The organism is Microcoleus sp. B9-D4, from assembly GCF_036705105.1.
In the GTDB taxonomy this organism is placed as follows: domain Bacteria; phylum Cyanobacteriota; class Cyanobacteriia; order Cyanobacteriales; family Microcoleaceae; genus Microcoleus.
Map to the genome: position 1 here is coordinate 1 of NZ_JAUBTS010000044.1, position 57,671 is coordinate 57,671.

The 57,671-nt window shown below is 46.2% G+C and carries 57 protein-coding genes (1 of these 57 running past the window's edge); 36 read left to right on the plus strand and 21 right to left on the minus strand.

Going from position 1 to position 57,671, the window contains the following annotated elements; genetic code table 11:
• The first annotated feature begins 125 nt into the window (after positions 1–125).
• The 5 genes from QUB24_RS22720 to QUB24_RS22740 all read left to right on the plus strand — a co-directional run bounded on the left by QUB24_RS22720 (position 126) and on the right by QUB24_RS22740 (position 3,668).
• Positions 126–929, plus strand: coding sequence for a hypothetical protein (locus QUB24_RS22720; RefSeq protein WP_333155672.1), 804 nt, complete (start codon positions 126–128; stop codon positions 927–929).
• Between the two features lie 16 nt (positions 930–945).
• Positions 946–1,449 (plus strand): hypothetical protein, encoded by a 504-nt coding sequence (locus QUB24_RS22725; RefSeq protein WP_333155674.1) that lies wholly within the window; start codon positions 946–948, stop codon positions 1,447–1,449.
• Between the two features lie 95 nt (positions 1,450–1,544).
• Complete coding sequence (locus QUB24_RS22730) at positions 1,545–1,844, plus strand: hypothetical protein (RefSeq protein ID WP_333155676.1); 300 nt, start codon at positions 1,545–1,547, stop codon at positions 1,842–1,844.
• Positions 1,845–2,119: 275 nt separating this feature from the next.
• Positions 2,120–3,370: an IS110 family transposase gene (locus tag QUB24_RS22735; protein ID WP_333155678.1), complete on the plus strand. Its 1,251-nt coding sequence runs from the start codon at positions 2,120–2,122 to the stop codon at positions 3,368–3,370.
• Positions 3,371–3,404: 34 nt separating this feature from the next.
• Entirely contained in the window at positions 3,405–3,668 is a 264-nt protein-coding gene (locus tag QUB24_RS22740; protein ID WP_333155679.1) for an alpha-glucosidase C-terminal domain-containing protein, read from the plus strand.
• 23 nt (positions 3,669–3,691) lie between these two features.
• Here QUB24_RS22740 and QUB24_RS22745 read toward each other — a convergent pair whose 3' ends face one another.
• Positions 3,692–4,336: an S-layer homology domain-containing protein gene (locus QUB24_RS22745; protein WP_333155681.1), complete on the minus strand. Its 645-nt coding sequence runs from the start codon at positions 4,334–4,336 to the stop codon at positions 3,692–3,694.
• Positions 4,337–4,390: 54 nt separating this feature from the next.
• The gene (locus QUB24_RS33680; RefSeq protein ID WP_445300429.1) at positions 4,391–4,471 is read right to left on the minus strand and encodes an S-layer homology domain-containing protein; all 81 of its coding nucleotides are present in this window, start codon (positions 4,469–4,471) and stop codon (positions 4,391–4,393) included.
• A gap of 851 nt (positions 4,472–5,322) precedes the next feature.
• Here QUB24_RS33680 and QUB24_RS22750 point away from each other — a divergent pair.
• The 11 genes from QUB24_RS22750 (at position 5,323) to QUB24_RS22800 (ending at position 16,885) form a co-directional block, all read left to right on the plus strand.
• Complete coding sequence (locus tag QUB24_RS22750) at positions 5,323–5,934, plus strand: hypothetical protein (RefSeq protein WP_333155682.1); 612 nt, start codon at positions 5,323–5,325, stop codon at positions 5,932–5,934.
• Positions 5,935–6,092: 158 nt separating this feature from the next.
• A complete protein-coding gene (locus QUB24_RS22755; RefSeq protein ID WP_333155683.1) occupies positions 6,093–6,407 on the plus strand; it encodes an SH3 domain-containing protein in 315 nt (104 codons plus the stop codon).
• Positions 6,408–6,425: 18 nt separating this feature from the next.
• Positions 6,426–7,547: a hypothetical protein gene (locus tag QUB24_RS22760; protein WP_333155684.1), complete on the plus strand. Its 1,122-nt coding sequence runs from the start codon at positions 6,426–6,428 to the stop codon at positions 7,545–7,547.
• A 146-nt stretch (positions 7,548–7,693) separates the two neighbouring features.
• The gene (locus tag QUB24_RS22765; protein ID WP_333155687.1) at positions 7,694–8,722 is read left to right on the plus strand and encodes a mechanosensitive ion channel family protein; all 1,029 of its coding nucleotides are present in this window, start codon (positions 7,694–7,696) and stop codon (positions 8,720–8,722) included.
• Positions 8,719–9,111: a DUF2254 family protein gene (locus QUB24_RS22770; RefSeq protein WP_333155689.1), complete on the plus strand. Its 393-nt coding sequence runs from the start codon at positions 8,719–8,721 to the stop codon at positions 9,109–9,111. The genes QUB24_RS22765 and QUB24_RS22770 overlap by 4 nt, the downstream gene beginning before the upstream one ends.
• 234 nt (positions 9,112–9,345) lie before the next feature.
• Positions 9,346–10,557 carry a transposase gene (locus QUB24_RS22775; RefSeq protein WP_333155692.1) on the plus strand — a complete coding sequence of 404 codons (1,212 nt, stop codon included), beginning with the start codon at positions 9,346–9,348 and terminating at the stop codon, positions 10,555–10,557.
• 40 nt (positions 10,558–10,597) lie between these two features.
• Positions 10,598–11,551 carry a DUF2254 domain-containing protein gene (locus tag QUB24_RS22780; protein WP_333155772.1) on the plus strand — a complete coding sequence of 318 codons (954 nt, stop codon included), beginning with the start codon at positions 10,598–10,600 and terminating at the stop codon, positions 11,549–11,551.
• Between the two features lie 17 nt (positions 11,552–11,568).
• Positions 11,569–12,318 (plus strand): hypothetical protein, encoded by a 750-nt coding sequence (locus QUB24_RS22785; protein WP_333155694.1) that lies wholly within the window; start codon positions 11,569–11,571, stop codon positions 12,316–12,318.
• A gap of 35 nt (positions 12,319–12,353) precedes the next feature.
• Positions 12,354–13,115: a ZIP family zinc transporter gene (locus tag QUB24_RS22790; RefSeq protein ID WP_333155696.1), complete on the plus strand. Its 762-nt coding sequence runs from the start codon at positions 12,354–12,356 to the stop codon at positions 13,113–13,115.
• A 172-nt stretch (positions 13,116–13,287) separates the two neighbouring features.
• On the plus strand, positions 13,288–15,702 hold the full coding sequence (locus tag QUB24_RS22795; protein ID WP_333155698.1) for a bifunctional serine/threonine-protein kinase/ABC transporter substrate-binding protein: 2,415 nt from the start codon (positions 13,288–13,290) through the stop codon (positions 15,700–15,702).
• Between the two features lie 463 nt (positions 15,703–16,165).
• On the plus strand, positions 16,166–16,885 hold the full coding sequence (locus QUB24_RS22800; protein ID WP_333155700.1) for a PHP domain-containing protein: 720 nt from the start codon (positions 16,166–16,168) through the stop codon (positions 16,883–16,885).
• 331 nt (positions 16,886–17,216) lie between these two features.
• On the opposite strand, the gene QUB24_RS22805 is transcribed toward QUB24_RS22800, so the two are convergent.
• From QUB24_RS22805 to QUB24_RS22820, 4 genes are all read right to left on the minus strand, one after another.
• The gene (locus QUB24_RS22805; RefSeq protein WP_333155702.1) at positions 17,217–17,351 is read right to left on the minus strand and encodes a hypothetical protein; all 135 of its coding nucleotides are present in this window, start codon (positions 17,349–17,351) and stop codon (positions 17,217–17,219) included.
• 34 nt (positions 17,352–17,385) lie between these two features.
• On the minus strand, positions 17,386–18,966 hold the full coding sequence (locus QUB24_RS22810; protein WP_333155703.1) for a calcium-binding protein: 1,581 nt from the start codon (positions 18,964–18,966) through the stop codon (positions 17,386–17,388).
• A gap of 825 nt (positions 18,967–19,791) precedes the next feature.
• Complete coding sequence (locus tag QUB24_RS22815; RefSeq protein ID WP_333155705.1) at positions 19,792–20,958, minus strand: CO2 hydration protein; 1,167 nt, start codon at positions 20,956–20,958, stop codon at positions 19,792–19,794.
• A gap of 177 nt (positions 20,959–21,135) precedes the next feature.
• Positions 21,136–22,650 (minus strand): NADH-quinone oxidoreductase subunit M, encoded by a 1,515-nt coding sequence (locus QUB24_RS22820; protein WP_333155706.1) that lies wholly within the window; start codon positions 22,648–22,650, stop codon positions 21,136–21,138.
• Between the two features lie 128 nt (positions 22,651–22,778).
• Between QUB24_RS22820 and QUB24_RS22825 the strand changes: the two genes are divergently transcribed.
• Positions 22,779–23,390 (plus strand): Uma2 family endonuclease, encoded by a 612-nt coding sequence (locus tag QUB24_RS22825; RefSeq protein WP_333155708.1) that lies wholly within the window; start codon positions 22,779–22,781, stop codon positions 23,388–23,390.
• A gap of 126 nt (positions 23,391–23,516) precedes the next feature.
• Here QUB24_RS22825 and QUB24_RS22830 read toward each other — a convergent pair whose 3' ends face one another.
• The gene (locus QUB24_RS22830) at positions 23,517–25,391 is read right to left on the minus strand and encodes an NAD(P)H-quinone oxidoreductase subunit F (RefSeq protein ID WP_333155709.1); all 1,875 of its coding nucleotides are present in this window, start codon (positions 25,389–25,391) and stop codon (positions 23,517–23,519) included.
• Between QUB24_RS22830 and QUB24_RS22835 the strand changes: the two genes are divergently transcribed.
• The 8 genes from QUB24_RS22835 (at position 25,383) to QUB24_RS22870 (ending at position 33,010) form a co-directional block, all read left to right on the plus strand.
• Positions 25,383–25,508 carry a hypothetical protein gene (locus tag QUB24_RS22835; protein ID WP_333155710.1) on the plus strand — a complete coding sequence of 42 codons (126 nt, stop codon included), beginning with the start codon at positions 25,383–25,385 and terminating at the stop codon, positions 25,506–25,508. The two genes, QUB24_RS22830 and QUB24_RS22835, sit on opposite strands and share 9 nt — an antisense overlap.
• Positions 25,509–26,015: 507 nt before the next feature.
• Positions 26,016–26,327: a carbon dioxide-concentrating mechanism protein CcmK gene (locus QUB24_RS22840; protein ID WP_006635059.1), complete on the plus strand. Its 312-nt coding sequence runs from the start codon at positions 26,016–26,018 to the stop codon at positions 26,325–26,327.
• Between the two features lie 96 nt (positions 26,328–26,423).
• Positions 26,424–26,765: a carbon dioxide-concentrating mechanism protein CcmK gene (locus QUB24_RS22845; RefSeq protein ID WP_006635058.1), complete on the plus strand. Its 342-nt coding sequence runs from the start codon at positions 26,424–26,426 to the stop codon at positions 26,763–26,765.
• A 404-nt stretch (positions 26,766–27,169) separates the two neighbouring features.
• Entirely contained in the window at positions 27,170–27,475 is a 306-nt protein-coding gene (locus QUB24_RS22850; protein WP_006635057.1) for a EutN/CcmL family microcompartment protein, read from the plus strand.
• 111 nt (positions 27,476–27,586) lie between these two features.
• The gene (locus tag QUB24_RS22855) at positions 27,587–29,224 is read left to right on the plus strand and encodes a ribulose bisphosphate carboxylase small subunit (protein ID WP_333155712.1); all 1,638 of its coding nucleotides are present in this window, start codon (positions 27,587–27,589) and stop codon (positions 29,222–29,224) included.
• A gap of 489 nt (positions 29,225–29,713) precedes the next feature.
• On the plus strand, positions 29,714–30,403 hold the full coding sequence (locus tag QUB24_RS22860; RefSeq protein ID WP_333155714.1) for a carbon dioxide concentrating mechanism protein: 690 nt from the start codon (positions 29,714–29,716) through the stop codon (positions 30,401–30,403).
• A gap of 345 nt (positions 30,404–30,748) precedes the next feature.
• The gene (locus QUB24_RS22865; protein WP_333101844.1) at positions 30,749–31,522 is read left to right on the plus strand and encodes a BMC domain-containing protein; all 774 of its coding nucleotides are present in this window, start codon (positions 30,749–30,751) and stop codon (positions 31,520–31,522) included.
• A 447-nt stretch (positions 31,523–31,969) separates the two neighbouring features.
• Complete coding sequence (locus QUB24_RS22870) at positions 31,970–33,010, plus strand: tetratricopeptide repeat protein (protein ID WP_333155717.1); 1,041 nt, start codon at positions 31,970–31,972, stop codon at positions 33,008–33,010.
• A 693-nt stretch (positions 33,011–33,703) separates the two neighbouring features.
• Here QUB24_RS22870 and hemL read toward each other — a convergent pair.
• The gene (gene hemL, locus QUB24_RS22875) at positions 33,704–35,002 is read right to left on the minus strand and encodes a glutamate-1-semialdehyde 2,1-aminomutase (protein ID WP_333155718.1); all 1,299 of its coding nucleotides are present in this window, start codon (positions 35,000–35,002) and stop codon (positions 33,704–33,706) included.
• A gap of 352 nt (positions 35,003–35,354) precedes the next feature.
• On the opposite strand from hemL, the gene hisIE reads away from it, so the two are divergent.
• Positions 35,355–36,005, plus strand: a complete 651-nt coding sequence (gene hisIE / locus QUB24_RS22880) for a bifunctional phosphoribosyl-AMP cyclohydrolase/phosphoribosyl-ATP diphosphatase HisIE (protein WP_333155721.1) — start codon at positions 35,355–35,357, stop codon at positions 36,003–36,005.
• A gap of 215 nt (positions 36,006–36,220) precedes the next feature.
• Here the strand turns inward: hisIE and QUB24_RS22885 are convergent, their stop codons facing one another.
• Positions 36,221–38,389 (minus strand): iron uptake porin, encoded by a 2,169-nt coding sequence (locus tag QUB24_RS22885; protein ID WP_333155723.1) that lies wholly within the window; start codon positions 38,387–38,389, stop codon positions 36,221–36,223.
• Between the two features lie 231 nt (positions 38,390–38,620).
• Positions 38,621–39,871, minus strand: coding sequence for an MFS transporter (locus tag QUB24_RS22890; RefSeq protein ID WP_333155725.1), 1,251 nt, complete (start codon positions 39,869–39,871; stop codon positions 38,621–38,623).
• A 319-nt stretch (positions 39,872–40,190) separates the two neighbouring features.
• On the opposite strand from QUB24_RS22890, the gene QUB24_RS22895 reads away from it, so the two are divergent.
• Positions 40,191–40,697 carry a hypothetical protein gene (locus QUB24_RS22895; protein ID WP_333155728.1) on the plus strand — a complete coding sequence of 169 codons (507 nt, stop codon included), beginning with the start codon at positions 40,191–40,193 and terminating at the stop codon, positions 40,695–40,697.
• A 109-nt stretch (positions 40,698–40,806) separates the two neighbouring features.
• Here QUB24_RS22895 and QUB24_RS22900 read toward each other — a convergent pair whose 3' ends face one another.
• From QUB24_RS22900 to upp, 3 genes are all read right to left on the minus strand, one after another.
• Entirely contained in the window at positions 40,807–41,091 is a 285-nt protein-coding gene (locus QUB24_RS22900) for a TMEM165/GDT1 family protein (RefSeq protein WP_333155729.1), read from the minus strand.
• Between the two features lie 60 nt (positions 41,092–41,151).
• Positions 41,152–41,619 carry a TMEM165/GDT1 family protein gene (locus tag QUB24_RS22905; protein WP_333155731.1) on the minus strand — a complete coding sequence of 156 codons (468 nt, stop codon included), beginning with the start codon at positions 41,617–41,619 and terminating at the stop codon, positions 41,152–41,154.
• 402 nt (positions 41,620–42,021) lie between these two features.
• Positions 42,022–42,672 carry a uracil phosphoribosyltransferase gene (gene upp, locus QUB24_RS22910; RefSeq protein WP_333155732.1) on the minus strand — a complete coding sequence of 217 codons (651 nt, stop codon included), beginning with the start codon at positions 42,670–42,672 and terminating at the stop codon, positions 42,022–42,024.
• Between the two features lie 7 nt (positions 42,673–42,679).
• Here upp and QUB24_RS22915 point away from each other — a divergent pair, with 7 nt between their 5' ends.
• On the plus strand, positions 42,680–42,883 hold the full coding sequence (locus QUB24_RS22915) for a hypothetical protein (RefSeq protein WP_333155734.1): 204 nt from the start codon (positions 42,680–42,682) through the stop codon (positions 42,881–42,883).
• A 20-nt stretch (positions 42,884–42,903) separates the two neighbouring features.
• On the opposite strand, the gene QUB24_RS22920 is transcribed toward QUB24_RS22915, so the two are convergent.
• A complete protein-coding gene (locus QUB24_RS22920; protein ID WP_333155735.1) occupies positions 42,904–43,137 on the minus strand; it encodes a hypothetical protein in 234 nt (77 codons plus the stop codon).
• Positions 43,138–43,161: 24 nt separating this feature from the next.
• Between QUB24_RS22920 and crtH the strand changes: the two genes are divergently transcribed.
• The gene (gene crtH / locus QUB24_RS22925) at positions 43,162–44,706 is read left to right on the plus strand and encodes a carotenoid isomerase (protein WP_333155737.1); all 1,545 of its coding nucleotides are present in this window, start codon (positions 43,162–43,164) and stop codon (positions 44,704–44,706) included.
• Between the two features lie 297 nt (positions 44,707–45,003).
• On the opposite strand, the gene QUB24_RS22930 is transcribed toward crtH, so the two are convergent.
• Positions 45,004–45,444, minus strand: coding sequence for a pentapeptide repeat-containing protein (locus tag QUB24_RS22930; protein WP_333155739.1), 441 nt, complete (start codon positions 45,442–45,444; stop codon positions 45,004–45,006).
• A gap of 529 nt (positions 45,445–45,973) precedes the next feature.
• Here QUB24_RS22930 and QUB24_RS22935 point away from each other — a divergent pair.
• The gene (locus tag QUB24_RS22935) at positions 45,974–49,339 is read left to right on the plus strand and encodes an EAL domain-containing protein (RefSeq protein WP_333155741.1); all 3,366 of its coding nucleotides are present in this window, start codon (positions 45,974–45,976) and stop codon (positions 49,337–49,339) included.
• A 121-nt stretch (positions 49,340–49,460) separates the two neighbouring features.
• Here QUB24_RS22935 and sipA read toward each other — a convergent pair whose 3' ends face one another.
• Positions 49,461–49,700 (minus strand): regulatory protein SipA, encoded by a 240-nt coding sequence (sipA, locus tag QUB24_RS22940; protein WP_333058291.1) that lies wholly within the window; start codon positions 49,698–49,700, stop codon positions 49,461–49,463.
• A gap of 66 nt (positions 49,701–49,766) precedes the next feature.
• Positions 49,767–49,898, minus strand: coding sequence for a hypothetical protein (locus QUB24_RS22945; RefSeq protein ID WP_333155743.1), 132 nt, complete (start codon positions 49,896–49,898; stop codon positions 49,767–49,769).
• A gap of 210 nt (positions 49,899–50,108) precedes the next feature.
• Between QUB24_RS22945 and QUB24_RS22950 the strand changes: the two genes are divergently transcribed.
• On the plus strand, positions 50,109–50,315 hold the full coding sequence (locus tag QUB24_RS22950; RefSeq protein ID WP_333155745.1) for a hypothetical protein: 207 nt from the start codon (positions 50,109–50,111) through the stop codon (positions 50,313–50,315).
• A gap of 68 nt (positions 50,316–50,383) precedes the next feature.
• Here QUB24_RS22950 and QUB24_RS22955 read toward each other — a convergent pair whose 3' ends face one another.
• Positions 50,384–50,809, minus strand: coding sequence for an NUDIX domain-containing protein (locus tag QUB24_RS22955; RefSeq protein ID WP_333155747.1), 426 nt, complete (start codon positions 50,807–50,809; stop codon positions 50,384–50,386).
• A gap of 291 nt (positions 50,810–51,100) precedes the next feature.
• Here QUB24_RS22955 and rbfA point away from each other — a divergent pair, with 291 nt between their 5' ends.
• The 3 genes from rbfA to QUB24_RS22970 all read left to right on the plus strand — a co-directional run bounded on the left by rbfA (position 51,101) and on the right by QUB24_RS22970 (position 53,990).
• Positions 51,101–51,511: a 30S ribosome-binding factor RbfA gene (gene rbfA / locus QUB24_RS22960; RefSeq protein ID WP_333155749.1), complete on the plus strand. Its 411-nt coding sequence runs from the start codon at positions 51,101–51,103 to the stop codon at positions 51,509–51,511.
• A gap of 179 nt (positions 51,512–51,690) precedes the next feature.
• A complete protein-coding gene (locus QUB24_RS22965) occupies positions 51,691–53,391 on the plus strand; it encodes a glycoside hydrolase family 3 N-terminal domain-containing protein (protein ID WP_333155752.1) in 1,701 nt (566 codons plus the stop codon).
• A 365-nt stretch (positions 53,392–53,756) separates the two neighbouring features.
• Positions 53,757–53,990, plus strand: coding sequence for a DUF4327 family protein (locus QUB24_RS22970; RefSeq protein ID WP_333155755.1), 234 nt, complete (start codon positions 53,757–53,759; stop codon positions 53,988–53,990).
• Positions 53,991–54,076: 86 nt separating this feature from the next.
• Here QUB24_RS22970 and QUB24_RS22975 read toward each other — a convergent pair whose 3' ends face one another.
• The 3 genes from QUB24_RS22975 to QUB24_RS22985 all read right to left on the minus strand — a co-directional run bounded on the left by QUB24_RS22975 (position 54,077) and on the right by QUB24_RS22985 (position 56,596).
• Entirely contained in the window at positions 54,077–54,481 is a 405-nt protein-coding gene (locus tag QUB24_RS22975) for a hypothetical protein (protein WP_333155757.1), read from the minus strand.
• A 361-nt stretch (positions 54,482–54,842) separates the two neighbouring features.
• Positions 54,843–55,976: an ABC transporter ATP-binding protein gene (locus tag QUB24_RS22980; RefSeq protein WP_333155759.1), complete on the minus strand. Its 1,134-nt coding sequence runs from the start codon at positions 55,974–55,976 to the stop codon at positions 54,843–54,845.
• Positions 55,977–56,026: 50 nt separating this feature from the next.
• A complete protein-coding gene (locus QUB24_RS22985; protein ID WP_333155761.1) occupies positions 56,027–56,596 on the minus strand; it encodes an HD domain-containing protein in 570 nt (189 codons plus the stop codon).
• Between the two features lie 145 nt (positions 56,597–56,741).
• On the opposite strand from QUB24_RS22985, the gene QUB24_RS22990 reads away from it, so the two are divergent.
• The gene (locus QUB24_RS22990; RefSeq protein ID WP_333155763.1) at positions 56,742–57,365 is read left to right on the plus strand and encodes a Uma2 family endonuclease; all 624 of its coding nucleotides are present in this window, start codon (positions 56,742–56,744) and stop codon (positions 57,363–57,365) included.
• 76 nt (positions 57,366–57,441) lie between these two features.
• On the plus strand, positions 57,442–57,671 hold the start of the coding sequence (locus QUB24_RS22995) for a thymidylate synthase (RefSeq protein WP_333155765.1). Its footprint extends 1,321 nt past the window's final position; the window shows 230 of its 1,551 coding nt (coding positions 1–230); the start codon lies at positions 57,442–57,444; its stop codon lies beyond the right edge, outside the window.

Below are 57,671 nucleotides of genomic sequence, written 5' to 3' on the forward strand. Positions count from 1 at the left end.
TCTGATTTTACAAATGAGTGGGGGATGCTACCAGGAGCGGAATATCAACCGCTCCTGGACTTCGCAGAAGAAACCCTCGCTGCCGCTCTTTTAAGCGAAGACGACACCATTACCCCTTACTTTTAATGCAACTCACCGCCGACTTTAACGACATTTACTGGGAACCCCCAGAAAGTGAATTCCAACCGCTCCTAGACTTTGAATCCGAAGTTTTTCAGGAAGTACCACACAACGATATTGCCGTACTCACCCAGCGTATTAAACGCTCTTTCCTCGACTACGTGCGGCAAGGAATCATGCTCGAAGCCGTGCGTCGCTACCGTCTCTACAAACGGCAGTACCAGGACTTTGCCGAATACTGCAATCGAGCATTAGGGCGATCGCACTTCTACTGCAAAAAGATTATCCAAGCCGCTCAAATCTGTCTCCGGCTCATCAAAGCGAAATTCAAAATCTTACCCAACTGCGTAGCTCAAGCGCTGCCACTGCTCAAATTTGCCAAAGTTGACGAGTACGGCGATTCACAACTTCAAGACAAATGGCAGACCGTCGTAGATAGTTTTTCCCCGCATTTAATCACGGCGGCCAAGATTGCTGAAACTCTTGACGAAAACCCGGAGGACAGAGCCAAGCAAGTCCGGGTTAGCGGCAAAGCTTACCAACTGCTGGAACAGAAAGCAGCAGCAGCGGGCATGGCAGTGTATAACTACCTCGAAATGCTCATCGGCGGCACCGAACCGCCCGATGAAGAACCGCCCGATGACGAGGAAGAGACGGAACTGACACCGGAAGAAGAGGAAGTCTTGGACAGTTTAGAGAAATCTTGGCCTAAAACCAAACCCGCATCAGGCTTTGGTAAAAAGCTATCAAAAAGCTATCAAAAAGCTATCACTCCCATTAGATCGGGCGATAAGTCCGACTCATCCTAGCTAGTTTCAAAAAACCATGTCTCACAATACTTTCACCTACCGGCATTCTGACTTGCCCGCGTTTCGCCCTGAGCAAAAAGCAGAAATTATCGCCCTCGGACTTCACGCCGACGACTTGATTCTCAAAAGTTGTGGCAATTACCGCGAGCTTGAAGAGCTAGCAGAAACGCTCAATAATTCTCTGAATACTTGCGAGCTAAACCTTAACTCGATCCGAATAATCCCCGACGACAGCCCCGAACCCGGAACTGTCAGCCTGCAAGATTTGCCAATCGAGCAAAAGAAACTTATTTTTGAGTGTTCGAGAACCAATTCAATTTTGCTCAATTTACTTAGCGAAATTGTTGACAAACCTTGCGAAGAATTAGCGCGGGATATAGCAACTCAAGCAGCTATTCATCAAGAACCAGTAGAGGCAGACGAAATAGAACAGTTTATCAATCACGTAATGATGCCGTTGGCTCAACAAGTCAAAGAAAATCCACCGGATAAGGGTCTTTACGTTTTCAAGCAACTTTAACTCAAAGACAAAAAAAGCGGTTGAATCCCGATTCCAACCACTTAATTCCAAGCTATCTTGACTATTTCTTTCACAATGCCATTTACCAATTTACCATGAATCAAACTCAAAACAGACAGATTGCCGACTTAGTGCAATCCGCCAAGGAACAATTTGGTGATTTCAGCGATGCCAAAAAACGAGAAATTTTTGAAATCATCAAAGAAGCAAAATCGCGGGGATTGTTGCGGAAACAACCCCACGATAAATGTTTGAGCGAGTACGTTAACGCTGCTAACTACTTGCTCAGGAGCTACTCAACCGATGAATTTACCGCAGCGTTGAACCGCAACCTTGACTACATATACGTGTACGTTGCCCTCGTCAGCACTAATTCCATTCTCACCACCGCCTGACGAGCGCCGCGCAGGAATCAGCGGCCGAAACTCCCCTTAATAAGGGGGAGTAGCGGATCGATTCCAACCCGAACCGCCGATTAAATGGGTTGTGGCTTAGGGCTTTCGGATGGAACCAAGCTCTTGAGGCTTTTGCACGTTCATAAGCTCAGCTACAACCTAGTTAATTGCTATCTCGCAGACAAAAGCTTTAAGAGTGAAGTAGGCTCATGTGGCCTTTGGGTGATTCATAAGCTGTCATTGCGAGTTTAAACAAACACACCCTCAAAAATGGAATGACCAAAATTATTGGCTTGGATATTAGCAAAGCCTCAGTTTCGTGCTGCTTAATATCAGAAAAAGTTGAGGAACCGCGCGAGTTTTATTACCGCTACAACTTCCACAAATTCGCTGCTACAGCGCACGGAATTAATGAATTACTTGCACTAATTGGATCGGAATTGGATCGGGAAAACACGATCGCCATAATGGAACCCACGGGGGTTAACTATCAGATTTTGTGGGGAACTCAACTCGCGCGGGCGGGGGTAGAAGTGCGATTGGTAGGTCATAAAGAGTTGCGGTCGTTCCGAGAGCATCACCTCGGTCTGCCAGACAAAGACGACGACGCGGACGCGCTAGCACTGGCAATTTATGGCTGGGACTATCAAGATACGCCGCGCCGATTTGTGCAGATGCGTGATCGCACAATTGTACAAATCCGGCGGTTAACGCTTCGGCTCGCGCACCTCAACCGGGTGCAAAGCCCAATCATCAACCGCGCGAGGCAAGATTTAGCTTGGCAATTTCCAGAGGTAGCACTGATAAAATCGCTGCGGTCTGGCGAAAAAGTGCCGTTATTGTGGGGCTGGCTTTGCGGCGAACGGCAGTCGGTAAAATACGATCTGCTATTGGAACGGTCGATCGGTCTGGGAATAACTGACGACTTGCGTCGCCACGCTGCCAGAATTTGCGACTTACAGCGAGAAGAAATGACGCTTGAATTTGAGCTTTCTAAGTTAGTGGCAGAGTCGCAGTTTTTGCCGTACCGCAAAGTTTTTGCCCGATTCGGTTTCGGTCGCAGAGTCGAGGCGCTGCTGCTGTCGCAGATTTACCCGTTTGAAAATTACCTCGCCGCTGACGGCAAGCCCGATGTCAAAATTCGCACGGGTCGCAAGTCCGGCAAACCGACAAAGCGGCATTTATCACTTCGCCGATTCTCCAAAGCTTTAGGATACGCGCCATCTCAAGAAAGCAGCGGCGACTTGCAAAAATCAAAAGTTGTCGGCGGTTCGGATTTGTGTCGCAAAGCCTTGTGGCAGTGGATTTTTACGCGAGTCGAAGTGAAGCGCTGCCGCATGGCTAACGACATTAGCGATCGGCTCGGCGAGATTATGGATGCTGAAAAAGCCAGCGGCCGGCCGGTGCGATTGGTGCGATCGCGCGTGGCGGCCAAAGCAGTCAAACTGCTGTTCAAAGAATTGGTGCGCGAGCTCGTTTACTCCAATCTAAAATCTAAAATCCAAAATCCAGAATTACTAGAGTGAACGTGCAATCAGCATCCGCAAGCAATGTCCTGAGTTGGGTAGGGGCAAGTGGCACATTCTGGAAACCGACTCTCCCTCGGTTTTAGCCCACTGCTGCGACTGGCAAGGCAGGAGGGTGATTGCTGTCCACAATCTAGCCGACAAAGCTTGTACCGCTACGCTGAAATCTCACGAATACACCCCTCTGTTCGATTTATTTGGCGATCGGCTTTATGAATCTCTCGATGCCGACTCGCCCTCTATTCCCTTAGAACCCTACGGCTATCGCTGGTTTCGAGTCAATCGCATCCAGGGGTAAAAAAGTTAATGTTGATGGCAGAACTAGCGACTTGGGCTCTTAGGAATGTACTTAGCACTATCCTTGTCTGGAAGCGGTTCTATCTGACCTTGATTGACCAAAGCTTGATGAATTAGGGCAGTAGCACTACCCCGACTCAGCAACTCGTTGGGATTAAGAACTCTGGGATCTGGATAGTTGACCACTATCTTTGCCTTTGTCGCTGCTGCCACGGGTTCAACCGCATATTTAGGAAGTTTCTCGGCATCTTTATAGTACGAATTGAGAAAATCTAATGCCGAATTTTTAGCAGGCGCAGTTGCAGCTTTTGTCGTTGTTGGTGGAACAGCCTTAGCCGATTTTTTAGCGGGCGCAGCCGCAGGCTGCTGCCTTGCCACTACAGGTAATAACGGCTGCATCAAAACAGTCGCTGCCAGGGGAAATGCCAAACGATTCCTAGCAATTCGACGTTTATTTACTGGAGTTGGCTTTGCTGGAGTTGCAGCAGCTCGATCAGTTTTGACAACAGGGGGATTGTAATCCATATTTAAACCCCTCATTAACACAACTAATGCTTGTGCCTTAGTCAAGGGCTGCTTCGGACGAAACTCATTTCCGGGAAAATCATTCATAAATCCCGCTTCATAAGCTTCTTTAATCGGAGTTTCTGCCCAATAGTTTTTAGGCACATCCTTAAAGTAACTTCCACTCGGTATGTTTCTAACGCTTGCTCGATTAAAAGCTTAGCGGATCATCGCCGAAAATTCATCCCGATCCACAGCCTGTTTGGGTCTAAAAGTTCCGTTTACATATCCGGTAACAATCTCTTTTTAAGCTAAGGAATCAATAAACGGACGCGCCCAGTAATTCGGTGGTACATCAGGAAATTTCGATTTAGCTTGTTGAGCAGCAACTTGCTGGGAACTGAACACAAAACCAGTGCCACTGACACTAACGGCTAAAGCTAAAAAGGCTACGCTGATTGACGGTAAATGCCTGCGAGTAGACCTGATAAATTTCCTCCTGATTTTTGCATTTTTAACGAGACTATTTGACTGAGTTAAAGCGGATTACGTTTTTTTCTATCCGATTCCCATTCTGTTTTTACATCTAACTCTTCGCGACGTACTTTGTCTGTTGCCTCAACCGTATCTTGCTCAAGGTTGTTTCCTGTAGTATCTACATCAAGCTTTGCACCTACTTTAGATAGATATCAGTTCTAATACTTCCTTCTTATGAAGGATTCAGCACATTGAAAATCATCAAGATAGCGATATTTTTTTATATTTTTATATCTTTAGGTAGATGAATTTAGCTCTCCCGTACTAAAGGTGATAAATTTATCTAATCCTTCGTAGGTTGGGTTGAGCCAACCTACAACCTTTAGGCCAAAAGCTCTCACAAGGATTTCTCAGGTTTTATTATCACCTCAACTACGGGACATCCTACAACAACTACGGGAGATCTACAAAATTAAGGACATCTCCAGTAGCGGCTGGGGTTTTTTCTGAATGAAATTTCGGTTTATAAGCGCAATTACTACTTTTGATCATTAAAATAATCAAATTAAAAAATATTATGCCCCTCGGTAGATATTCTAGTAATACTTATTAAGTAAAATTAAGTTACCATCAACGGAAAACAAGCAACAACGTAACGCAGGGGTTAATCTTTTATGACTTATCCAGATCGATCGGGCAATCCACTCACTGAGCCTACAATCGTCAATCCGCTGGTGGATTACCACGATCGAGTGAGGTGGGGGCCAATTTTGGCAGGAATTGCGATCGCTCTGGGCACTCAACTACTTTTAAGCGCTTTGGCAATGGCGATCGGATTAACCGCAGGTGCAACAGGGGCGGATGCAGGTTCCGTTGGTATTGGGGTCGTAATTTGGTCGATTATCAGTTTGCTGATTTCCCTATTTTTGGGCGGTTGGATGATGGCTCAAAGCTGCGGCCCGATGACCAAGAAAACAGCATTTTTGAATGCAGCAATTCTTTGGGGAGCTACATTAGCACTTAGTGCTTGGTTATTAGGAATCGGGATATCGGGTGCTGTTGGTGCTGCCGCTGCTAATGCTGGAGAAATTGCCAATCAAGTACAACAACAGGGCGGCGTTAATATACCCAATCAAGCGCCGAATGTAGACCCAAATCAAGTTCGCGATCTAGCTGGTAATACAGCTAAAGCTACTTGGTCATTTCTACTTGGCTCTTTGCTGAGTTTGGCAGCGGCAATGATTGGTGCTGCTCTTGGCGCTCGCAAACCTCGCGTTTATGCTTGATTAGCGATGAGAAAACCTGAAAGTTTAACAACCACAGGAGCGAGTCGAATTATTTTATTATACCATTGGGATAATGATTCATTCTTTCTTGGAGAAGATGAACGAGCTAAAAACATTTTCTAAGGTTTTGGCATAGAGATTTAAAAGAATATCAAGCGATGCAAGAGCAGAGGATCTGGCAAAAATATACAAGGTTAACAAGTTCGAGCTTGTTAACGGCAACGGTTTTAGTTGCTCCCTCGTTCGCCGCTGATACAAATAAAACACAGATTCAAGGTGAATCTTTACTAGCGCAAGTACCAGATAGCTGTCGCCAGGTTATTGCGAGGAATGGCCTTAATGTTCGGCGACAACCGACGGCTAACAGCGAAGCGGTTGGCATCATCGATTCCGCACGAAATGTGACGATTCAAAGTCTTGGTGAGAATGGCTGGATACCAATTACAGCCCCGCTAGAAGGCTACGTATTGTAGTTAATTCAAAAAACAGTGATGGATGACCAATCAAACCTAAAAAAAGAAACTAATTCACAGCAAAAGTCTGGTTTGTTAAATTTCATTGCCGAGACAACAGAATCTGCACTGAATACAGGCAAAACGGTTGTTGAAACAGCAATTAATTGGGGGGAAGCTGCTGCTAAACAAACTTATCGATTGATTGGACAAGCGACGCAAGGAACCGGAGATGCGGTAACTTATGTTGGCAATCTTCCCTTTGTTAAACAAGTGGCAGGGGTACTCAGACTTGATTGGTTAGTTGGGGTCAGCGATCGCATCGACTTAGCCAAAGCCGAAGCTCAAGTCAAGGAACTCCAACAAAAGTATCCCCATGAAGATCCCAGCGAAATTGCCCATCGCATTATGGTGGAAAAAGCGATCCACGCCGGTGGTGTTGGATTTGCTAGCAGCATTTTACCTGGTGTCGCGGCTGCACTGCTGGCGATCGATTTAGCCGCAACTACTGCGATTCAAACCGAAATGGTTTATGAAATTGCCGCCGCCTATGGGATGGATTTGCAACAGCCAGCCCGAAAAGGCGAGGTTTTGGCAATTTTTGGGTTAGCGCTAGGCGGTAGCAACGCAATGAGAGCTGGTTTGGGCTTTTTACGCAACGTACCGCTGGCTGGCGCGATGATTGGTGCGAGTACGAATGCTACGATGCTGTACGCGCTGGGATATGCGGCGCGCGAGTTTTACGAAGCCAAAGTGAGGGAAGAGACTGAAGAACCTGGAACCGAAACGCTGCAAGCGATTCAGCAACAAAGCGAGAAATATCTTGATGTGGCGATCGCGCAGCAAGCAGGGATGGATCAAATTATGGTTCACATGATTTTGGCAAGTTATCCCAACAAAAACTGGGAAGATATTCTGCCAGAATTGAAGGCATTGCAATTAAATGCCGATTCTCTCAAAAGGATTGCTGCTAACATCAAGTCCCCTCAACCATTGGGTGCATTGTTAGAGCAACTTAACCCCGACTTTGCAGTACCGCTATTAGCTCAATGCCGTCGCATTGCCGAAAGTAAGGGAGAGGTTTCCGAAGCAGAACAGAGGGTGCTGGATGCGATCGCACAAAAACTCAACGCTCAAGATGTGGCTGCGATATCCACTTGAAAAAAATTGTTGGTGCGTTAGCTTTCTGCGTAACGCACCATCCCGAATATTTACTGTCGCTGTGTAAGTCCTAAATTAGCCTCACGTTAAAGTAATCTACAACCTTAAGATAGAGTTTGACCTGGCTAATTTTAATACTATCAATAATGACTGATGCAAGAGGAAGTTTTATGACAGCAGAAATATCCGCAGTCTGGGACAAGATTGAGAGCATGATCAATGGCTTCATTGTCCTGCTGCCTAATATGGTACTAGCGTTAATTGTTTTTGCAATCTTTTTCTTTGTTGGGAGGTCAATTAAGAGAGCGGTCAGGCGGCTTACCCGCAACCACCGCCAATCCCGGAATTTGGGACTGGTGTTGGGAAGGTTAGCGCAGGGTATTACTGTTCTGGTTGGTCTGTTTATTGCCTTGTCGATTATAATTCCCACATTTAAAGCAGGCGATTTGGTGCAACTGCTGGGAATTAGCGGGGTGGCGATTGGTTTTGCCTTTCGCGATATCTTACAAAACTTCCTAGCTGGTATCCTAATTCTTTTGACGGAACCATTCCAACTCGATGACCAGATTGTGTTTAAAAACTTTGAGGGAACGGTAGAAAGTATTGAAACTCGCGCTACAACAATTAGAACCTATGATGGTCGCCGGATTGTAATTCCCAATGCGGAATTGTTCACCAATTCTGTTACTGTGAATACGGCTTTTGATAAACGCCGGATGGAATACGACGTGGGTATCGGCTACGGCGATGATATTCACCGAGCCAAGCAGTTAATGATGGAAGCCCTGCACAGTGTGGATGAGGTTTTGAATGACCCTGCTCCTGACGTGCTGCTGATGGAACTTGCAGGAAGTACCGTCAATATCCGCGCTCGATGGTGGATTGCTCCGCCGCGACGAATTGACGATCTGCGATCGCGCGACAAGGTACTTTCTGCGATTAAGGAAAAGCTGACTGCCAATGGCATCGACTTGCCCTTTCCTACGCAGCAAATTTTGTTTCACGACCAAACCGAAGAGACGGATGGCGATCGCAAACGTCAACGCGAAGGATGGCCCGCTGGTAATGGCGAAGTTCCTAAACCCCGCAGCATCAGCGGTTCTCTGCAAAAACTCATTGAAGTGCGATCGCCACAAGACGGCAACGGACAATCGCCACCCCACCACAACTCATGAAAAATGTCAAGTTAAGCAAACTTTGGGATTCGCTGCACTCTAGCTATTGGTTTATTCCGACGTTGATGGCTGCGGGGTCGATGATTTTGGCGATCGCCATGCTGACACTTGACCGCACGGGTAATATACCAAACTGGAGGTGGATTTACACGGGTGGAACCGATGGTGCGCGATCGGTTCTCTCATCGGTTGCCGGTTCAATGGTCAGCGTTGTTGCTACAGCTTTTTCCATTACTATTGTGGCGCTTCAGTTGGCGAGTTCAAATTTTGGCCCCCGATTGCTGCGTAATTTTATGCAGGATACGGGCAATCAAATCGTGCTTGGCACTTTCATTGGCACGTTTATAACAATCGAACATGAAAACCCCGTGACTTTAGTCCGGGGATGAAAGGGAGAAGGAGGCTGTAGCCTCCCAGCATCTTTCATTAGATTTCAGGATTACGACCTAGGGTGCAACTATGTAAAGCTTTGTGAACAACTTTGGCGACCTTAGCCTCCCAGCATCTTTCATTAGATTTCAGGATTACGACCTAGGGTGCAACTATGTAAAGCTTTGTGAACAACTTTGGCGACCTTAAGCTGATGCTGGTAGCATAAGGAACATCGTGATGAGGTCGAAGTCATGCTAGTTTTTGAGTTCAAAGCCTACGGAAAAAAGCAGCAATTTGAGGCTGTAGACGAAGCAATTAGAACAGTGCAGTTCATCCGTAACAAAGCATTGCGCTTTTGGATGGAAAACGAAAAAGTCAACAAGTATGACTTGAATAAGTACAGTGCTGTTTTAGCTAAAGAATGGACGTTTTGCGATGAACTCAACAGCATGGCTCGACAATCAAGCGCAGAAAGAGCGTGGTCGGCAATCGCCCGATTCTACGACAACTGTAAAAAGAAAATCCCAGGAAAAAAGGGTTTTCCGCAGTTTCAGAAAGACAATCGCTCGGTCGAATATAAAACGACCGGGTGGCGGATGGCAACTGACCGAAAATCTATCACTTTTACCGATAAAAAAGGCATCGGAAAACTCAAACTAAAAGGGACGCGCGACTTACATTTTTATCAGCTTACCCAGATTAAGCGAGTACGCTTAGTCAAACGAGCCGATGGATACTACATCCAGTTTTGCGTTCAAGTTGACCGTTCCGAGAAGATTGAAGTTACAGGTAATGCTATTGGATTAGACGTGGGGATCAAAGAGTTCTACACAGACTCTAATGGCGTTGCCGTCGAAAATCCGCGTTTTCTGGGCAAAGGAGAGCGCCGACTAAAGAAAGCTCAAAGGCGGCTTTCAAAGCGAGTCAAAGGTTCAGAAAATAGAAAAAAAGCTAGGGTAATTCTAGGAAAACGCCACCTCAAAATAAGTAGACAACGCAAAGATTTTGCCGTGAAGTTGGCAAGATGCGTTATCCAGTCCAACGACTGTGTAGTCTATGAAGATTTGAGGATCAAGAATATGGTGAAGAATCACTGCTTAGCTAAATCAATTAACGACGCATCTTGGTATATGTTTCGAGTGTGGATGGAATATTTCGGTAAAGTATTCGGAAGGATTACGATTGCCGTGCCAGCCCACGGGACGAGTCAAGAATGCTCTAGCTGCGGAACCATTGTCAAGAAAAGTCTATCAACGCGAACTCACGCTTGTCAGTGTGGATGTGTGTTAGATCGCGATCACAACGCAGGTAGAAACATCCTAAGTCGGGGATTGAGTACGGCGGGGCACGTCGGAACTTGGATCTTAGATCCGAACGCTTGTGGAGAGTTGACCGCTACCGATGTTGAAGTAATTCTGCATCGGCAAGTCGATTCTGCGAATCAAGAATCCCCTCGGCTTTAGCCAGGGGAGTGTCAATTACTGTTTACTCGTACTGCGAACCATTCATGCAGAAGGAGAAGGATACAGCCTCTTTGTACCCCAACTCTCGGTTACAGTTGGTACCGGATTGGCAATTGCCAGTATCGGCGTACTGATTTACTTTATCCATCACGCATCAACCATTATTCAAGCGTCCCATGTAATTACTCAGGTTAGTGGGGATTTAGACAAAGCTCTAGATCGTCTGTTTCCCGAAAAAATCGGAGAAGGTAAAGCGAACAACTCGCGACAAGTGGGAGAAATTCCTGCAAATTTTGACTCGGAAGCAAGTCCAATCAAAGCCACTGGCGAGGGTTATTTGCAAGCAATCGATGACGACGAATTAATGAAAATTGCCCGTCAGTCCAATCTGCTTGTACGTCTGAAAACTCGACCGGGAAAGTTTATCGTCAAGGGCAGCGATGTAGCGATGGTTTTCCCGGAAAAACAGGTGAATCAAAGCCTGAAAAAACAGATTAACGATGCTTTTATTCTGGGCAAAGAACGGACTGAATATCAAGATGTAGAATTTCCAATCGATCAGTTAGTTGAAATTGCCTTGCGTGCGATTTCTCCTGCTATCAACGATCCGTTTACTGCGATTCGGTGTATCGATCGACTCAGCGCCGGATTATCCCGCCTCGCTCAAAGGGATTTTCCCTCGCCGTATCGCCGCTACGACGATGAACAAAATTTGCGCGTCATTGTTGAAGGAGTGACGTTTGAAGGGTTAGTTGATACTGCCTTTAACCAAATTCGCCAGTACAGTAAATCAGATGTGGCGGTAAAAATTCGCTTATTGGAAGCTATAGCTTGCATCGCCACTTACACCCACAATTCCAAACAACGAGAAGCTTTACGCCGTCAGGCGGAGATGATTTTAAATAGTAGCCGCGAACAAATCTCTCAGGAGCAAGACCAGAAAGATGTGCAAGAGCGGTATCACCAAGTCATTAAAGCTTTAAGCCAGGATTAATTTGGTTGAGCAGAATTATGGTAATAACAGCAGCTTTGCGATCGGCTCCTAATACTTTAGCTTTAACCGGGCTGATTGCCATTGGTTTAGCGCTGACACATTTATTTTGCGGCAAGTTGCGGTTTGCTCCTATTCCTCGCAGTGGCGGGCTTTCAGCGGCTGGTGGGGTTTCGGTAGCTTATGTTTTTGTGCATATTTTACCGGAATTAAATCTGCACCAAGCGGTATTAGAGCAAGTAGAAGCAGGAGTTATTTCCTATCTAGAACACCACGTTTATTTAATAGCTTTGTTAGGATTGACTGTATTTTACGGCTTGGAGCAAATTGCAAATTTATCTCGTCAGCGTGGCGAAGAGGATGTGACCAGTCCTGGTGTTTTTTGGTTGCACATTGGCTCTTTTGCAATCTACAACGCTCTGATTGGCTATCTGCTGGTGCATCGGGAAGAACCGGGTATTACCAATCTGCTGTTGTTTTCTTGTGCAATGGGACTGCACTTTGCAGTGAACGACTCTGGTTTGCGGGAACACCACAAGCATATTTACGATCGCATCGGACGCTGGATACTAGCAGCAGCTATTATTGTGGGGTGGGTGTTGGGTAGCGCTACTGAAATTGGAAAAACTACGATCGCAGTTTTATTTGCTTTTTTAGCCGGAGGAATTGTTCTCAACGTCCTCAAAGAAGAATTGCCAGAAGAACGAGAAAGTCGGTTTTGGGCATTTGCTCTTGGTGCTGGAATTTACACCGCTCTTTTATTGGCGTAGGCGGGCATAAAAAATTTTCCTCTGAGGTAGGGCTGATGTTTCCAGTGTGGTTGCAGGCAGGATTTTGGGGTTTAGTGGGGGGTTCGGCGCTGCTACTGGGAGCGGCGGTGGGTTACTTTGTGAGCATTCCTCAGCGGGCGATCGCAACAATTATGGCTTTTGGCGCTGGTGTGCTGATTTCAGCGCTATCCTTTGAACTGATGGATGAAGCTTACAAGCGCGGCGGTTTCGACTCTACGGCGATCGGCTTTTTGGGGGGCGCTGCTGTCTACACAGCCGCCAATTGGTTTTTGAGTCAACAGGGAGCAAAACACCGCAAGCGATCGGGCGCTTTGCACCCAGCTAAAACAGAGTCAGGCGATGGCGGATTAGCCATCGCCCTCGGCGCGCTGTTAGACGGGATACCGGAGTCGATCGTCGTTGGTGTCAGCATGATTTCTGGAGGCGCTGTCAGTTGGGTGACAGTAGCGGCAATTTTCCTCTCCAATATTCCCGAAGGACTCTCCAGCGCCGCCGGGATGAAAAAAGCAGGGAGATCGATCGGTTACATTTTTGGAGTTTGGGGCGCGATCGCACTTATTTCCGGTATCGCGGCATTGTTAGGATATACGCTTTTTAGCCACTTTTCTGCGGAAGTAATAGCCGCAACTACCGCCGTAGCAGCAGGGGGTATTTTAGCCATGATCTCAGATACTATGATTCCCGAAGCATTCGAGGAAACTCACGATTTTGCTGGACTAATTACTGTCTGCGGATTTTTAGCTGCTTTTGTACTCAGCAAGTTAGCAGAAAGATAATTGATAATTAGTCCTCAGTCTTAACTAATATAGAATTGGTAATTGCTGAGAGTTATAGTGTTTTGGATATAGACACAGAGGAATTTGATATGTTGCCAAGCTGTATCTGGACATAAAAAAGTTTATAATTAACATGAAAGGCCGCAGCCTGTCAAGAGGTGTTGGAAGATTTATGTGTGTCAACTTAGGGCATATCCTGCATGAAAGCTACGAAATTATCGCTTTGTTGGGAGAGGGAGGGTTTGCTAGAACCTACACGGCTGTACAAATAAACAAACCTAATAATCCTCTGTGCGTTGTTAAGGAAATTCCTTTTCCCCCATCGAACGATCCGCGCGTCTTGGAGAGGGCAAGGCAGCGATTTGAAAGGGAGGCTAGCGCTTTGTGCCGTCTCGGCAACAACTCGCGCATTCCCGAATTATTCGATCGCTTTGAAGAAAACGATTATTTTTACTTAGTACAAGAATACGTTAAAGGACACCCGCTTATTCAAGAACTCGCTCCAGGCGATCGGTGGAATGAGCAAAATACCGTTGCTTTGTTGCGGGAAGTTCTGGAAATATTAAAATCGGTTCACCAAGAAAAAATTATTCACCGCGATATTACACCTTCTAACTTAATTCGGCGCGAAACAGATCAACAAATTGTTTTAATTGATTTTGGGGCGGTCAAAGAAATCAGCACTTTTACCTCTAACTCTACAGGTGAAATATTCACATCGCAGGCGATCGGCACTAGCGGTTATATGCCTGCCGAACAATACAAGCCACAGTCTCTCCCGCAACCCTACAATGATATTTATGCAGTAGGAATCATCGCGATTCAAGCCCTCACCGGGCGGCGTCCCACCAATCTGCCGCAAGACCCCGAAACTGGTGAAATTGTCTGGGATTATTTAACATCTGAACCGGTTAGCGACAAGCTTAAAAATATTTTAACCAAGATGGTGCGTTTCCACTTTCAAGACCGCTACCAATCTGTGGATGAAGTTTTGCAAGACTTGGATTTGTTGATCGTCCCAGGGCCCCAGGTACCCAAAACTTCGCGGAAGTTGCGATCGGGCTGGCGCTGGCTGCTGTTCGGCTTTGCGGGAATTGTGGCTTTTGGGGCGATCGTACTTTTAATCCCCAGAATTTCCCCGCTAATCCCCAAAATTTCCTCGCAACCAACGCTGGCTACACCCTCCGCAGATGGTGTAAGTTCCGGCGAAAAACTCCTAGTCCAAACCTCCGCCCTTTGGTCAAAACAAAGGGGAATTAATGAGTTTGCCGACTCAAATTATCCCGAAGCTTTAAAATTGCTCAAACAGTCCTGGCGGGAAGACCGCAGAGATCCAGAAACTTTAATTTACATCAACAATGCTCTGCTGAAGGCAATAAATGCAGAATATTACACGATCGCAATTGTTGTCCCTATCCGCCGCAATCAGGACGGCAGCATCCTCAACGCAAATTTAGCCGAAGAACTGCTCCGCGGCATTGCTCAAGCTCAAACCGAAGTTAATTTAGGTCTTCTGGCTGCAAATGAAAACAATAAAGATTTTCCCGGTCAAGGCTTTCTCGAACCAAAAGCTCTTAAAGGAAAAGGTCTCAAGGTCATCATTGCTGATGATGGCAATATCAAATCCTACGCGGTTCAAAGGGCTAATTATCTGGCCGCTCAGCCCGATATTCTAGCAGTTATCGGACACTACACCAGCGACATGACTGTGGAAACAGTAGATATTTACAATCGAAATCAACTCGTCGCCATTTCTCCGGGAAGCACCACAGAAGAACTGACGCGAAAACCTCGAAAATTTTTCTTTCGGACGGCTCCGACAACTAGCATAGAAGCTGAAGCTTTAGTAAATCAACTGCTCTTGGTCGGTGAGAAAAAAGCCGCAGTATTTTACAATCCCAACAGTCCGTTTAGCGCTTCTTTGTGGGAAGAATTCAAAAAGCAATTTGAAGCCAAAGGAGGCTCGACTTTTAGAATCAGGAATTATTACGATTTATCTAAAAATAAGTTAGACGCCGAAGCAGCAATCACAGAAGTTGAGAAATCCGGAAAAACAGCCTTACTTGTCATTCCCGATGGTCAAGTCACTACAGCCCTAGAAAATGCGATCGAAATGATTAAAGCTAATGGCGATCGCAATTGGATTGTCGGGCCCTGGACTCTGTACGAGCCGAGAACGTTAGAAGTAGCCAAAGAGCTAAAGTCTGTTGAAAAACTGGGCATATCCGTGTTTTGGCATCCGTTAATAAGTTTTGACAAAAAATTTCCGCAAAACGCTGAAAAATTGTGGGGAGGCCCGGTCAATACTCGATCGGCTTTAACCTACGATGCAGCCCGGACGTTGATTAAAGCCCTAGAAATGCAGCCAGAACCCAGCCGCGAAGGAATGCAAAAAACCTTAGCCGATCCTAACTTTAAAGCCGAGGGAGCCTCCGGTATAATTGAGTTTGACTCGAAGACTGGAAATCGGAAAAACCCTCCTAAACGAGTGGCGCATATTGTACCGTGTTCTAGAGAACAGTTTGGAGTTACATTTGTGCCGATCGAATTTCCCACAGCCGCAGCGGCTGGTTTAAAGTGCGATTGAATTGATATCTTGTGGCATTTTCCACAAACCTTTGAAGGGCGGGCTCTCCTGCCCAACCCCTACTCCCCACAATAAAATTTACTCTTTAAGGGCGGGCTCTCCTGCCCAACCCCTACTCCCCACAATAAAATTTACTCTTTGTGGAACAGGCCGGAAAGCCTGTTGCTGAGAATGATGCAATAGGTGCGAGTAAATTGATATCTTGTGGCATTCTACCCAAACCTGTAGAGGCGAGTTTTACCAACTATAAATTGCCTAAAATCAATAATCTCATAAACCCACCCCACCCGACGATAAAATGCTGGATAGAGAATTATGCAAGATGTGCGAGTGAATTGAGATATTGTGCCGAACGCAACAATCCGCCAGATATTTCAATCCCACAGCAGACTATTGCCACAGGTGCAACATATCAATTTATTAGATATATTAAACAAGGTTAGTTTTTTTTATAATAACGCTTATGGCTGTCAATTTCGCTGCCTCCCCCGCTTCTAGTCTCAAACCAGAAGCCCAGAATATCTCAGCACTCAAACAAGTCTTCCAGACAATTGATGCCGATAGCTGTCCGGGTTCCTATAATTTTCATATGCACACAGTCTACTCCGACGGCCGATTGCAGCCAGAGAAATTGATGGAACAAGCCATAGCCCGCGGTCTCAAGGGCTTAGCTATCACCGACCACCACAGCACCGAAGGCTACGTTAAAGCTCAAATTTGGCTGGATAATTGGAAATTAAACCATCCCGACAAAAATAGCGAAGCACCTAGTCTCTGGACAGGCGCTGAAATTAATGCCGAATTACTCAACAATGAGGTACACATTCTCGGTTACGCCTTTGATCCGCAACATCCCAGTCTCAAACCTTACTTGCGAGGTAAAAGCACAGAAGGCACTTATTGTTATTCAGCAGCCAGGGTAATTGAAGCTATTCATGAAGCAGGAGGTTTAGCAGTTCTCGCACATCCTTGCAGGTATCGATCGACTGGAGATAAACTAATCCCAGAAGCAGCCCGTTTCGGCATTGACGGTGTAGAGATTTACTATGCTTACGGTAATCCCAATCCTTGGAAACCAAGCCCCAAACAAACTGCTTTAGTCAAAGATTTAGCAGAAACTTATGGTTTGCTGGGAACTTGCGGCACGGACTCTCACGGCCTGAGTCTTCTCGTCCGAATCTAAATAGTTGGGTTATTGGTTATTGGTTATTAGTTATTGGTTATTAGCTATTGGCTATTAGAACTAAAAACGAACAAATAACAAATAACAAATAACAAGTGACAACTAACTAATGACTTTTTCCTTCTGCTCTATCAAATCTAGCACATAAGGTAGGGTGCGTCAGGAAAGGAAAACCCCAAGTTTTCATACTAAACTCAAGACTGACGCACCATACAGCGTTGTTAAAGTGTGACAATTGCGTCTAGGAATGTTAATTTATTCATTAGAAATCTCCAATAATTATTGTGGAACAGGCATCCTGCGTGTTCAAGACTGGCTTTTCTGGAAATGTCTATTGCACAATCTCAACAGCCTCTGTGTCGGGGACATCTCTCTCGATCCAGGCAAGAAATCCGATCGCCTCTAAATTAAAGCAAAGTGCGATCGCCCCCAAGTCAAACTCAAAGGCGATCGCACTTAATTCCACTCAAGTGGGGCCCACAAAGCCCGCGTTACACAAACTATACTACAACAAAAACATTTGCCGTAAGGGAGCTTTGAGCAACCCCTTGAACGATACCCAAATAGTTAGTACCGAGTTTAATTGCCGTAGCACTGACAGGAGATCCTCCATTCAGGTTCAAACTTACAGCTTCAAAAGTAAGGCTGGCAAATGTATTTCCGTCAGTTAGACCAATTCTGTCCCCATTAAAGTCTACAATCACATCTGCATCTGCTAAGCGGGTTGCTGCCGCCTGCCCGCCGCCTAGGATAAATGTATCGCGTCCGCCATTACCTGTGAGGATGTCTTGACCGCGATCGCCACCCACTAAGTCGTCGCCGTTACCGCCATTCAGGACATCATTTTCTTTACCGCCCCGAATATTGTCATTGCCATCTCCTCCAGTAAGAGTATCGTTCTCATTGTTGCCGAATATCTGGTCGTCGCCAGTACCGCCATCAATCTCATCCGACTCTTTACCGCCTGTTAAAGAGTCGTTGCCAGCCCCTCCGTCGATTGTATCGGCTCCTTGCATTCCGTTAATGTTATCAATGCCGCCTGTCCCGGTAATATTGTCGCTGCCAGATAGCGCCAAAATTTGTTTGCCCGCAGCAGCGGGGGGAAGTGATGACAGCACAATATTGTCATTACTGTCTGAGAGGTTGTAAAACTGACCGTTAACGGTGTTTGCTGGTTGTCCAGTAGGATTGCCAGGGGCGGGGGCATTGATTGCAGGTGTCGCGATCGATACAGGCGTACCGAGAGTGGGTGTTGGTGTTGGTGTTGGTGTCGGAGTTGGTGGTGGTGTCGGAGTTGGTGGTGGTGTCGGAGTTGGTGGTGGTGTCGGAGTTGGTGGTGGTGTTGGAGTTGGTGGTGGTGTCGGAGTTGGTGGTGGTGTCGGAGTTGGTGGTGGTGTCGGAGTTGGTGAAGTTGGAGTAGCAAATGCCAAATTCAGATTGTATTTGCTACTGTTGTTTTTACCATCACCCCGACCCTCACCCGCCGTCTTAATATCTTTAGCAGCAACTTCCAAAAAATATCTTTCGTTCGCTGAAGGTATCAGAAACTCTAATTGAATTGCAGTCTCGTTACTGTTTGTTGTTGTTGCTGTAGCTTTTGGAAATCCGCCGTTGTCCACTAATCTTACAGCGACTTGACCATCTATACCTGTCAGAGTCGCCGTCAACTTACCAACATCCGGCCCTTCAATGCGGTAGTAGTCGAATTGGTCAGTGGAACCTACCCACCCTGGATAATTTCCGGGGGTAAAGGCTGGAGTATCAGCATCCCTAGCGTCGTTAAGCTTGTTCGGCTCTAAATTAACTTCGACTGTGTACGGCGTTGTCTGTTTAACTGTCCCTGTATTGTCCCGAACAATCCCCGTGAACTCACCGCCTACTGGGGGGGTAAAAATGGCATTGTTACCATTTGCAATCTCGGTGCCACTAGGATTATTGACCGTTAAAAAAGGGGTAAAGTTATCTTTGTTCCCAGTTATTACATTGATATTAGTACGCTGATTTGCGACTATGTTCGGCAAACGAACAGTATCACTTCCAGTACCCCCTGGGATTTGTCTAAATAAACTGTAACCGCTCATTTTTTTATTCCTCAATCAAGTTTGCTTGGATGGTTAGGCACTGGTTTAGTGACTAAATTTAATCAGTCGTTAGTATCTAATTGACTGGACCAATTGGCAGACATTTGCCTTGGAGTTTATCTCAACCAAAAAACAATTGGATAATTAATGTTTCAATCGCCCTAAGTCAGCATTCTTCCTCTGGCAAAGCGTAGGAATTTGTGGATTAGTTTGTGCGTGTCACTGAACGCACGCACCAACCTACAGCAATAAGATATTGCTACACATCTCGCGCGAGTCACCTGTGCAGTTATGCTGAAATCGGGAACTAGATGCTAATTTTATTTGTGGGTTTTACAGAAGGCGATCGCACCTTCTCAAATACCAGTAAATCCCACTAACTAAAATCTGTGAAAATTCCTCAACTTAGGCTGTGTCAAGCATTGAGCGAGCTAACTCATGAATTGCCCTACACAAAATAGAATTTACAACTTAGTTTTGTACCCCTCTTAAATTTTATTCTTACGTTCGCCTCTAATAAACTGAAATTTGCATAAATCCGTTTATTTTTGGCTAATTAACTATCACTTTACTGTTTCCTATAAGCAAGTTCAATATTTATATGATTTAAATTATATATATATATATATGTGTGTGTAATAAATAAAACTTATTTAATTTACTATCGCCCTACTGCTTGAGTTCGGAAAGATTAATTTTTTATAAAGAATAGTTGCTAATTTTTCCCCACACAAGCAGGCAACTTTTTACCGGGGTGCGCGACACTCCGCCGTCACAAGCAGCGAATCAAATATTTCTCCTTGTCACGCACCCTACAATTACTGTCTACCGTTCGGGGAACAATTGACAGGCCCGGTTAGTTGGCTGATTTGCCCAATCCAAGCGAGAATTCCCAAATCGATCCATCCAACCTTCCAAATAAGCCCGATTAGCCTTTCTTTCCTCTGGATCGGAGGTATTCATGGGATGAGGTGCTAAACCCAAAATAGTCGCCGTCGTTACGCAAAACATCGACTTTTGAAAACTCTGACAAATTTGCACCCGCACATCATCTTCACCGCGACAGCTAGTGCGATAAACTTCGTGCAAATACTCCGGCAAATAATGACGCATATCTTGCATCAATTGAGTTGGCGGAATCCCAGCACCTCCAATCGGTAAAGGGTCAGCAAACAAAGCCCCGTAGGCAAAATCTTTTTGTTTTTCCGGGATTTGATGGGCTTGAGCGTTGTAGGAAACTGTGCCAAAAAAAGCTGTGCCCCGAAAGAAAACAGCCTCTACATAAGGCACGGCTACATCTGGTAAAAATGTTAAGTTAGCCGAGCCCGGAATGATATCGTAGACTTGACCGTGAATCTTGACGCTGTAAGTAATTGGCAGACTGGCGGCAGCTACTAAACCGGCTTTAACAAAATTAACAACGTCAGAAATAGACTTAGTTTCCCCTCGATCGTAGGAATCAGATAAGTCGATAAACAAATCGCTCATTACCCGCCAAAACTGACCGAGACCGGTGTAATAAGCCAGCATCCGCACTTGTTCAGGCAAAAAATCAGGAAAGGTTTTGTTGAGTCCCTGCATGAAAAAATTGCCTTTCAATTTAGCAGCGATCGCCTTTTCGACCAAACTGCTAAATTCCGGGGAATCCAAATAACTATCCAAACCACCGCCGCCGTGCCAAAGCATTGTTCTCATGCAATACTCAGCATACTCAAAATTAATGCGATCGTGCCACAAATAGCGAATTAATTTCGGCAGCGTCACCTCTCCATTGAAATATTTAAAAAATGGGAAAAGCACTAAAAACTGTTCTTCTGCAATATAATTGAGATTGCGAGAATAGGCATCTAAAACAATAGCATAACTTTTTAGCACGCCGACAACTTCAACTACATTTTCCGTAGATTCAGGCAGTAAAGCTTGGCCTGATTCCAAGATGTCAATGTATGCGGATAGGGGATGGGAAGATGGTTTTAATACGGTACTTGTCATTTTAATTAAGCCTGAATAGAAGGAAGAACGAAGAAATAAGTTTGTAGTAAGGACTTTAGTCCTTTAATGATGGGCTAAAAGCTGTTAAGAGAGGACTTGCACTCCTCACTACGAACCTATGGACTAAAAGCTGTTAAGAGAGGATTTGCATTCCTCACTACGAACCTAGGTCATATTTTATTTCAAGTTTTGAGCAATCACTTTAACTTGGGGTGGCACATTAGCAACCATTCCGATCGCAGTTTTTTCGCTCAAAGCAACTAAAACTCCCGGCTGCACTCCCATGATGGCGATAATTACTGCTAAAACCAGCGAAGGAATGCGATCGCGCCAGCGGACTTGCGGCAAATTTACCACCACATCTGAAAGGCGGCCGAAAAAGGCGCGGTTGACCATAATTAAAAAGTAAACTGAAGTTAAACCAGTGCCGATCATGCAGAGCAAAGTTTGCAGGGGAAACACTGGCAAACTGCCCCGAAATATCAAAAATTCAGCAATAAATCCAGCCAAACCCGGAATGCCGGCACTAGCCATCACGCCGAGGATCATTAAACTGCCAATCATCGGCAAACCGCGATCGGGATTGAATAAACCTTTGAGCACATCGATGTTGCGGGTGCCGGATTTTTTGTAAACAACGCCGACACTCAAAAATAGCAGCCCCGAAATTAAACCGTGGCTAACCATTTGCAAAACTGTTCCCAGCATACTAATCGGAGTAGCTGCGGCGCTAGCTAACAAAATGTAGCCCATGTGAGCGATCGAACTGTAAGCTACAATTTTTTTCATATCTTTTTGGGCGATCGCGCAACTCGCCCCGTAAAGCACGCTTACCACCGCCCAACTCGCCAACCAAGGTGCCGCCACCGCCCACGCATCTGGAAACAAACCCAAACCAAAACGCAGCATCCCATAAGTTCCCAGCTTCAAAAGCACCCCCGCCAGCAGCACCGAAACCGGCGTCGAAGCTTCTACGTGAGCATCCGGCAGCCAAGTATGAAAAGGCACCAAAGGCATTTTAATACCAAAAGCCAGCAACACCCCTGCCAGCAAAACAATTTGCCTTACCAAAGGCAATGGCAATCCTCCTTGCAAATGCGATGCGCCCGCTGCACCAACCATATCGAAACTCGAAGCACCGCTAAGCCAACCAGTACCCAAGAAAGCAGCCAGGAGCACAATTCCCGAAAATGCAGTATAGATTAAAAACTTAGTAGCAGCATAACCCCGGCGCTCGCCTCCCCAAATCGCAATTAACAGGTAAAGCGGAATCAATTCTACCTCAAAAAACAGGAAAAACAGCAGCAAATTTTGAGATAAAAAAGCCCCTGTTACGCCGCCGGTAATTAACAGAATCAAAGAATAATAAAGTCGAGGTCTGCGGATCGACTCATCCGTAGCGTAAATAGCTATCCCTGTCAGCAGAGTATTTAAAATTACCAAAGGCAGAGCCAAACCATCAACACCGAGATTGTAATTCAATCCCAAAACATCTATCCAAGGAATGAATTCCGCAAACTGCAACTGACTGGTACTGGCATCAAACTGAAATGCCAAAATCACCGAGAGAATAAAAGTTATACCCGCAATGGCGATCGCGACATTCCGAACTATTTTAGAACTCACTGAACCAGGCCAGAGCCCAATCAGGGCAGCGGCCAACATTGGTATCCAGATTAAAGCACTGAGCATCAATTAAAACTTTCCTTTGTTACACAGTATTTAGAGCTATATTTAACATTAACGCAAAGCAACTACATATAAAAGCGATCGGCCCATTTTCTTGTTAACATAGATTCAAATGTCTCTGGAATCCTCCTATGACCTCAAGTCTTACAGAGCCAGAAGATTTGCAAATTAAATCCGGTTCTCCTTCCACCCGCCTCACCGTTGCCGACTTGGAACAACTGCAAAGTATACTCTCGGAAGCGCATCTAGACTACCAATTAGAACTGGTAGACGGGAAGATGATCATTATGGGCCCATCAGACATTGTATCGAGCGAAATTGGGGCAGAGTTTGGCAAACTTTTACTTAACTGGGTCAAACCCCGCAAACTCGGACGGGTATTTGAATCTAGCGGCGGGTTTATCCTCCCCAATTCCGATCTGAGATCTCCCGATGTTTCGTTTGTGACAGCCGATCGCCTTAAACAAAGTAAAAGGTATTTTGCCGAACTCGTTCCCGACTTAGTTGTAGAAATCAAATCTCAGTCCGATCGCATCAAACCCCTCCGAGAAAAAATTTTATCATTTATCGAACTCGGAGCAAAAGTAGGAATATTAATCGACCCAGACAAGCGCACAGTAACAATTTACACTCCGAAAGCAGAGCCAGTGGTATTGAGAGACGGCGACATGATTTCAATTCCCGAACTTTTGCCCGGTTGGGAAGTTGCGGTGACCGAATTGTGGCCGATCGATTTTGAATAAAATTAGATAAAAAAGCAGACAAACCCCAAATAAAATCATCTGCGTTCATCTGCTATCATCTGCGGTTTAAATTTGAATAACAACTGTCAACTGTCAACTGTCAACTGTCAACTGTTCACCTGCGGTTTAAAACTGCCAAATAATCAACGCCAGCAACACCGCAACCCCCCCCACAATAGTCAACACATAAAACTGCGACTGACCGGTGCCGCTGTACTTCAACCCTTCGCCGCTGAAAATTGTGGCAAAACCGAACAAATTCACCGCCCCGTCCACCACATACCTATCAGTCCAAGCGCTGATTTTAGAAATAAAAGCCACAGCCCAAACGACAGTCAAGCGGTAAACTCGATCGATATAAAAATCGTAAGCGAACAAATCCTGCACCGCCGGCACCGGCAGCCGTACCGGTCGAGGTAAAACCCCGTACCAATAAATCGCCACCCCAACCGCAACGCCAATCAACCCAGATAACAGCAACAGCGGCGTATCCAGCGTCTTCAAAAGCAAATTTAAAGCATCAAAATCTCCCGTTTCCGCCCAAGGCCCAGTCCAACTAATTAACAGTTGCCACCGCTGCAACATCCAAGGAACCAACAGCCCCATCACCGTCAAAATTACCATCGGCAAAGCCATCGGCCAACCAACTTCGGGAGCTCTGCGAGTTTTCGGCTGCGGTTTTCCAGCAAACACTAAACCGAATATGCGAGTTAAATTTAGTGCTGTCAAACCGTTAACCAAAAGCAACACAACTACCAACCACAAAGGCACCGTCCAAAAACCGTTGAGCCAGCGCCGCATCGCCCAAAAGTTGCCCAGAGGCAACAGGGCTACCATCCCCGCAGCGCCTACTAAATAAGCCGTAGTCGTGGCAGGCATCTTCGACCACAACCCACCCATTTCTGTTAAATCTTGAGTGTTAGTTGTGGTAATAATTGACCCTACGCTCATGAATAATAGGCCCTTGGCGATCGAGTGGGCGAACAGCAACAGCAAAGCAATGTCAACTTGATTTAGCCCCACGGCGATAAACACCAAACCCATAGAAGCGCTGGTAGAATGCGATAGTGCTCTTTTGATGTCGATTTGGGCGATCGCCACCAAGGAAGCGCCAACAGCAGTCACCGCACCCAACACCACGAGTACCGCATCCGTCACGGGCGACAGCGCCAAAACAGGCTGAAGTTTAATCAAAACATAAGCCCCAGCGCCCACAACTACCGTATTCCGCATAATCGAAGCCGGGTTTGGCCCTTCCATCGCCTCGTCGAGCCACAAATGGAAGGGAAATTGAGCGCACTTGGCCGTAGGTGCGGAGATTAAAGCCAAACCTAAAAGAGTCGCCACTACAGGAGACAAAGTTGCAGTTTCCGCCCATGTTTCCAAATCGGAAAAATTCAAACTTCCCGCTAAAGTTGAAAGCGTCACTACTCCCATCAGCAGTGGCACGTCTCCTACACGCTTGGTTAAAAACGCATCACGAGCTGCTGTTACTACCAGCGGTTGAGCGTACCAAAACCCGACTAGCAAGTAAGTTGAAAGCGTCAGCACTTCCAACAAAGCGTAAGTTAGAAGCAGCGAGTCGCTAATGGCAATGCCGCTAATTGCCGCTTCAAAAAAACCCATCAGCCCAAAAAATCGAGCTAGCGCCCAGTCTTTTTCCATGTAGCCTAGAGCGTAAATTTGTGCTAGCAAACTCAGAACACTAACTAACTCCATTGCTCCGACGCTGACGGTGGAGATTTCTATTGCAAAAGACAAATCTAAATCGGCTGCTTGCACCCAGTGCACTAGCAACTGTTGGGGCGGTTGATCCCAAGTCGCTGTAAAAATAACTGATCCGTGTATGAAAGCCAACACCGTCATCAGCAAATTGAAGTAAGCAGCAGGTCTCGGCCCTGTTCTGCGAACGGTGCCCGTAGACCACGGCAAAGTTAAAATTGCGCCTATCAAGCCATATAAAGGTACCCACCAACAGGCTTGGAGGAGAAATTGAGTCATTTAATTTATGCCTTAAACTTGAAATTACTGGCTGCTTTTATACAAAAACAGTCGCGGGCGATCGCGCGAGACCCTAAAACTTTCACTAAACCCGATCGTATAGTTGTGGCAAAATAATTTGCACTCCAGATTAACTATACATTAAAGCATCAAAACTGATAATTATCTCAAGACAAAATTACTGGTTGAGCAGACGAGGTACTCAAAGAAAAAAATGCCTGCCGATGGGCCAAGACTGCCTTTTTTGCCGATTTCCCCGCGATCCCCCTTTTGGAATCCCCAAGTTTCCCGGCCGCGATGAACTCCGGCTTCACATACCGAACTCTACTTTATGAGTATTCTTACTTACTTTAATCCCCCCTCGCCGTCGGCATCTACCCCTCTTTAATATTAAGATTATTAAATAAATATTAAATTATTTTAAGGAACATAAAAAATTTTAATTTTTGTTATTAAACATTATGATGTTAGTTTATATTGTCAAGGTGGACACCTTCCCCTATTCTTATAGGATAGGAAGCTTTACACTGCATTACTAAATAATGTGGGCCTCCCCGTCCAAATTTTTAGATTTCTCAAAGATTTGTAACGGTAATTTCGCTCATCCTCAAAGGAGATTCAAAAATGTCAATTGCCGTGGGAATGATTGAGACAAAAGGTTTTCCCGCTGTGGTGGAAGCTGCCGATGCTATGGTCAAAGCTGCCCGCGTTACCCTCGTGGGCTATGAAAAAATCGGCAGCGCCCGCGTCACCGTAATTGTGCGCGGCAACGTGTCGGAAGTCCAAGCCTCAGTCGCAGCCGGAGTGGAATCCGTCAAGCGGGTGAACGGCGGAGAAGTCGTCTCTACCCACATCATCGCTCGCCCCCACGAAAACCTAGAATACGTTCTGCCGATTCGATATACAGAAGCAGTAGAACAGTTCCGAGGCTACTAAGTTCTTAGCGCACAAAAATTTCGTTAAACGAAAATTTGTGCGATCGTCAAAAATTAACTGTTTAGTTCCCCAAATATTCAATCAGGAGTAAAACCAATGGCAATTGCAGTTGGCATGATCGAAACCCTAGGCTTCCCCGCAGTGGTAGAAGCCGCTGACGCGATGGTCAAAGCAGCCCGCGTCACCTTGGTAGGCTACGAAAAAATCGGTAGCGCTCGGGTTACGGTCATTGTAAGAGGAGATGTCTCGGAAGTGCAAGCTTCTGTCGCAGCCGGAGTAGAGTCAGTGAAGCGCGTTAACGGCGGACAAGTGATGTCCACCCACATTATCGCCCGCCCTCATGAAAACTTAGAGTACGTGCTGCCGATTCGCTACACCGAAGCTGTAGAACAGTTCCGTGAAGGCGTGAGTGGCATTCGCCCTCTCAACAGATCATAAGATAGGCGATTCCCTACGGGATAGCTTCGCTTCACGGCTGTTAGGGGCGTTTGGTAATTAAAAATTAAAAATCGCGATGTTTTTGATTTAGCATTTTTAATTTTTAATTGAGGTGGGCATGGGATATTGGTTATTAGTCATGAGTCATGAGTCCGTCGATTTGAGATTTGCGATTTGAGATTTGAGATTGACTCTCGCATTGAATTGGGGAGCTTGAACTCTTAGTCTAAAATTTCGGGATCATCCACTTAAGTGGGTAATTTTACCCGTTTCGGGCGAGTCATTAGTTACTAGACGAAGAACTCTAAAAGGCGCCGAGCAGACAGAAGAAAGCAAATCTAAAAACGACAAGTGACTAAGTGAAAAAATGACAATTACCAATTACCAATTACCTATTACCTAAAATGCAAATGGCCAAAGTTCTCGGCACAGTTGTCAGTACCCAAAAAGAGCCGACACTGAGAGGATCGAAATTTCTACTGCTGCAATTCATCGATGAAGAAGGTTCGCCAGTTCCCGGCTATGAGGTAGCCGCTGACTGTGTGGGCGCTGGTATAGATGAATGGGTTTTAGTAACCCGAGGCAGCGCAGCCCGGATCGCGCCCGGAAGCGAAAACCGTCCGATCGATGCTCTAGTAGTAGGCATTATAGATACTGTCAATGTAGAAAACCGCCTCATTTACAGTAAAAAAGACGACCCGTACGGCTAGTTGCAACCGTTAGCAGTTAGCAGTTAGTGGAAAAATAACTAACAACTAACAACTAACAACTAACAACTAACAACTAACAAAAAGATTTTTCAGCTTAGGAGAACTTAATTTATGGCAGTCCGCAACGTTGCGGCTCCCCCGACGCCTTGGTCGAAAAACTTGGCTGAGCCTAAAATTCACGACACCGCCTTCGTACATTCCTTTTCTAACATTATTGGGGATGTGCATATCGGTTCTAATGTGATGATTGCCCCCGGGACATCTATCCGCGCCGATGAAGGCACTCCTTTTTATATCGGACAAGGAAGCAACATTCAAGACGGAGTAGTGATTCACGGCCTAGAACAAGGCCGAGTCACAGGAGACGACGACAAATCCTATTCTGTGTGGGTGGGGAAAAATACTTCCCTCACCCACATGAGTTTAATTCACGGCCCGGCCTACGTGGGCGACAACTGCTTTATAGGCTTTCGCTCCACGGTGTTCAATGCCAGAGTGGGCAACGGCTGCATTGTCATGATGCACGTACTAATTAAAGATGTGGAGATTCCCCCCGGTAAGTACGTACCTTCGGGAGCCATCATCACTAATCAGAAGCAAGCCGATCGCTTGCCTGACGTTCAAGATTCTGACATTCAATTTGCGACCCATGTCATCGGCATCAATGACGCTCTGAGAACGGGTTATCGCTGCGCTGAGAACATCGCCTGTCTAGCACCAATTCGCAACGAGCAAACTAAAAACCCAAATATGACTCAAACCAAATATTCTACCCATGCCGGCACCCAATTGAGTTCAACTCTTGCCGATAGCATCCGTAATTTACTAGCTCAAGGATACAGCGTGGGAGCCGAACACGCCGACGCACGCCGCTTCCGTACCGGTTCTTGGCGTACTTGCGGCCCGATTTCCTCAACCCGTGACTCTGAAGTGATCGCGGCTTTGTCAGCTTGCATGGCCGAACACCAAGGAGAATACGTCCGCTTGATCGGGATTGACACCAAAGCCAAGCGCCGCGTACTAGAAGAAATCGTCCAAAGACCGGGAGACAACGGCTCTAACGGTTCTAACGGTGCGAAAACTCACCAATCTAACGGTAAAGTTGCACAACAAGCTTCCTACCACAATAGCGGTTCCGTGTCAAGCGGAAAATTGAGTGCCGAAACAGTGACTCAGGTTCGCGGCTTGCTAGCTCAAGGCTACAAAATTGGCACGGAACACGCCGACGCGCGCCGCTTCCGCACCAGTTCTTGGCAAAGCGGGGCTTCGCTGCAAGTGAGAAACGAATCTGAGGCGATCGCCGCTTTGGAAGCTGTGATGAACGAGTACCCCGGTGAGTACGTGCGCTTGATCGGGATTGACCCGAAAGCTAAGCGACGCGTGGTTGAAGAAATTATTCAGCGTCCCGACGGCCCAGTTGCTCAATCGGCTAAGCCGGCAGCAACATCGGGATACAAAGCAGCTTCGACTGGTTCGGCCAGCAGCGGAAGTTTGACCGGCAAGACGATCGACCAAATCCGCAACCTGCTTTCCCAAGGCTACAAAATTGGCACGGAACACGCCGACGCGCGCCGTTTCCGCACCGGTTCTTGGAGCAGTTGCGCCCCGATCTCATCCAACCGCGAATCCGAAGTGATTTCTGCCCTCGAAAGCTGTCTCAAAGAACACAGCGGCGAGTACGTCCGCTTGCTGGGTATCGACTCTAAGGCGAAGCGCCGGGTACTGGAAGAAATTATCCAGCGTCCTTAATTTGCTAGGTAATTAGCTTGTTTCTTCCGTTAATACCAATTTTTTATGAGGCCCCGTAGAATCCGATCCCCCCTAGCCAAGAGGGCGGGCACTCTTAGCACCGCCCCTACTAAGGGGAGTAGGGGGTGGGACAAGATTCCGATCAAAGTCAACCCCTACTCCCCTTAGTAGGGGGAGTAGGGGGTATGCGAGGGGGATCGAGATATGTGCAACTTCACATTAAATTGGTATAAGTCCTCGCACTGGGGCCAACGGGAGAAACCCCAGCGGATTGAAGTTGGATTTGAGATAGTTAAAAAGCTCGATTGACAAATGTTGGTCAAAATCTAGAATCTTCTGAAAGTTTCTATAAAACGTTAAAGCATCAAGCTTCTCAATATTAGTAAATTATCGTTTCTTAGATTGACATGGTTAAATTTATCAGTCGAGAAAACCCATAATTTAAAGTCGTTTTATCGAAAAAAATAGCTCCTTTCATGGTGAATTCGAATGTATTTATCGCCCCTGCAATTAAGTAGCAACTCTCAGATTTTGATGAGTGGCGATGTAGTTGTTCATGAGGGTGCGGCGATCGCCCCTGGAGCAATCCTGCAAGCAGAGCCCGGAAGCCGGATCTCGATCGCCGCCGGTGCCTGTATCGGTATGGGAGTTATCCTTCACGCCCGTGAAGGTACTCTGGAAATCGCGGCGGGCGTAATTCTGGGTGCAGGGGTGCTGGTGGTAGGTGCGGGAACGATCGGGGAAAATGCCTGTATTGGCGCCGCGACGACGCTAATCAATCCTTGTATCGACAAAATGCAAATTATGCCAGCAGGTTCTCTAATGGGAGATACCAGCCGCCAAGTCGCCGCAGAACCAACAGCAGCAGCGCCAACAGCAGCGCCAACAGCAGCGCCAACATCACCAGAAACCCCCGAAGCCACTACGCCACCAGTCGATCGACCGATCGAGCCGATCGAGCCGCCACAACCCCCCGAAACACCGCCTCAAACTGCGCCGGAGACGGCCCCAGACCCGCCGGAATCCACCGCCGCAGAGCCGCCCCAACCAGGGGAAACGCCGACTATTCTCTACGGTCAAGCTCACATCAATCGGCTGTTGGGGACACTGTTTCCGCACCGACAAGCTTTTAATCGATCGGAGGAAAACGGCCAAACTCTATCGGGCGGTTCCGGGTAGCCGTCAATCGATTTTAGATTTTCGATTTTAGATTTGAGATTGAAGCATTGACCCCACGGATAAATTCGGGGTTCCTTTATGGGATACAGGTTTTTTATTTCTGGACGGATGAATCACGTGGCGGGTATCCTCGATGCTTTCGGTCATTTCGGCAAAAGCCAGCTATGCTGAAGGCAGAAAGATCAAATATAAATAGGTAATCTCATATTATTGGTAGCTCAGCAATTTGTCAGGCCTTGCAGCAGCAATCAGTGTATTGTAGCTGGTGCAGTCTGTCTTCTCATCTGAGAAACTATAAACTATCAACAAATTTCTATTTTGGGAAGTTTCTAAGGGTAATAGAAGATGGACGGACAAACAGATCGTAACAGTCACGAAGAGCGATCGCAGCGCCAGGAATACTTCAAAGACACTGCTTTGGGTTTGGTATCCACCAAGAGTTTTCCGGCAATTGTGGGGACTGCTGACATGATGCTGAAGTCGGCAGGAGTGATTTTAGTAGGATACGAAAAAATTGGTTCCGGTCACTGTACCGCGATCGTCCGGGGCAGAATTTCGGATGTGCGTTTGGCTGTGGAAGCTGGAGCTCAAACTGCCGAACAGTTCGGGCAGTTTGTTTCTAAGTTGGTGATTGCTAGACCTTTGGCTAATTTGGAAGTGGTTTTGCCGATCGGCTTTCGCCTGACTGAACTTTCGGAAAAAGGCAGTTATTCTCGGCTTAGCAATCAGGCGATCGGTTTGCTCGAAACCCGGGGATTTCCGGCAATGGTGGGCGCTTGCGACGCTATGCTCAAATCCGCAGACGTACACTTGGCAGCTTACGAGAAAATTGGCGCCGGTTTGTGCACGGCAATTATTCGCGGTGCAGTTGCAGATGTAGCAGTAGCCGTAGAGGCAGGGATGTACGAAGCTGAGAGAATTGGCGAGTTGAACGCGGTGATGGTAATTCCGAGGCCTTTGGAAGATTTGGAACAAACTTTACCGCTGGCGAGTTGCTGGATCGAGCAGCGTAAACCTGTGATGATGCCCGTGTCGGTTAAGGAAAAGGAACAAGAATTGATCGAACTTCCAGATTTGGAGAAATTGAGAGTTTATGTGGAAGAGGAAATCAATCGGTAATTGCTAATTAGGCAACAAAAGTTTGTAGAGACGTACTGCCGCAAATACTGAGACGAAGTTTGTCAAAAAAATAGAGAGTTTACTCGGTAGGACTGCTGGCAACAATTTATACTGAGTAGCGGTCTCAAACTGAATTTGCCGATCGAGCCGATCGCCGCCGCATCAAGAAACACAGAGCACCAAGTAAAACTAGACTTTTGAGATCAAGTCGATCGGGTAAACAATCGAACTGACTAAGTAAATCCAGCCGAGGTGCAGAGCCTTTCAACAAAATTTAACTACTGTTAAAATAAACCCAAAATCCTGTTTACGGTAGATTGCCGGGAATTATTGAAGAGTTACTCTGACCCCAGGTGGATGCTCTTTCAACAGATTAACGGCTGTCGAACTCAAAACTGACTGCACAGGAATCAACCCCCAGAATCAAGCACTCCTGAAAGTTGACCTATGAACCTCAAACAATTTTACAAGCGCGGTTTGCACAGCGCCAAGAAAGGAAACTATGAAGCGGCACTTGAGGACTTCGATCAGATACTGCAAGTCAATCCCGCCGATGCCAAAGCCTATAACAATCGCGGCTTGGTTTACTATTACATGAAAGACTACCAAAAAGCGATCGCAGACCTCAGCCAAGCCCTAGATATCAATCCTAATTTCTTCGAGGCTTACTTGAATCGAGGCAATGCTTGGCGTCATCTCGGAGAACACGAAAAAGCCATTGACGATCTAAACTGTGCTTTAGCAAATAAGCCTAACAGCCACGCTATCTACAACAACCGGGGACTTGTACTTGCTAATTTAGGAAACTACGAAGAAGCAATAGAAGACTACAATCGAGCTCTATCTATCAATTCCAACAATTATAAAACCTATTACAACCGGGGGCGCGCTTACTACCTTTTGGGAGAAAAAGAGGCAGCAACGGAAAACTTTAACGAAACGCTGCGGTTGAATCCTAAATATATCAAAGCATACATAAATCGAGGTCTCTGTTACCACCAATTAGGAGACAATACGCAGGCGATGGCCGATTACAACATTGCACTCGCCATCGATCCACAAAATGTTTATGCCTATTATAACAGAGGTTGCGTTCGCTATAAATTAAAACAAATGCAGTTGGCAATTGAAGACTTTGACCAAGCAGTAAAACTCGATCCGAACTATGTTAAAGCTTATCTCAACCGGGGTTTAGCGCTGTATAAACTTGGAGATGTTGCGGCAGCAAATAAGGATTTTTACCACGTAATGTGCATTAATGCTGAAGCTTATGTATACTACCAAGCCCAGCGGTGCACGCCTGATATTAATTCATACTTCAAGGAAGCGCCGCAGGTAGAACTTAATAATGCTGCCGAATACTACAACACAACATTAAATACGATGTCAACTTCCTTAAGTTCCGCAGCATTAAACGCGGTATGGAATCAAGAAGATTTGGAGAACAGAGAATCGATTATCTGTGAAGGTGAATTTATTAATGATTGATTTAGTCAGTAGTCATTAGTCAGTAGTCATTAGTCATTAGAATTATTGCATAAATCATTGAGCGACAGGAAAACGGCTGATGCAACGCAGAGGCATTTAAAGATACTTTGTGAATGTATGCAATTCAAGTCTAATGAGTTATATCAATTCCGGTTGCACCGTCGGTGATTGTGGACTGTTGACTGTTGACTGTTGACTGTAGAAGGAGGGGTGGAAAAACTCAAGGGTTGAGTGTTAACTGTTGACTGGATTTTATTATTGCGATGCAACCGGAAACGATGTCAGCAGTCATTACTCATTCGTCATTAAGTAGGTCATCGTAAAAAAACAATACCTCAGAAACCCGGTTGCTTCGTATCTTTATCGTGCAATACGGTTCAGTTAAAACTGTTTATTCTTCGGAGATCCCCCTAAATCCCCCTGATTGTTGGGGGACTTTGAGTAAGTTCTTGTCCCCCCCTTCTTAAGGGGGGCTAGGGGGGATCGGGCTTAACTGAACCGTATTGATTTATCGTGAGTCGTCGCAAAATCTCGTAGAAACCAGGTTTCTAGCCCCCTGCGTAAGCCATGCTCAAGAGGTTTTTAACGCGGATTGGGTAACAGTTAACAATTAAAGTCCTTACGGCCAACAAACAGCAAGGACTTTAATTATTTATTCCTGAGTTTTAAGGACGAATGTCCTTACTACACAGGTTAAATAGTTGCCATCACTTCACGCGCTGCCGCCAAAGTTCGATCGATATCTTCCTCAGTATGAGCCAAAGAAGTAAATCCCGCCTCAAACTGCGAAGGAGCCAGATAAATACCGTGCTCCAACATTCCCCGGTGAAAGCGGCTGAACTTCGTCAAATCCGACTTCTTCGCATCCTCGTAATTGTGAACCGGGCCAGCCGCAAAAAACAAGCCAAACATCCCGCTAATTTGCCCGCCCCAAGCCGCGTGTCCCGCTTCCTTAGCAATTTTTAGCAATCCGTCAGACAGTTTTTTGGTAATCTTATCCAACTGTTCGTAAGTGCCGGGTTTTTGTAGCAATTCCAAAGTCTTAATCCCAGCAGTCATCGCCAAAGGATTTCCCGAAAGCGTACCCGCTTGATACATCGGCCCAGCAGGAGCCACCATCCCCATAATATCCCGCCTTCCCCCGTAAGCTCCCACCGGCAAACCGCCACCGATAACTTTACCCAAAGTAGTCAAATCCGGGGTGACACCGAATCTTTCCTGAGCTCCGCCGTAGGCGATGCGGAAACCGGTCATTACTTCATCAAAAACTAACAAAGCACCGTTATCTTTAGTAATTTCCCGCAAACCTTCGAGAAAACCTGCATCCGGGGTAATAAAACCGGCATTCCCCACCACTGGTTCCAGAATTACGCCTGCTATCTCGCCGGGATTTTCGGCAAATAAAGCTTTGACTGCTTCTAAGTCATTGTAGGGAGCGTTGAGGGTATTGGCAGTAACGGATTTCGGGACGCCCGGAGAGTCAGGAAGGCCCAGAGTTGCGACGCCGGAACCGGCTTTTACCAAGAACATATCGGCGTGCCCGTGATAGCAGCCTTCAAATTTAATCAGTTTATCGCGTCCGGTGAAAGCTCGCATCAGCCGCAAAACGGCCATACAGGCTTCGGTGCCGGAGTTGACAAATCGCACCATTTCAATGCTGGGAACGGCATCGATGACCATTTCGGCGAGTACGTTTTCCAACAGCGATGGTGCGCCGAAACTCGTACCTTTTTCTAAAGATTCGTGCAAGGCTTTGATGACTTCCGGGTGGGCGTGGCCACAGATGGCTGGGCCCCAAGTGCCTACATAGTCAATGTATTGGTTTTCGTCAACATCCCAAATGTAAGCTCCTTTTACCCTGTCAAAGACGATGGGCTGTCCGCCTACGGATTTGAAGGCGCGGACGGGGGAACTGACGCCACCTGGCATCAACTTCTGGGCAGCAGCGAAAATTTCTTCTGATTTGGTCGTTTTCAAGGTTGTGGAAACCAATGTTTTCTCCTTAGTGAACGTCTGTTGTTGGTAGAATAATTTTATAGCCAGTTCAACATAAAGGTTAGGTCGATTCAAGGAAACTATTCTAGTAGATTTTAGGGTACAAACCAATGAGTAGCAATACTAGCTTGGGTTTTTCAGGCTTTGTAGCACCCACATCGTGAAGCGAAGCTATCCCGTAGGGAATCGCCCTAAAGTGTAATTTTTTGTAAAAGAGTTCTTGACAATTTACCCCTCCCTTGCTCAATCTTCTCTCTTCCTCTGCGTCCTCTGCGTTCTCTGCGGTTAATAAAAAAAACAATCTCCGACAGGAAAACGTTAATGTATATTACAAAGTTGAAATAAAATTATGTCTACCACTGATTTATCGAGTTTGAGCCGATCGATCCCAATTGAAAAGATTCGTTACGACGATCGCGGTTTAGTGCCTGCGATCGTCCAAGATTATTTGGACGGTACGGTGTTAATGATGGCCTGGATGAATCGGGAGTCGCTGCAAAAAACGCTCTCTACCGGGCAAACTTGGTTCTGGAGTCGATCGCGCGCCGAATTTTGGAACAAAGGGGCGACTTCGGGACACATTCAAAATGTCAAAGGGCTGCGTTACGACTGCGATAGCGATGCTTTGCTAATCACTGTCGAACAAGTTGGAGATATTGCTTGTCACAAAGGAGAAAGAAGTTGTTTTCACCAAGTTGATGGGGAAATTTCACCGCCGCCAGGGGATATGTTATCTCAATTATTTGCGGTAATTTGCGATCGGCGCGACAATCCTAACGAAAGTTCTTATACTTGCAAATTGTTCGAGGGGGGCGACAACAAGATTCTCAAGAAAATTGGCGAAGAGTCGGCGGAAGTTGTGATGGCTTGCAAAGATGACGACAAAGAGGGGATTGCTGGGGAAGTTGCGGATTTATTTTATCACGCTTTGGTTGCTTTGGCTCACCATCAAGTTGATTTAAGAGCAGTTTACCGCAAATTGGGCGATCGACGAAAATAATCGGTAATTGGTAATTGGGAATTGGTATAGCCTTTTTCACAAAGATGAGGTATGCACAAATTAATTAACACTTCCTCAATCCCCCAATCTCAACTTGTACCTCATATTTTCTCAAACTTCTCTAGGTAAGGGCGGGTTCACCAACAATATTTGCCACTCACAGACAAGAGAAATAAACCCGCCCCGCCCCATGCAGAGGCTATATTTTTCCGACTCTAGAAACTAAAAGTTGTGCGTAGGACTCCCACCCCTACGGTGTCATTATCCTTAGTTCCTTCAGGATTGAACAGCACAAAAGCTCCGGGTGTAATGCTGATATTATCGTTGACTTTGAAGCGGTAATAAGCTTCTAAATGGTAAGGAGTTGCTTTGTTTTGCTGAAAACGAGCACCGCCACTTACTGAATCGCGATCGAGTGGCTGTCCAAACAGAATACCTGCATTATTGCCCTGTGCGAACAAATCTCGGAAATGGAAACCTACCATCCAACTGTTGAAAGTTGTAGAAGCATTGCTTCTTTCAGCATCAGCAATTATCCAACCTCCATAGGTAGAAACAGCTAATTTCGGAGAAAGCCGCCAAGTTGCAGTACCGCCAAACGAATTCATCCTCACCCCGCCGCTAACGGGTTGTCTATCTCTTCCCAAAATTGAACCCAAATCCGCATCAGATAATCCTGTGGCAAGAATATTCAATTGGTGGCGACTGTAAGCGTAATTTAAACCTATGTCGATACTGCTGGTTGGTTTAATAGTTAACTGCGCCGCAGCAACGGTACTGCCATTAAATAAACCCGCTCCTAACGGAGTAGCTGGAAAGCCTAAATCGTTTGGCAAAGCAGCATTTACACTGCCGTACAAAGCTGTCAGATTGAGCTTTTTGGAAATGTTCCAAATAAACCCGCCTGCCGATGCCAAACCGCTGCCAGAAGTGCCACCGGATACGCGAACTACAGGGTTGTAAGCTGCAAATCTAGAGACGGCTTCTTGCCCTTCTCCAGCAAAGGGAGTAATTGCTTGAAAAGCGTCGGAAGTTTCGGCTTTCGGGCCGGCAAATAAAGTGATGCTGTTAGAAACTGGAAAGACGTAAAGCAGCTTGTAAAGTTCAACAGCATTGGCGTCAATGCTAGATAGAGTCTGAGGATTAATTCCGGGAAATTGCGGTTCAAAACTCAGTTTTGCTTGACTATCGGACAAACCGCTAAATGCTCCTGTTGACAAACCTAAATTAGGGCCGAAGCTGCGAATGTTGTAAGATTGCAAGCCAGTTATCAGCGTATCTTTGCCTGTAAAACTGGTCAGCAGATTCAAGCGCAATCGGTAGTTTAAGACTGTTTCAGTCTCCCTGCGATTGTTTTTGGTAGTGTCGGCAACGCTAAAAATTGCTTCCCCGCTGAGTTTAGTTGTTGTCGAAAATTGATTGGCTTCGAGTTCGGCGGTACGGGATTCTAAAGCATCGACTCGACCCCGCAAAGTGGCTAATTCTGCTGCAAATTCTTCTTGCAATCTTTGCAGTTTGCTTAAGTCTTCCTTGGTTGCTAAGTTGGTTGTACCTGATTTAATTAGCTCAGTAACTTTATCCAAGCAAGCGTTTAAACCGGCGGCAAATTCGTAGCGAGTCATTGCCCGATTGCCTCGGAATGTGCCGTCTGGATATCCTGCTATGCAGCCGTATCTTTCTACTAGAGATTGCAGGGCTTGAAAGGCCCAGTCCGTCGGGCGCACGTCGGATAGTTGAGATACAGATGTTACTTGTTGTAGTTCGATCGACTCATCGGTTTCGCTGTTGGTTGCTGCGGGTTCTAAGGCACTGCTATTTTCGATTTGGGCCAACTTTTGGGCAGTAGAAGTTTCTGTTGGTACTGGCGCAGATATGCCTGTTTGGGCAATAGCTGGTGCGGCTGGGTTTTGGGCAGGAATGATTGATGTTTCTGCCGTAAATTCTGCTGGTGTCTGCGGGTTTTGGGAAGGGGTAACAGATATTTCTTCTGTAAGTGAGGCTGGCTCTGGGTTGGCTGGTTTTTCAGCTAACTTTAATGAGTTTTCCGGCGTATTTTCTGCGGTAAATGTTGCTGTTTGTCGCCGATTGAGTTGAGGGCTGTCTTGGGGGAGAGGGGCGAGTTCCTTGGCTGTTGAGATGGGGATCTCGCCCGTGTTTTCAACTTCCACCGCATCGGCGGGTTTTAATTCATCTATGCCCGGAATTTTGACCGGATTGTCAACACTACTTGTATTCAGGCTGATTTCAGTCTCTAATTCTTTCAATCCTTCAGTACCTAATGTCTGTTTCTGAGGGACGAGAGGCATCGCTGCCAATGGTAGAGAACCGACAAGTAGATAAACTAAGCCTATTGCGCTAGCACTAAAGAGTAAATGTGCTTTCATTACAACTCCTCACAAAATAGATTGTAAAATTGCTTTTACGTTTCGAGAATTATAAATCTATTTGGCATCCACAACTACAAATTATTTAATTAATAATTATTATATTATTCATCATATCGAGTACAATAACATATCACAAAACAATTATTTAGGCAACTCTTTTTTTAAGATTCAATCGAGCCTCTGTAAAAAAAGGGATGATAGATTATCACGGAATAGGTATTTAGGCAATTATTTTTTCAACATTCGATCGAGCTTTTGCAAAATAAAAATAGCCGCGCCCACACTCAAAGCCAAACCCAACCAAAAATTATCCGCCGCCCATTTACCTCTATCCAAAGCCAAACCGCCCAGCGGTGGCCCGATTAAATAGCCGATCGCCCAACACTGAGAACTAACCGCCAAATACACGCCCCGCAAAGACTCCGGCGCTAAATCCACCACCAAAGCCGAAGCAAAAGGCGTATAAGCAACAGTCGCAACCGACAAAAAGCTCAAGCCTAAAACAGCTAAAAATAGATTGCCAGTTGCAGCCATTCCCGTCAAGCCGATCGCGATAAATCCCATTCCCCATAGCAGCGCAGAAATCATCAAAGCTTTCGGATGGGAAAACGGCCTCAAAGCTTTAACAACTGGCAGTTGCAAAGCCACAGTTAAAAACGTGCTAAAAGCAAACAAAACGGTAATTGTACCTGTTGAAAAGCCTGTTCCCGTCCCCACCGCGACAAACTTGCTAAAGTACAGCGGCATTGTCGTTTGGATTTGGGAAATATATAATGTGAACAGGGTATTTACTAAAGCATAAACTAGAAGACTTCGATCGCTCAGCGCCACCATCCAGCCATTTTCCCGATTCTTTTTGCCTCTATCCGCTGAATTAACTGGTTTGTAGGTTTCGGCGATCGCGATCGCAACTACTGCAAACAGCACTAAAAACGAGATACCATCAATAATAAAGAGCGATCGATAATTACCAGTTACCTCAATCAACAAACCGCCCAAAATAATCCCAACTTGCAAACCCAAATTATCAGCAAGCCGCGTCAAAGCAAAAGCTTCCTGTCGCTGTTCGCCCTCAGTTAAATCCGCCACCATCGTCTCGGTTGGAGGCCAATACAAACCCACACCAAAACCCATCAGTAAATTGCCCGCAATTAAGCCGGGGAAATCATTAGTCCCCGCCAGTATAAAAGAAGCTGCAGCCGAAATAATTGTCGCCAGCAATAAAGTTCGCCGCCTTCCCCAAAATTTAGAATCGCAAAAAGAACCGCCCAAAATTCTGCCGAATATTCCTGAAACTGAACCGCTACCCAAACCAATCCCAACAGCAGTAGCAGATAAACCGACGCGATCGACAAAAAATATCGGCGCGTAAAATAAAGTAAAGCCGGTGCCGCTTTGGGAGAGGAATCTGCCGGCGGCAAGAATCCAGACTTGAGAGGGGAGACGGGGCAACCAAGAGGATAATTGAAATTTAGGCATATACACTTAAATTAGGAGTTATTTCTGGACCCGGAAACCTGGTTTTTTATAAAAAATACGTTACGGTGTTTAATCAGGGTCAAAAACAGATGTCTTGGGTCGCAGTGCATAAGTCCTGTGAGTAATTATTAATTTATTCCGTACTTTTTCCGAATTAGTATTAGTTAACCGAGGTGATGACAAACATAAGTGAGCTTAACAATTCTTCAGCGTCTGTTACACAAAAGTTACCATTAATTTAAAAATACTTAACACGATTTTATAAAAAAGTTAGTTAAACTCTAGAAAAGGCAGAAGAAAATTTTAGAGGCTCAATTATATGACAGCTATTACAACATCAAGAGTGGAATCAATCAAACCGCGCTGGCAAGCAATTGTCATGGTTGCCCTAATTTTCTGGCTCAGCGTTAGCCTGATTTTGGATCTAGTAATTATGCCGAGTCTCTACGTATCTGGCATGACGACATCACCCGAGTTTGCAACGGCCGGGAATTTAATGTTCTGGGGATTCAACCGCGTTGAGTTAATCTGTTCGGGCCTGGTGGCAACGGGTTTGATGGTTTTGAGCAATTTAGTCGGTGACTTCGGCAAGCGCAGCCGCACAGCAATTTTATTATCATTGGTACTTCTGACGATCGCCCTGATTGACACCTACGCCCTGACACCCCAAATGAGCGCCTTGGGAATGCAGCTAAATCTGTTCGATTCCGCAGCAGAAGTGCCCGCCGGGATGAATCTACTGCACCAAGGCTATTTTGCATTGGAAGCGCTGAAGTTGGCTGTCGCCGGTACACTGCTGGGCTGGTGCTACCAAAACCAAGTTTAATCAACGATAAAAATTGATTTGTAGTAAGGAATTTAGTCCTGATTTCTGAGTCCCCCTCTGCGGGGACTTTGTTTATGTAGGAGCGGTTTCAACCGCCTAGTCTCTCAGATTATTCCGGTAAATCTGCTTTTGGCCACAGCAGGCGCAAGCCCATCACCGCAAATCCGATCGCCGCGAGCCCCTTTACCAGCCTCTCCGGCAACACCTCTGCCGTGCTGAAGCCAATGCCCACGCCGATTAAACTCGCCAGCAACAGCGCCGACGCCGTACCAAAAAATACAGCCCGCGGCGAGTTACAACTGCTGCCCAGGGCGATCGCAGCTAATTGACTTTTGTCTCCCAATTCTGACAAAAACACTGTAATAAAACTGATTCCCAAAAGTTGCCAGTCCATGTTTTTTTAGTTCTTAGTTAGCTATTGTAGAAATCTACGACTTACCGACAAGGCAGACAATTAACCCAGCACTTCCCACAGCAAAACCGCCGAAATTGCCAGTAAAATCACTCCGGCTGCTCTCTCCAAAGTTCTCGGAGCAATCCGACTAGCCAGCCACCTTCCCAGCAACACCCCCAGCAAACTGGTTGCTATCAAAGCCGAACCCGCACCCGCAAACACGATCCAAGGATTTCGAGATTCAGCCGTCATCAACAAAACTGCGAGCTGAGTTTTGTCTCCAATTTCAGCTAAAAAAATAGTTGCAAAAGTCGAAGCAAAAATTGCCCAGTGCTTGGGCTTCAGTTTCTTTTGTTCCTGACAAATATCGGGATTTACACTCACTGAGAGTTCAGCGGGCTCCGGGGTTAAAGCAGCACAAATCTCAGTAACCTCTTTTATTTGTAGTTGTACCTGTTGTGGCAAATCATAATTGAGGTTTACTGAGTCAGAAGCAGACAAGCTTGGCGGAACAGAATCAAGTTTCACGGGCAATGAGTGCTAAACGCTATTTATTTTTGACTTGTACTTTTGATTCTAACTCTCTCGGTGCCTGCTTTTACCAAACCAGGGTCAATCGATTTTAGATTTTAGATTTTAGATTTTAGATTTTAGAATTGAAGCATTGAAGGATTGACCCCACGGATAAATACGTTCGGCAAGTTTCATCGGATACAGGTTTTTTATTTCTGGATCCTGAGTTTGCGCGTTGGAATGAATCACGTGGCGGGTATCCTGGATGCTTGATTTTCATCTTTTTCCCCCGATATTTCAGCAACTGGTTCCTGGAACCACTCACCGCACCCACAAAGGGATACAAGCCCCCAGATTTATCTGTCGAGTCAATCTAAAATCTAAAATCTAAAATCTAAAATTGACTGGCTGACTGGTTCATGTGCCGTAAGTTCGATCGCCCGCATCTCCCAAACCAGGTACAATAAAGCCCTGTTCGTTGACTATTTCGTCGATCGTTGCCGTATAAATCATCAAACTTGGGTACTCTGCACTCAGCCTCTTCAAAGCCGGAGGAGCAGCCACCACAGAGATAATCCGAATCAAGCTCGGATCAATTCCCCGTGCAGTCAATTCCTGCATAGTCGCTATAATCGTCCCACCAGTCGCCAGCATCGGCTCGCTAATTATCACCCGCGTTTCCGGGTTAAACTGCGCCGGCAATTTGTTCAAATAACAAGTCGGTTGCAGCGTCTCCTCATTTCTTGCCATACCGAGGTGGTAAACCGAAGCCAGCGGCACAACCGTCTGAATTCCTTCGAGCAGTGACAAACCTGCCCGCAAAATCGGTACCACAACTAACGGAGCTTCTGGGTTGATAAAAGTCGCCGGACATTCTGCCAAAGGCGTTTGCACCGTTGTTTCCACTGTCGGCAGCCATTCTCGAATCGCCTCGTAAGCCAGCCACCTTCCCAATTCTGTCATCGCAGAACGAAAAAGTACCGATGGGGTGGCGGCGTCGCGGGCAACAGCCAGCCAGTGTTTAATTAATGGATGTGGAGGAACGTAAACGCGCAGTTGCAGGGACATTAGGAAATTGGGGAGATTGCTAGGTTTGAGGGATTTTATGCGGTGCGATCGATCTGCTTCGAGGGCTTCCCCAACAGGCGATCGATCGCTCTGTGCAACTTATCACATCCTTGAGGGCGCATACAAGCCAGAGATTGAGTTAGAACGCATTCGCCGATCGACCTCCATCCGCTTATTGAAATATTTTTCTAATAGTATTGACATTAATTAGCAACAAGGCTATAGTAATTTTTAGTGTTCTCCTCTCAAAGGATCGGCAGACGGGGGCAGTCGGCAATGGTAGACTGTTCCCGCATTTTTTTTGGGAAGCAGGGGCATCGGCCAAACAGGGCATCGGCCAAACAGGGCATCGGCCAAACAGGGCATCGGGCATTGCCGAACTTCGGTCTTCTTGACATCCGTTACAGCCGCTACATAATCCGTTGCCGAACTTCTTGCTTCGGGAGCGATCGACTGTAAAATCATAGAATTATTAAGATTTTTAACCGAATGTCAGCTCCTACCCAATCCCAGTTATTTTCTCCCAACTCCCGCCCAACAGAGCAAGAGTTTGATGTAATTGTCATCGGTTCCGGCATTGGTGGACTGGTGACAGCCACCCAGCTAGCCGCTAAGAAAGCCAAAGTTTTAGTGCTCGAAAGCTATACAATTCCGGGGGGTAGCGCTGGATATTTCGATCGAGAAGGCTACAGATTCGATGTCGGCGCCTCCATGATTTTTGGTTTCGGACAGCGTGGCACCACCAACCTCCTCACCCGCGCCCTGAAAGCAGTCAACGTCACCTTAGAAACCATTCCCGACCCCGTACAGCTTCACTATCACTTACCCAGCGGCTTGGAACTTGAAGTTCCCCAGGCTTATGACAAATACTTGCAAGAATTAACTGACAGGTTCCCTCACGAACGCGAAGGAATCCACAAATTTTACGGCGAATGCTGGAACGTCTTCAACTGCCTCAACGGCATGGAATTGCTATCCCTAGAAGAACCCGGATATCTGGTTCGAGTCTTTTTTCAGAATCCTTTAGCCTGTTTGGGATTAGTAAAATATCTACCTCAAAATACTGGCGACATTGCGCGGCGCTACATAAAAGACCCTACTTTGCTGAAATTTATCGACATGGAATGCTACTACTGGTCTGTAGTACCCGCAGACTTGACGCCGATGATTAATGCCGGAATGGTATTTTCCGACAGACATTACGGTGGCATCAATTATCCCAAAGGCGGAGTCGGTCAAATCGCCCAAAAATTAGTAGAAGGATTAGAAAAATGCGGCGGGAAAATTCAATACAAAGCTAAGGCGAAAAAAATTATAACAGAAAACGGCCGCGCTGTCGGAGTCGAGCTAGCAACCGGCGAAGTTTACCGCGCCAAGCGGATAGTTTCTAACGCCACGCGGTGGGATACTTTTGAAAAATTGCTGCCCGCAGAAGAGATGCCAGCTAGCGAGAAGAAATGGCAGCAGCGCTATCAAAAAGCCCCCAGTTTCTTGAGTTTGCATTTGGGAGTGGAAGCAAGCGTAATCCCTGCGGGTAGTGCCTGCCACCACATTTTGTTAGAAGATTGGGACAAAATGGAAGCGGCGGAGGGAACTGTTTTGGTGTCAATTCCGACGGTGCTCGACCCGGATTTAGCTCCTGCAGGATATCACATCGTTCACGCTTTTACTTCGAGTTGGATGGAAGAGTGGGAAGGACTTTCGCAGCAGGAATATGAGGAGAAAAAGGAAGAGGCCGCAGGGAGAATTATTGAAAGATTAGAAAAGATTTTTCCCGGTTTAGATGCCGGTTTGGATTATATGGAAGTTGGGACAGCGCGTTCTCACCGCCGCTTTTTGGGGCGCGAAGACGGAACTTACGGCCCGATTCCGCGACAGAAGCTAATGGGTTTGCTGGGAATGCCGTTTAATCGAACTTCTATGCCTGGTTTGTATTGTGTGGGTGACAGTACGTTTCCCGGACAGGGTTTAAATGCGGTGGCGTTTTCTGGGTTTGCTTGCGCGCACCGAATAGCGGTTGATTTGGGTTTTTAGTGGTAATGGTAGGGTGCGTCAATCGATTTTAGATTTTAGATTTTAGATTTTAGATTGACTTGCGCGAGATAAATGCGGGGGGGCTCTTCTGATTTTCGATTTTCGATTTGGGATTGATTCCACGGATAAATCACGTGGCGGGTACCACCTTTGAAATTCGTGGTCAGATTGTTCGCTTGAAATACGAGAGAAAATGTGAGGGTCCGGGGCAGCATACAAAAAGACTAAAAACCCGGTTTCTGGAGAGAAACCGGGTTTTTAAACTGAAAATTGGCGTTTTCCATTCTTTTAACGAGTTTACTGGTCGTAGCTGCCGCCGACGCCGATTTGGGTATTGTAGATTTTGGCCTCAGTGATGGTCATATCTTCCATTGAGGCGCCGGATACGTCAGCGGTGTTAATGATAGCTGCGGTTAGATTTGCCCGATCGAGGTCTGCGTCATTTAAACTGGCATTAGTCAGGAAAACTTGGGTTAAATTAGCACCCGTCAAGTTAGCACCCGTCAAGTCTGCGCCTTCGAGGTTGGCACTAGATAGGTTTGCGCCTCGTAAATTTGCTTCTCTCAAATCAGCACCAATTAAATGAGCTCCCATTAAATCTGCTCCTGACAAGTCGCACTGAAAACATTGCCCCGTTGACAATAACTGTTTGACGTGAGCGGGATTTTCAGCGCGAGCCGGGCCTGCCAACAGTAGGGGAGTAATTAAAAAAGTAGCGGCTAATAGATTGCGTTTCATAATCCCTTTTCCTCACAGACTCTGTATTCAAGTTCTTGTCTTGATATCTACAATCTTACCACGGTTGTTTTCGCAAGTTGCGATCTAATTCACAGCTTGGCTGTGATATCGATTGCCCTCAACAACGCATAGATGGTCTCTACCAGCTTGCCAAACCTAATTTCGCAAAACTTAACACTGCCGAACTTAATACAGTGCCTTTTTGTAGTAACCTTTTCTAGGTTAGCTCGGATAGGCAACAGATGCGTCTTTCTGAAGATGGAGATGATTCGCAATGCTATGGATGATTTTAGCTGCGATCTTATCGCAAAAAGTTTACAAAAAATACCTGGTTTTTAATAAAAGTGTCACGAGACAGAAAATTTAATTTAAAATAAAGATAAGCTTATAACTTTATAGGTAGAGGAAAAGCAGTCACAGGCCCGATCCCCAGCCCAAGCTCGGCTGCATTTTTAACAATAAATTTTAATTAGGTCTCAGCAGCGCCGTAAAAATCCACCTAGTGCTTGGAAATCAGCACCTTTTTGGAATGTCGCAGAATCAACGCGATCGCAAAACTCAATTAAATATGCTCAAAAACGATTCATCCAAGTATCTGCCAACCTTAGCTCAAGTAATTGACCGCTACCCCTTGACAGTGGCGCCCGATACCCCACTAGCAGAAGTAATTACCCTGATGGGGCAACGGCGCCCAAGTTGCTCTCTAAACGCAGAGATTCCACCAACCGATATCTATCAGCAACTAACAGAAATCGCAAATCCCCCCACTAAGAGTGCATTCAGAGACGCGACAGGTATCTGCGTCTTTGTCGTGGAAAAATCACTCTTAAAATTATCCTCGCCCTGTGCTCCACATTCTCAATTGCAAGGAATCTTCACAGAAAGGGATCTTGTAGATTTGATTGCCTCGGGCAAAAACTTAAAAGGTGTCACCATCGCAGAAGTGATGAGGCAGCCTGCAGCAACTCTGACACAATCGGAGACTCAAGACATTTTCAGCGCCTTAATTCTGCTGGGGCAACGAAGAATTAAGCATCTGCCAATATTGGATAGTGAAGGTCAACTCTTAGGAGTAATTACGCCGGAAAGCATTCGCCAAGCCATGCTCAAACCGGCAAATATCTTAAAAATGCGCCGGGTGAAAGAAGTAATGACCGCACAAGTCATTCAAGCACCTCGCTCAGCGTCAGTTAGGAGTTTAGCTGAGTTGATGGCCGAGCACCGCGTTAGCTGCGTAGTAATTACTGAATCAACAGAATTATCGAGGGATTCACCGTTCCCTATTCCAGTAGGTATAGTCACAGAACGGGATATTGTGGAATTTCAAGCTTTAGATATAGATTTGTCGCAAACGATCGCCCAAACTGTGATGAGTACCCCTTTATTTAGCCTCAAGCAAGAAGACTCGCTGTGGGTAGCTCATCAGGAAATGCACCAGCGTTTAGTCCGCAGGTTGGTAGTAACGGGGGAACGCGGAGAACTAGAGGGAATAGTTACTCAAACCAACATACTGCGCGTACTTGACCCGATGGAAATGTCCGGGGCGATCGATGTTCTGCACGATTCAGTGACAGAAAGAACTAGGGAATTGCAAAAAGCGATCGCATCCCTCAGCTTGACTAACGCCAGACTAGAAAGCGAAATTGCTACCCGCGTTAGGGCCGAGGCCAGACTCCACCTTTTAGAATCTGCTGTAGTGAACGCTAACGACGCAATCGTGATTATGGATGCCGGAGATAGCGATATCTCCGACCCCACCATCATCTATACCAACGAAGCTTTTACCCAAATGACGGGCTACCTACCCGAAGAAATCATCGGACAAACCCCCAGTTGCTTGCGCGGCCCAGAAAGCGACCTCACCCAAGTCGATAAAATTCGCCGTGCTTTCTCTCGCCGAGAACCCCTACGCCTAGAATTGATCAACTACCGCAAAGACGGTTCAACTTATTGGGTGGAACTCAACAGCGTACCCATTGCCGACAACTCCGGGAACGTTACCCACTGGGTGTCGGTGCAGCGAGATATTACCGATCGCAAGCGCATGGAACAAGCATTTTTTGAAGAAAAAGAACTCGCGTTTGTTACTCTACAATCGATCGGCGATGCCGTAATCGCTACTGACGCCGACGGCTGTATTTCCACCCTGAATCCAGTTGCCGAAACACTCACGGGTTGGTCTACCTCGGAAGCTAAAGGTTTGCCCCTCGCCAGCGTGCTGAGAATAGTTGACGAAACTACCAGGCTGCCGATCGAAAATATCGCCGAAATCGCTTTGTCCGAAGGTCGGATTGTTGACCAAGGGCGCAACAATTTGCTGATTGCCCACAACAACACCGAATTTGCGATCGACCACTGCGTCGCCCCCATCCACGCTAGCAGCGGCGAAATTGTCGGGGCCGTCGTTGTGTTCCGAGATGTCACCCAAGTGCGAACTCAAGCGCGGCAACTCACCTGGCAGGCAACTCATGACCCCCTGACGCAATTAGTCAACCGCCGGGAATTTGAGTACCAGCTAGAGCACGCCCTACACGGCGCTCAAGGTTACGGGCAAGAACACGTAATGCTTTACCTGGATCTCGATCGCTTCAAAATAGTTAACGACACCTCCGGTCATGCTGCAGGGGACGAACTGCTTCGCCAAGTCAGCCAGCTATTTAAAAGCAATATCCACAAAACCGATATTTTGGCGCGTCTCGGCGGCGATGAATTTGCCGTACTCCTGTACAATCGTCCCGTCGAACGAGGATTGAATATTGCTGAAACGCTGCTGCGAAGCATTCAGGGCTTCCGCTTTGCGTGGCAGGACAAAACTTTTTCGATCGGCGTCAGTATCGGTTTGGTAGCAATCAATCCCAAAACAGTCTCGACATCTGCGATTTTGAGCGCGGCCGATATGGCCTGCTACGCTGCTAAAAATAAAGGTCGCAACCGGGTACAGGTTTATCAAGCCGGCGATCAAGAATTAATCAAACAGCACGGCGAAACCGAGTGGGTGGTGCAAATTCATCAAGCTTTAGAAGAGAATCGCTTTTGCTTGTACTCTCAGCCGATCGTACCTTTGCTCAACTCTCCAACCACCGGAACCCACTGCGAAATCCTCCTGCGCCTCCAGTTGGAAACTGGTGAGTTGGTGTCGCCGATGGCGTTTATTCCCGCTGCAGAACGCTACAACTTGATGCACGCGATCGACCGCTGGGTAATTCGCACGTTATTTAGCAATTTATCTAAAATTTTCACGGCCAATTTATTCGTCCAAGACCCTGCTGTAGGCAGCGATAAAATAGTTACCTTCCCTGCTTGCTCTCTTTTGTCTAATCCGCAATCCTTATTTGGCAAATATCCCAACCTTTATTCAATCAACCTTTCTGGGGACAGCCTCAACGAAGAAAAGTTTATCGAGTTTATTCAGGAACAGTTTTCTATCCATCAAATACCGCCCCAAATAATTTGTTTTGAAATTACCGAAACCGTGGCGATCGGTAATCTCAGCAAGGCAGCCAGCTTGATTTGGCAACTCAAAGAACTAGGCTGCCAGTTTGCCTTGGACGACTTCGGCAGCGGGATGTCTTCCTTTGCTTACCTGAAAAGCTTGCCGGTTGATTATCTCAAAATTGACGGCAATTTTATTAAGAATATTGCCGACAATCCTATTGATATCGCAATGGTGGAAGCTATTACCAAAATTGCTCACGTCATGGGAATTAAAACTATTGCCGAGTATGTTGAAAATCAAACAATTATGGATAAACTCAATGAACTTGGAGTAGATTACGCTCAAGGTTATCATTTGGGCAAGCCTCAACCTTGTAACTTCACATCTCCGATTTTAGAGGAAGTTTTGGGGGAGTTTCCTGTTAATTCTTTGGCTTTTGAGGCGAAGCTGGCTTGTTGAAGAAGGAAGTTCGGCAACGAGCAAGCAATGGGATTTAACGGATTTAAGGGAGGGATGTTGAGGGAACAAGGAAAAGGGAGATGTTAAGTTGTGATCTCAATTCCCCATTCCCCATTACCCATTACCCATTACCTTCTACAATTGTTTCTGCTGCTTCAATGTACTGACTGTCTAACAGAAAAGCACCTTTTTCAAAGCGAATTCCCCAATAATTGCCGGGACGCCGATCGATCACAACGCCTTCAGCGCCGATCGCAATTAAATTCGCAGGCCGCAGCATTGGCATCGGTTCGGCAGTTTTGACGTAAGGTGGCATCGCCACAACTCGGACTTTTTGACCGATTGTAAATTCTTTTTCCATGAGCTTTATTCCTTTTGGCGGCATAATCTAATCGTAACTGGGAGTGCGATCGAGAGCGATGAAATTTCAGACAGTATCTTTCATGCGTTTAGCCAACAAACAATCCTCAAAGCTAAAGGATTCTTCGTCTAAAAAGCTGGAGATTGCCATGAAGTAGGCGTAAGCCGGGGCGTAGCCATCGCGGCTTCGAGAGAACATTCAAGTTCAGCGGACTTGGACAAGAGGGCAGCTTTTATATAGTCAGGCAAATAATCGACCAACTGATGAATAGCTTCTGGAGACAGGTGTTGCGTGGCGATTGTTTGATTCATAACTCTCTGATTTCAAGTTTTGATTCTTTAGTTGCCTCGCCCCGGTTTGCAATCGGCAAAACCAAGTGCTTCGCTATCGAGGAAATTAGCAATTGCCATGGACACAACAATTTCGATCGGATATTCAATTTCCGCAGCACGGGCGATGAGGGCGGCACGAATTCGTTCTGGAAGGTATTTTATGATGGCTTCGGCATCAGCAGCAGATAGTTGTTCCAGAGTTGTTGATTGTATGAGTCTAGTTTTTCGGTGGGATTTGAACGTTGTAGGGCGGCTCAGTTGCTCTGTGAATAATGGCTTCTAGCTCTAATAATAACGCAGGGTTGCTCCATGTTTCAGTCCCAGCACAGGAAAAATATTGTGTATGACTTTTTATTTTAAATATTCCTGCAAGAATTTCCAAGCCATTTGAGTACCCTCGCCTGCGTTGACTTTCCCAAAATCTACATCTTTTCTCAAAACTACAAAACCCACACCTTCTTTGATTTCTATTTGCTCACAATTCCTAATCCTAGCCAAAAACAAGTGATTTTCCTGTATAACTTTTTGATTATTTTGGGTTTTTTGGTGTAGAAAAGTTGTGATAAATTCTATTGTGTAATTGGTTTCGAGGCAAGTTTCTTCCTCCAGTTCTCGCACCGCTGCCTGCTTTGGACTTTCTCCAACGTCCACGCCACCACCAAAAGTAGAAAGCATCCCTTGACTTGCAATACCTACAATATTATCTCGCAGTTGTGCCACAATCTGACCGTTGGGGAGAATTAGAAAAATGCGAACAATTGACTTAGGAATATTCATATTAGATGTTTTAAAATGTATAGTGTAGTTAAACTTGGTCTACTTTGTTTCAGTCCCCTCGCCGGGAAAAAGTAGAGCATAACACGGATGAACACGGATACACGGATGACTTGAGTCATCTGACTGTTTGCACAATTGGCTAACTTGACTATCCTCCGTGTATTCGTGTGCATCCGTGTCGTGCTGATTCTCATTTTTTCCCCCGATCGCACATAACACCCGATACCGATCGCGCTACAATTATGGATCGGGATAAAAACGGCTGATTAGGAAAGTAGAGGAGTAGGTGCTATGGCTACAAGTCGTCGCATTGAGCGTGTAGCTTCAATGGTTAAACGGGAAGTCAGCCTGATGTTGCTGAATGGAATCAAGGACGATCGGGTAGGTGCCGGTATGGTTAGCGTTACCGATGTAATTGTTTCGGGAGACCTTCAGCATACAAAAATTTTTGTCAGCATCTACGGTACTGATGAGGCGAAGGCCGAGACTATGGAGGGTTTGAAATCTGCTACTAGCTACGTCCGCAGTCAGTTGGGCCAACGATTGCAACTGCGCCGGACGCCGGAAGTGATTTTTCTGGAAGACCGTTCTTTGGAACGGGGCGATAAAATGTTGATACTGCTGAATCAGCTTTCTGCCGATCGCAAACCGGATATTTTAGATCCCGATGAAGAATTCGCTGAGGATGAAAGTCCCGATTGAAGCGAGAAGGAAGAAGGAAGAGGGAAGAAGGAAGAGGGGAAGAGAAGGAGATAGGGAAAATTCCCAATTCCCTGTTTGGCCGATTCCCAATTCCCGATTCCCGATTCCCGATTCCCGATTCCCAAATCTAAAATCTAAAATCTAAAATCTAAAATCTAAAATCTAAAATCTAAAATCGAATGATTGACAATCTTTCCTTACCAGAACTGGTGGCCCAGATGTTCGTGGTGCGCGCTTCTGGCTGCTTGTTCGACCACCAAATTCGCTATCGGGAATGGGAACCAACTGCCAGCAAACTCCGCTATTATCTGGAAAATTTGGGCGTCGGTGGGGTGATTTTGGTCGGGGGAAGTGCTGCGGAGTTGGCACTTCGATCGCACCAATTGCAGTCTTGGGCCAAGTTTCCGTTACTACTGGCGGCTGATATTGAGGAAGGTGTCGGCCAGCGGTTTGCGGGGGCGACTTGGTTCGGGCCGCCGATGGCAATTGCTGAAGTGGCGCGGCACGATGCAGGTAAAGCCGATCGATATGCTGAACAAATGGGCGCTGTGACTGCGATCGAAGCGAGGGCGATCGGTCTAAATTGGATTCTCGCACCAGTGGTTGATGTTAACAACAATCCCGACAATCCTGTGATTAATGTCCGCGCTTTTGGCGAGACACCGGAAATTGTCGGGAAATTAGCCGCTGGTTTTATTCGCGGCGCAGGTGAGCACCCGGTTTTGACTACAGCTAAGCATTTTCCCGGCCACGGGGACACGGCGGTTGATTCTCACTTGGAATTGCCGGTTTTGCCACATTCGCCCGCGAGATTAGCCCAGGTTGAGTTGCCTCCTTTTGTCGAGGCGATCGCTGCTGGGGTAGATGCTGTGATGAGTGCTCACTTGCTGATTCCGGCTTGGGATGCCGAGTGTCCTGCTACTGTTTCTCGCAAAATTTTGATCGGGAAGCTGCGAGAAGAGTTGGGATTTGAAGGTTTGATTGTGACGGATGCTTTGGTGATGGGTGCGATCGCCAATAAGTACGGCGCTAATGAAGCTGCTGTTTTGGCGGCTGAGGCTGGTGCTGATGTTTTGCTGATGCCGCTTGACCCGGAAGGGGCGATTCTCGCTGTGTGCGAAGCGGTCACTCAAGGGCGGATTTCATTATCACAAATCAAGGAATCTGTCAAGCGAATTTGGAAAGCGAAAATAAAGGTGGGTTTGCCGATTTCTGACCCCCCCCAACCCCCCCTTGCTAAGGGGGGGAGCAAGAATCTAGAATCGATTTCTGACCCCCCCCAACCCCCCCTTGCTAAGGGGGGGAGCAAGAATTTACAATCCCTGGAGTCGATCGACTTAAGTTTGCTGGCCAACCCACAGGCAAGGGCAACTGCTGCCGATATTTTGCGAGATTCTTTGAAATTTGGGGGAAATCTACCTTTGCAGGTTGCAAAACCCGCAGAAAACCAGCTTTTACGGAATTTGATTGTTGTAGATGATGTTTTGGGGTGTGAGTTTTTGGGCAACCACACTCCGGCGATCGCCATTCCTGAACAGTTTGGTTACGAATTGCAACTGATTGACGATCGCACAGGGGCGATCGCTGATAATACAGGTGCAGAGCATTTTTCTCCGACACTGCTGCAAATTTTCATTCGCGGCAATTGCTTCCGAGGCAGTGCTGGTTTGACCCAAGCAGCTCAAGATTGGTTTAAGAAATTATTAAAAACGGGAGAACTGCAAGCTGTGTTAATTTACGGCAGTCCCTACGTTTTAGAGCAATTTTTGCCACACTTGCCTCCGAGTATTCCTTATGTATTTTGTTATGGGCAGATGCCGGCAGCGCAATCTCTAGTTATAGAAGTGCTATTCGGCATTGACGGAACTGGTAATGCTTGAGTTGCCCCACTTCTGAATCTTTCCTTTGCTGCTTGCTGCGTTAGGAGTTAAATTCATCAACCCGGTTTCTCGCGACAAATTCTGCCTTTGGTGGCGAAGTATCCAGAAACCGGGAATTGGACGCGGGTTCCTAAGTTCTGAATTGAGCTTTCCAGCAGATCACCCTGCTTGTGGGGCAAATGTGCTGCTTCTCCACATCCTAAGACAGATCCCATCACTTACTGATAATTCGTATAATTTATTTTTATTTACGGCAGTGAATTGTATAGCTGTATACGGACAAAATTTAACTTCCATATTCGTAAGTTTGGACTATATTATTACCAGGGCCATAAATTTTTTTAGTAAAACATTGAGGGCGCATTATGATTCACTCCACTCTTAACCAAATCCAATACTCTTTAGATGTGATCCAAGATGAAGCGCGTCACCTCGTGCATGAGGGCGTGCTGAGCCGCCAACAGCCCATCTATACCCTGTGCCAATTCATCCCACCCCGGGAATGGGCCTGTGTAGAGTGCGAGTTAGAAAAATGCGACTTCTTGCTGCGCGATCGCATCGCCGACCTGATCGGTTCTGAAAAATGGGACAATGACTAAAGTTTGGTTCTCTTAAATAAGTTTGCAAGTAATTTTGCAAGTAATTTTCCAAGTAAACTCCGGCTGTGTTAAAGACTCTTAATTCTTTAATACTGGGAATTTTCGGCGCGCAAATTTTCCAACTCGGCCCTCAGCGCTGCCATGTGTGCAGTTAATTCTTGAATCTCTAGCTGTACGTTAGGCTGTACAACCGACTCGGGAGGAGCATCAGTCGCTGCATCTGATTGCTTGGGCGAGACAGATTCACTGTCTGCATTCTCCCGATCGCCCGGTTGAGAGAAAATAGTATCTACAAAATTCCGGGCTTCTCGCTCAGTCATTTCTCCTTTTTCCAGCAGCTCATCGGCTAGCTGACCAAAATCTGACTTCAGTTTGTCCAGATTTTCTTCTCGCTTCAGAGGATCTTGCAATGTCTCAATTAAAAAGGAAGTTGCACCTAAAGTTAGGTGAAATCCTGTTTGCAGCATTTGAGGCAGGTTGTCGGGATTCATCTAAAAATGCCGCTAGAACGTTTTTCTGAGTTTTTGGTTCGCTACTTGCTCCCAAGTCGGGGCGTAAAGCCGCTTCTTAGCGGGAAGATACTGGCGTTGTGGGTCGCGATCGCCCGTAGTCAGGAAATATCAGCTTTTGGGGGGACGTTTTGTCGTTGTGCCAATACTAATCGTATCATTACTTGGTAAATTCATAAATGTCAAGTGTAAATTTTTGTAACTACGAATCGAGACTTTCCCACTGGAAGGCTCAGTCTATTTTAGATGTTAGATTTTAGATTTTAGATTGAACAGGACTTAGGCACTGGGACTAAAAAAACCCGGTGGCTGATTACCCGTGCGTAAGTCCTGTTCAATCCCGTTAAGGATAGAGCGCCTCACCGGTGGAGGGGTCAAAGATAAATAGTCGATCGAAGTCAAGCTGTACCTTCAGCCGATCGCCCGATCGCAAGCGAACACTCGCAGGTATTTGTAACTGTACAGTAGTGTCAGCGCTCACCAAAGGCAAACTAGCCCGAATTAAAGTTTCTCGCCCCAGAGGTTCCACTACTTTTACCTCTACATCGAGAGGGACTTTTTCTAAAGCCCAAACATCGGTTTTCAAATCATCATCTTCTACCGTTTGTGGGGTAAACATTTCTATATTTTCTGGACGGATGCCCAAATCAAATCCTTGTCCTTCTCTCGCCTGCAATTTTTTCTGAATCGAGGGCGGACAGACTAAAGATTGATTTCCTACTTGAAAGGATTCGTTACTATATATTACAGGCAAAATGTTCATGGCGGGATTGCCTAAAAATGTTGCAACCATGCGGTTAGCTGGTTTGGCATAAATGCTTTGTGGGTCTCCAATTTGTTGAATTTTTCCCCCATTTAAGACTACAATCTTATCAGCTAAAGTCATCGCTTCCACTTGGTCGTGAGTGACGTAAATTGTGGTAATTCCCAGCCGTTGATGCAGTTGTTTGAGTTCTGCTCTAGTGTCGTCTCGCAGTTGAGCATCGAGGTTAGAAAGCGGTTCATCTAAAAGAAATACTTTCGGTTCGCGGGCGATCGCCCTTCCCAGTGCTACCCGCTGCTGCTGTCCGCCTGATAGCTGTTTGGGCTTACGCTTGAGGAGGTGGTCGATCGAGAGCGATCGGGCGACTGTTTCGACTCGTTCTTGAATTTTAGTCGGGTCAACATTCCGCATCCGCAATCCAAAAGCCAGGTTTTCGCCGACAGTCATGTGCGGATAAAGTGCGTAATTTTGAAATACCATTGCTACATCCCGCTGTCTCGCCGGAATGTTGTTAACTAAATTATCTCCGATGTAAAGATTGCCGGAAGTTGCGGTTTCTAAACCTGCAATTGTCCGCATAATTGTCGATTTCCCGCAGCCGGATGGCCCGACTAATACCCAAAATTCCCCGTCCGGGATTTTGAAGCTGATGTTTTCGATCGCGGTGACGTTTTGGTAGCGTCGGGTAATATTTTCTAAGCGAACATTTGCCATTTTGTGACTGTAATTGGTAATTGATAATTAGTGATTTTTACCTTCAGTCTTCAGCCTTCAGAAAACTGTTCCAATTCTAAAACTGTGCGATTTAATTCTTCCACTATAGGCGTTAACTCAGCTTGGCGGAATGCTTCTACTAAAGAACGATAATACCAGAGAGAACCCTCTTTCCCACCTTTGAAGCGTTCCCAAACACAGTCGCCCAATTGACGGGAATCTTTCAGGATCGATCGAGCATTATAAAGTTTATCAGCAGCCGAGACTAATCTCACTGAGGCAGAAGCTGTAGAAATGCGATCGATATAAGCTTGTTTTCGCTGTCGCCAAGGGGGTTTCGGCGTCTCGTCACTGTCGGTACAGCCGTCTACAATCGCTGTGACGGTATCGCCAAAGCGGCGGCGGATGGCTTCGCGGGTGGTGGCGCCGCCTTGATCTTCGATCGCATCATGAAGCAAAGCTGCGATCGCCTCATCTTCATTTGCCCCATATTCTAAAGCTATACTAGCAGTGCCCAACAAATGGGCAATGTAGGGAACGCCGGAACCTTTGCGAACTTGGGTAGCGTGCAATTCGGCGGCATAGGTGAGGGCTTCAGAAAAACGGTTTGAGAGAATCATGAAAGTCACCTTTCTGAATTGCTATGATATATAAATTGTCGGGCTAAGTTGAAAAGACAAAATCTACCAAGTTCCATAAGATCATAAAGATGCGATCGAGAGCGATCGCTTGTACAATTATAATCGTTAAAGAGAGGTTGCTAGCATGACAGCTACTATAATTATACCCAAAAATGCAGGTCAAAACTCAGAGCCAGAATCACATCCCAAATTAGAAAATACACCAGAAATTTACCCAGAATCTCAGCCAGAAAAAGTCATATCTCTCGAAGAGTTTTTAGTCAATCCTCCTGATAGAATGGAATGGGTTGACGGCAACTTAGTGGAGAAAACAGGAATGACATTCAAGCACAGTCTAGCTCAATCTAAATTAGCCCGTTTCTGGGGAAATTATAAAGACTCCAGCGGACAGGGAGGAGAAGTTCTTACCGAAATACTTTGCCGCACTAACAAACAGGGTCGCCGTCCCGATGTTGCTTACATCACTCCTGAACTCCTGCCGCCATCGGGCAATTTTACAGCATTTTCCCAAAGTTTTCCTTTGATAGCGGAAGTTGCTTCCCCCGAAGACAGTGCCGAAGACTTATTTGCGAAAGCTCAGGAATATTTGGAATCGGGATGTTTAGAAGTTTGGTTGCTATTTCCTGAAGCTAGATTAATATTTGTGAATGCAGGGCAACGCTGGCGGTTGTTTAATGCGGATGAAGTTGTGAACACTCAAAGTGTGCTTGCAGGTTTTAGCGTAGCCGTCAGTGAATTGTTGGCTTGAGGAATTTGTTAAAACAAAATTATCAAATATTCTGCAGTATTGATATAGTAGTACGCGGTGCAAAAAACGGTAAACCATGACAGCCACAAATCTCGTCAATAAATTTGAGTACAAACCCCTATACAAACCAAATCAATTAATTTGCGGAACGGGGCAAACAGCCATTGTCAGTGGCTGGACAGTAAAAAGTGCGATCCTTTCCAAGGGCTGCGCTAACGGCAAAAAATTACAACCCAATGAATTTGCTGTCATCGGACAACTGTACTCGCCCACCCGCGGCATCAACTTCTTAATTAGAAACTTGCT

Coding starts and splice junctions, on each gene's coding strand:
- hisIE (WP_333155721.1), top strand. CDS start 35,355: ATGTCTACCACTGATTTATCGAGTTTGAGCCGATCGATCCCAATTGAA.
- QUB24_RS22760 (WP_333155684.1), top strand. CDS start 6,426: ATGGATGACCAATCAAACCTAAAAAAAGAAACTAATTCACAGCAAAAG.
- rbfA (WP_333155749.1), top strand. CDS start 51,101: ATGGCTACAAGTCGTCGCATTGAGCGTGTAGCTTCAATGGTTAAACGG.
- crtH (WP_333155737.1), top strand. CDS start 43,162: ATGTCAGCTCCTACCCAATCCCAGTTATTTTCTCCCAACTCCCGCCCA.
- QUB24_RS22965 (WP_333155752.1), top strand. CDS start 51,691: ATGATTGACAATCTTTCCTTACCAGAACTGGTGGCCCAGATGTTCGTG.
- QUB24_RS22980 (WP_333155759.1), bottom strand. CDS start 55,976: ATGGCAAATGTTCGCTTAGAAAATATTACCCGACGCTACCAAAACGTC.
- QUB24_RS22900 (WP_333155729.1), bottom strand. CDS start 41,091: ATGGACTGGCAACTTTTGGGAATCAGTTTTATTACAGTGTTTTTGTCA.
- QUB24_RS22825 (WP_333155708.1), top strand. CDS start 22,779: ATGACCTCAAGTCTTACAGAGCCAGAAGATTTGCAAATTAAATCCGGT.
- QUB24_RS22755 (WP_333155683.1), top strand. CDS start 6,093: ATGCAAGAGCAGAGGATCTGGCAAAAATATACAAGGTTAACAAGTTCG.
- QUB24_RS22920 (WP_333155735.1), bottom strand. CDS start 43,137: ATGATTTTACAGTCGATCGCTCCCGAAGCAAGAAGTTCGGCAACGGAT.
- QUB24_RS22735 (WP_333155678.1), top strand. CDS start 2,120: ATGACCAAAATTATTGGCTTGGATATTAGCAAAGCCTCAGTTTCGTGC.
- QUB24_RS22730 (WP_333155676.1), top strand. CDS start 1,545: ATGAATCAAACTCAAAACAGACAGATTGCCGACTTAGTGCAATCCGCC.
- QUB24_RS22855 (WP_333155712.1), top strand. CDS start 27,587: ATGGCAGTCCGCAACGTTGCGGCTCCCCCGACGCCTTGGTCGAAAAAC.
- QUB24_RS22720 (WP_333155672.1), top strand. CDS start 126: ATGCAACTCACCGCCGACTTTAACGACATTTACTGGGAACCCCCAGAA.
- QUB24_RS22850 (WP_006635057.1), top strand. CDS start 27,170: ATGCAAATGGCCAAAGTTCTCGGCACAGTTGTCAGTACCCAAAAAGAG.
- QUB24_RS22785 (WP_333155694.1), top strand. CDS start 11,569: ATGGTAATAACAGCAGCTTTGCGATCGGCTCCTAATACTTTAGCTTTA.
- QUB24_RS22935 (WP_333155741.1), top strand. CDS start 45,974: ATGTCGCAGAATCAACGCGATCGCAAAACTCAATTAAATATGCTCAAA.
- QUB24_RS22795 (WP_333155698.1), top strand. CDS start 13,288: ATGTGTGTCAACTTAGGGCATATCCTGCATGAAAGCTACGAAATTATC.
- QUB24_RS22810 (WP_333155703.1), bottom strand. CDS start 18,966: ATGAGCGGTTACAGTTTATTTAGACAAATCCCAGGGGGTACTGGAAGT.
- QUB24_RS22790 (WP_333155696.1), top strand. CDS start 12,354: ATGTTTCCAGTGTGGTTGCAGGCAGGATTTTGGGGTTTAGTGGGGGGT.
- QUB24_RS22800 (WP_333155700.1), top strand. CDS start 16,166: ATGGCTGTCAATTTCGCTGCCTCCCCCGCTTCTAGTCTCAAACCAGAA.
- QUB24_RS22830 (WP_333155709.1), bottom strand. CDS start 25,391: ATGACTCAATTTCTCCTCCAAGCCTGTTGGTGGGTACCTTTATATGGC.
- QUB24_RS22970 (WP_333155755.1), top strand. CDS start 53,757: ATGATTCACTCCACTCTTAACCAAATCCAATACTCTTTAGATGTGATC.
- QUB24_RS22895 (WP_333155728.1), top strand. CDS start 40,191: ATGACAGCTATTACAACATCAAGAGTGGAATCAATCAAACCGCGCTGG.
- QUB24_RS22750 (WP_333155682.1), top strand. CDS start 5,323: ATGACTTATCCAGATCGATCGGGCAATCCACTCACTGAGCCTACAATC.
- QUB24_RS22820 (WP_333155706.1), bottom strand. CDS start 22,650: ATGCTCAGTGCTTTAATCTGGATACCAATGTTGGCCGCTGCCCTGATT.
- QUB24_RS22770 (WP_333155689.1), top strand. CDS start 8,719: ATGAAAAATGTCAAGTTAAGCAAACTTTGGGATTCGCTGCACTCTAGC.
- QUB24_RS22765 (WP_333155687.1), top strand. CDS start 7,694: ATGACTGATGCAAGAGGAAGTTTTATGACAGCAGAAATATCCGCAGTC.
- sipA (WP_333058291.1), bottom strand. CDS start 49,700: ATGGAAAAAGAATTTACAATCGGTCAAAAAGTCCGAGTTGTGGCGATG.
- QUB24_RS22890 (WP_333155725.1), bottom strand. CDS start 39,871: ATGCCTAAATTTCAATTATCCTCTTGGTTGCCCCGTCTCCCCTCTCAA.
- QUB24_RS22985 (WP_333155761.1), bottom strand. CDS start 56,596: ATGATTCTCTCAAACCGTTTTTCTGAAGCCCTCACCTATGCCGCCGAA.
- QUB24_RS22775 (WP_333155692.1), top strand. CDS start 9,346: ATGCTAGTTTTTGAGTTCAAAGCCTACGGAAAAAAGCAGCAATTTGAG.
- QUB24_RS22950 (WP_333155745.1), top strand. CDS start 50,109: ATGGACACAACAATTTCGATCGGATATTCAATTTCCGCAGCACGGGCG.
- QUB24_RS22860 (WP_333155714.1), top strand. CDS start 29,714: ATGTATTTATCGCCCCTGCAATTAAGTAGCAACTCTCAGATTTTGATG.
- QUB24_RS22870 (WP_333155717.1), top strand. CDS start 31,970: ATGAACCTCAAACAATTTTACAAGCGCGGTTTGCACAGCGCCAAGAAA.
- QUB24_RS22840 (WP_006635059.1), top strand. CDS start 26,016: ATGTCAATTGCCGTGGGAATGATTGAGACAAAAGGTTTTCCCGCTGTG.
- QUB24_RS22845 (WP_006635058.1), top strand. CDS start 26,424: ATGGCAATTGCAGTTGGCATGATCGAAACCCTAGGCTTCCCCGCAGTG.
- QUB24_RS22930 (WP_333155739.1), bottom strand. CDS start 45,444: ATGAAACGCAATCTATTAGCCGCTACTTTTTTAATTACTCCCCTACTG.
- QUB24_RS22945 (WP_333155743.1), bottom strand. CDS start 49,898: ATGTTCTCTCGAAGCCGCGATGGCTACGCCCCGGCTTACGCCTACTTC.
- QUB24_RS22815 (WP_333155705.1), bottom strand. CDS start 20,958: ATGACAAGTACCGTATTAAAACCATCTTCCCATCCCCTATCCGCATAC.
- QUB24_RS22990 (WP_333155763.1), top strand. CDS start 56,742: ATGACAGCTACTATAATTATACCCAAAAATGCAGGTCAAAACTCAGAG.
- QUB24_RS22885 (WP_333155723.1), bottom strand. CDS start 38,389: ATGAAAGCACATTTACTCTTTAGTGCTAGCGCAATAGGCTTAGTTTAT.
- QUB24_RS22975 (WP_333155757.1), bottom strand. CDS start 54,481: ATGAATCCCGACAACCTGCCTCAAATGCTGCAAACAGGATTTCACCTA.
- QUB24_RS22955 (WP_333155747.1), bottom strand. CDS start 50,809: ATGAATATTCCTAAGTCAATTGTTCGCATTTTTCTAATTCTCCCCAAC.
- QUB24_RS22725 (WP_333155674.1), top strand. CDS start 946: ATGTCTCACAATACTTTCACCTACCGGCATTCTGACTTGCCCGCGTTT.
- QUB24_RS22865 (WP_333101844.1), top strand. CDS start 30,749: ATGGACGGACAAACAGATCGTAACAGTCACGAAGAGCGATCGCAGCGC.
- upp (WP_333155732.1), bottom strand. CDS start 42,672: ATGTCCCTGCAACTGCGCGTTTACGTTCCTCCACATCCATTAATTAAA.